Genomic DNA, 56,591 nt, shown 5'->3' with positions numbered 1-56,591 from the left:
CGCGTGAGGAGGCATGCCTGATGCTTACTCAGTTCCGGACCGAAGCGGGCCCGGTGTCACCCAGCGCGACGCCGGTCGAGGCCGTCACACTCGCGAGCCTGATGGTGGAGGACGAGGCCGTCGTGACCGACGCGCCCACGTACCGCCCCGACGCCGCGGTCGCGCTGCTGCTCCTGCTGTCGCCCAAGGAGCCGAGCCCGAAGCGGCCCGAGGAGCGGCCGAGCCGGTAGCCCGGCAGCCGGCGGCCGGTAGTCCGTAGTCGGTGGCCTGCTGGCCTGCTGACCGCCCGGTCTACGGCCACGGCGACGGCCGCGGCCACGACACCTGCGACCCGCCGCCATCCCCGAGACCTCTCGTGAGCCGTCGAGGTTCCCTCGTGAACCCTCCCGGACTCCGGAAGGAGGACCAGCGCACCATGCCGTTCGCCGAGACACCACTGCGCGACGAGTACGCCGCGGCCGTCGAGCGGATGGCCCGCCGGACCCTCGACGCCCTCCGGGGCGCCGGGGGAACGGCCTCGCTCACGGAGCCTGACGGGCTGCTGGCCTCCTTGCTGACCGACCCGGAGGGCTCCGTACCCGGGGCTGTGCTCGCGGCGGCGCGCATACTCGGCCCGGACCTGTTCGCTCCTCAACTCTTCAACGCTCGTTCACCGTTGGATCCACTGAATCCGTTGGCTCCGTTGGATCCGTCAGATCTGTCGAATCCGTCGAATCCGCTGAAGGAGTCGACCCTCGTGCCGCTGGACGACGCCGCAGCCCGGCTACTGGCCGAAGCCCGACGGGTCTTTCCGCCGCCCGCCGCCGACTCGTGGGACGGTACCCCGACCGGCCCACCTCCGCCCGCCGACGATGCGAACCTCGTGATCGCCTGGCAGGACTGGGCGGCCTCCGCACTGCTCGCGCGCACACCGTACGGCGGCGAGGCCGCCCCGCCTCCCGCCGCCGTGCCGCGGCCGGGCCCCCGACCGGGCTCGCCCCCGGGCCCGCGCGACTGGCAGGCGTGGTCCGTCCGCATGGCGCAGCTGTCCGTGCTCGCCCTGCCCGGTCTCGACGGCCCCGTGCACGAACTCGCCCGCACCCACACCCTCGACCTCGCGCGCGGCACCGCCCGCTCGATGCTCCGCCGGGACCTTCGCACCGCCGCCCGGCTCGCCCGCTGGCTCGCCTGGGCGCGGGCCGACGGCCGTCCGCTACGGCTGGAGGTCGGGCCCGTGCTGGAACGGATCCACCTGACCGGCGACGGAAGCGCCCGCACGTTGCTCGAACTCGCCATCGCCGACCGCCTGTTGAACGGTCCGCCGGAACCGGTCCGGGCGAGGGCGGCACGATGACGGCCGACACGCGCGTGCTGGCCACCGCGCAACGCCTCGGCTCGCACGCGCTGGACTGGCTGGACACCGGCCGCCGGAACGGGTTCGGCCGGCTCCCCGACAACACCGTCGTCGACCTCGCCGACCCCAACGACGCCTACAAGCCGCTCGGCGAACTCGCCCTCGCCGCCTCCCTCGTCCTGCGCGACGGCGTGACCGGCCCCGGCGACACCCGCACGGCACACGGCCTCCTCGACTTCGCCTGGGACCAGGTGCGCGCGGGCGACCTCCTGTACGAACGACAGTTGCGCCACCTCGCGATGACCGACCCGCTGGAGACGTACGCCCACTTCGCCCGCGCCGGCTACCGGCACGCCGCGATGGAGGAACTCCTGGACTCGCTCGGCCGGTTGCGGGCGGTCCACGCCGTCGAGGCCGAACCCAACCGGAAGCTGGCCGTCGCCAACGCCCGCCGGATCGTCGGGCTCGCCGACCGACCGGACTGGGCGGCACTCGCCGCCGCCACCTGGCTCGGTGCGACACCGGAGCCGTGGGCCGTCGACTGGATGACCGCCTACCGGATCACCCACACCGTCTTCCACCTCACCGACTGGGGCGCCCGCCCGGACGGCCTGCCGGAACCGGTGCGCGCCTACGTGCGCGACTGGCTGCCCGTCTGGCTCGACGTCTGGCTGGAGATCGGACAGTGGGACCTCGCCGCCGAACTGCTCGCCGTCGACGCGTGCGTCGGCGAACCGGTCACCGGGCGGCAGGGCTGGGACGCGCTGGTCACCGCACAGCACGCGGACGGGCTGCTGCCACGCGACTCCGAACCGGTCGACGCGGACCCGGAACAGGCCTTCCGGGACCACCAACACACGGCGGTAGTGGGGGTGGTGGCCGCCACCATCACCCTGTCCCGCGCGCTCGGCGGCACGCCGGTGGCGACGTGAGTGGGGCGGACAGGAGTCTGTCCGCCCTGGTCGAGGCGGCCGGACCGTCCGCGACGGCCGTCACTCTGGCCATGGCGCGCGGGAGTTCGGCGGAGGTGCGGTGCCACGGGCGGCTCGGACGCGCCCCGAGCGCGCCGGACTGCACGCCCGACACCGTCTTCGAACTCGGTTCCGTCACGAAGACGTTCACCGCGCTGCTGCTCGCGGCGATGGCCGCGAGCGGCGAACTCACGCTGAACGATCCGCTGGAACTCCACCTCCCGTGCTCCTGGCGGCCGTTGACCGTCCGATCGGGCGGGCCGATCCGACTCCTCCACCTGGCCACGCACACCGCGGGCCTCCACCGCCTGCCGCCCGGCCTGCTGGCGGGCGCCGTCCGGGCCTGGTACAGCAATCCGTACGGGGCTTACGGGGAGCAGGAGTTGAGGAATGCGGTGGCCCGAACCACCGTCCGCACCAAGCCCGGCAGCCGGTACGGGTACTCCAACTACGGGGTCGCACTGCTCGGCCGCCTCCTCGCCGAGACGGGTGGTGCGCCGTACGCCGAACTCCTCGCCGAACGGATCGGCCGGCCCCTGGGGCTGCGGACGCTGGCCTGCGCGCCGGACACCCCGGACCGCGCCATCGGACACCGGCGCGGCCGGGCACTGCCGCCGTGGCGGATGCCCGGCCTTCCGGGCGCGGGCGCGGCCCGGGCGAGCGGCGCGGACCTGCTGCGCTTCCTGCAGGCGCATGTCGGCACGTGGCCGGGCGAGTCGGGCGACACGGGGGACGGCGAGCCGGGTGGCGAGCTGGGCGCGGCGCTGCGGGAGGTGCAGCTCCCCCGGCTGCGACTGCCAGGGTCCGGCGACGAGGTGTGCCTGGTGTGGAACCACCGACGGGCCGGCGACCGGGACCTGTTCTTCCACTCCGGCGCCACGCGCGGGTTCACCGCGTTCGTGGGTTTCTCACCACAGACGGAGAGCGCCGTCGCCGCTCTCGCCAACACCGGGCCGACGATGGACGGGCGGTTCCTGCGGGTCGGGTACGGGGTGCTGAGGGAGGTGGCGGGGAACAGATAACAGCTGACAGATAACAGATTTCGAAATCTGTTATCTGTCAGCTGTTATCTGTCATCCGTCGGCTGCCATCCGCCGCTCCCCACCCGCTCAGACCGCAACCGCCTTCGCCCGGTCCGCCGCGATGTGCAGGGCGAGTCCGCCGAGGACCGTGCCCATCGCGTAGCGCTGGATGCGGAGCCAAGCCGGGCGACGGTTGAAGAAGGACGCGATGCTGCCCGCACTCGCCGCTATCAGTCCGTTGACGGTGACCGCCACGACGACCTGGGTGAGGCCGAGCACCAGACTCTGGGCCGCGACGTGACCACGCGCCGGGTCGACGAACTGGGGCAGCAGGGACAGGTACATGATGGCGATCTTGGGATTGAGCAGGCAGGTCAGGAAGCCCATCCCGAACAGCTTGCGCGGCGAGTCGTGCGGCAGTTGCTGCGGCGCGAAGACCGGCGCGCCACCCGGCTTGACAGCCTTCCACGCGAGCCACAGCAGGTACCCGGCCCCGGCGAGCTTGATCGCCGCATAGAGCGCCGGCACCACCGTGAACACCGCGGCGACGCCAACCGTCACGGCCCCGAGGTAGACCAGGAATCCGGCCGCGACCCCGACCAGCGACACCAGCCCGGCCCGGCGGCCCTGGGCGATCGAGCGCGAGACCAGGTAGATCATGTTGGGCCCGGGGGTGAGCACCATGCCCAGCGCCACGGCGGCGATTCCGAGCAGGGCGTGCGGGGCGGCGGCGGGGATCAGCAGGTCCATGCGAGGAGGCTAGGCCGCACTCCGAGCTCGATGCAATGATAACTTTGCGCTCGGTGCAATCAGCGCAATCCCGCCGAGCACGACCGACACGGAGGGCCCGTCGATGGACGACTACCGGCTCATCGCCGACGAGATCGCCAACGCCATCACCGACGGACGGCTTCGCCCCGGGCAACAGCTCCCCACCCAACGCGCCTTCGCCCGCCGCCGCGGCATCGCCGCCTCGACCGCCGGGCGCGTCTACCGGGAACTGGCCCTCCGGGGGCTCACCACCGGCGAGGTCGGCCGCGGCACCTTCGTCCGCGCCGACCAGCGGGCGCCCGGCCCCCACATCCCGCTCGCCGAACCGGCCGGGGCACCCATCGACCTGGAGCTCAACTACCCCGTCGTGCCCGAGCAGGCGCTGCTCGGCGCCGCCCTCGCACCGATGCTTCGGGCGGACGCACTCGACGCCGCGCTGCGCCCGGTGGGGGCAATCGGGACGGCCGCCGCCCGCCACGCGTTCGCCCAGCTGGCGTCCGGGCCGCACGGCTCGCCCTCGTGGCAGGCATCGCCCGAGGACGTGCTGTTCGCGGGCAACGGCCGGCAGGCGGTCGCCGGCGCGCTCTCCGCGCTCGTACCGCCCGGAGGGCGGCTCGGGGTCGAGGCGTTGACGTACCCCGTGGTCAAGGCCGTCGCGCAGCGGCTGGGGATCACTCTCGTACCACTGGCCGTCGACGAGCACGGCCTCCGGACCGGCGCCGTCACCGCCGCGCACCGGGCCGCGCCGCTCAGCGCCGTCTACCTCCAGCCCCGCCTGCAGAACCCGCTCGGCGGAAGCCTCCCACCCGAGCGCCGGGCAACCCTCGCCGACGAGCTGCGCCGTCTCGACCTGCCCGTCATCGAGGACGCCATCTGGTCCTTCCTGCGACCCGACCTCGTGCCCCTCGCAGCCCTGCTGCCCGAGCGAACGATCCTGGTGGACAGCGTCTCCAAGCGCCTGGCCCCGGGCCTGACCACCGGGTTCGCCGTCGTCCCCGGCGCATTCCGCGACCGGATGGCCGCAGCACTGCGGTCCGGCGGATGGACGCCCAGCGGGTTCGCGCTGGAGGCGGTCGTCCGCTGGGTCGGGGACGGCGCCGTCGCGGCGGTCGAGGCGGCGAAGCGCTCGGATGCGACCGCGCGTCAGCTACTCGCACGGGAAGTGCTGGCAGGACAGCACCTGCGCGCAGACCCGTGCTCCTACTACGTGTGGTGGGAACTGCCGGCGGCGTGGCGGGCGGAAACGTTCGTGGCCGCCGCGGCGCGCGAGAGCATCGCGATCACCCCGGCCGCAGCCTTCGCCGTGGACCCCAGGGTGTCTCCGTCCGCCGTCCGGGTCGGCCTCGCGTCGCCGCCGGTCCCGGTCCTGACACATGCCCTGGAGACCCTCGCCAGGATCGCCCGGAGCACGCCGGAGGAACTGCTGGAGTGAGGGCCGACGGGCGACGACGAACAGCTGACAGATAACAGATTTCGAAATCTGTTATCTGTCAGCTGTCATCTGTTACCCGTCGCTCGCCACTACCCCGCGCCCGAGCCCCCTCACCACGAGCCGACCGTCAACCGTCCGCCCGCGCACCACTGTCAGAACTGCGCGCCACCGTGTCAGCCGCTCCGCCCGCGCCGACCGCGCGCAGGCGCGAGGCGGCGGTCGCGGCCAGTTGCGGGGCCAGCTTGGCCACGTCCCGGGAGCCCACCACCGCGATGAGGCTCGGCAGCAGCCACCGGACCGGCTGCATGCCGCGCAGCCAGGCCTGGGCGTAGACGTGCGCGGAGCGCCGGGCGATGCCGGCCACGATCCGGTCCACGGCCGGCTCCAGCGGGTAGGTCTTGTTGGCCGGCCACGGCAGGCGGCTGCGCATCTGCTTGAGAACGACGTCCTCGTCGGCACCGCGCACCATGTCCGTGTCGGTCCAACTCAGGTACCCCACACCGACCTTGACCCCTTGGTAGGCGACCTCGCCACGGATCGAGTGGGCGAACGCCTCCACCCCCGACTTGCTCGCGCAGTACGCACTCATCAGCGGCGACGGCGTCAGGGCGGCGAGCGAGGCGATCTGGAGCAGGTAGCCGCGGCTCTCGATGAGGGCGGGGAGGAACGCCCGCGCGGTGGCCACACTGCCCAGCAGGTTGACCTCGATCACCCGGCTGAACGCCCGGTGGTCGCTGTCCACCAACGGCCCCCCGATGGCGATCCCGGCGTTGGCGACGACGGTGTCGATCCGGCCGTAATGCTCCTTGATCCGCCGGGCGGCGTCATCGAGAGCGTCGAGGTCGGTGACGTCGACCTCCCACGTGGTCGCGGTCGGGCCGCACTGGGCGGCGACGTCCTTGAGTTCGGCCGGCTCCAACCCGAGCAGCGCGACCTTCGCCCCGCGGCGCGCGAGCTTGCGCGCGAGCGACGCGCCGACACCCCGGGCGGCCCCCGTGACGACGACGACCTGGGCGGACAACGGCGGTATGGCGTTCATGCGACGACGCTCCTCTCGGAGTCAAAATCATCGGAATCGGAATCGGAACCGGAGACGGAACCGGGGGCGGAATCGGCGGCGGGACCGCTGTCCGCAGTCAGATGGGCCACGGCCATTCGGTGGATCTCCGCCGCGACCTCGACCGGCCGTTCCAACGGCGACATGTGACCAACCCCGGGAAGCAGCAACAACCCCTGCGGGTCGGGCAGTTCGGCGACCATGCGGTGAGCGTGGACCGGTGGTGTCAGCCGGTCCGCCGTGCCGGCGATGACCGACGTCGGCGCGGCGAGGCGGCCGAGTCCGGCGAAGACGTCCAGCCGTCCGAGGACACCCGCCCAGCGCGCGCGGACGGTGGTCGGGCAGGCGTGCACGATCCGGGCCGTCGCCTCGACCCGGCCCGCCGCCGAATCCGGCCCCATCGTCGCGAACTTGAGCGCCGCACGACTGACCGCCGAGACCGGACCGAGCGGCATCCGGGAGTGGAGCAGTCGGCCGTGCAGGAAGCGGCGAAGCCCGGCCGGGCGGAACGACTCGGGCAGGACGGCGAGTTCGTCGAGCAGCCGCCCGGGACCGGTGGAGACGAGGACGGCGGCGGCGGTGCGTTCGGCGACCTCGGGCCGTCCGCCGGCCGCCATGATGGTCATCCCGCCCATGCTGTGGCCGGCGAGGACGGCCCGCTCCCCGGCCGGGACCGTCCGGGCGAGGACGGCGGCGAGGTCATCGGCGAGTGCCCGGGTGGAGTAGCGGGCCGCGCTCGGCGGGATCTCGCTGTGCCCGTGACCGCGCTGGTCGTAGGCCACGAGCCGGTAGCGGTCGGAGAGTTGGCGGATCACCGGCGCCCAGAAGGCGGTCGAGCAGGTCCAGCCGTGGGCGAGCACGATGGTCGGCGCCCCGGGCTGGCCGTGGATCTCGACGTGCAGGCGCAGCCCGTCGGCGGAGCGGACGGCCAACTCCTCGACAGGCGTGGGCGGTACGCAATCGGGGGAAAGCTGCGGACTCATGCTGACACTCCCTGGGCGGTCATGGCCTGCGCCGAGTCGGACGCGGTGGCCGGCGTCGCGCGCATGATGAGCTCGTACTCGCCGAGGTCGACCTTGCGGGTGGCCCGGCGGAACGCGGTGGTGGAACCGGGCCACAGCACGGTGTTCTTGCCGTTCTGGTCCTGGTACCAGCTGTGGCAGCCGCCGGTGGACCAGACGGTGCGGTCCATCCGGTGCTGGAGTTCGAGGTTCCACTGGCGCTGGGCGCGGGCGGTCGGCTGCATGGCGGCGGCACCGATCGAGCCGAGCGTGGTGAGCGCGTCGACGACGTAGTTCAGCTGGGACTCGATCATGAGGATCATCGAGCTGTTGCCGAGGCCGGTGTTGGGGCCGATCACGAAGAACAGGTTCGGGAAGCCGCGCACGGTCGAGCCGCGCAGCGCCTCCATGCCGTCCTTCCACTCCTCGGCCAGGCTGGTGCCGTTCGCGCCGAACACCCTTGCCCCGATGGGCATGTCGGTGACGTGGAAGCCGGTGCCGAAGACGATGGCGTCCACTTCGTGCTCGCTGCCGTCGGCCGCGACCAGTGTGGAGCCGCGCACTTCGCGCAGGCCGGAGGCGACGACCTCGGTGTTGGCGGCGGCGAGCGCCGGGTAGTACGTGTTGCTGAGCAGGATGCGCTTGCAGCCGATCCGGTAGTCCGGCGTGAGCTTGGCGCGCAGCCCGGCGTCGGGGACGCCCTGGGCGATGTGGTGTTCGGCGAGCCGCTGGACGGCGCGCAGCAGGCCGGGCCGGCGGACGAAGGCGTCGACCTGGAGCTCGCGGAGCGCGAAGAGCGTCCCCCTGCGGACCTTGCCGGTCACCGGGAACCGGCCGTGCAGCCACTTCTCCAGCTGGGTGATCTCGCGGTCACGACGGGGCAGGACCCAGGCGGGCGTTCGCTGAAAGACCGTCAGTTTGCTGACCTTCGGCTGGATCGACGGGATGATCTGGGCGGCGGAGGCTCCGGTGCCGACCATCGCGACGCGCTTTCCGGTCAGGTCGAAGTCGTGGTCCCAGCGGGAGGAGTGGAACACCTTGCCGGTGAATGCGCTCAGGCCGGGCAGGTCGGGGATCTGCGGGTCCGCGAGCGGGCCGGAGGCCGAGACGATGGCGTCGGCGGTCCACGTGCCGGCCGTGGTGGTGATCCGCCAGCGCGTGTGCTCGCCCTCCCAACGGGCCTCCAGCACCTCGGCGTTGAAGCGCAGGTGGGGGCGGAGTCGGAAGACCGTGGCGACCTTCTCCAGGTAGGCGCGAATGTCGGGCTGGCCGGAGAAGCTGCGCGGCCACTCGGGGTTGGGCGCGAAGGAGAAGGAGTAGAGGTGCGAGGGGACGTCGCAGGCGCACCCGGGGTAGCTGTTGTCGCGCCACGTGCCGCCGACCGAGTCGGCGCGCTCCAGGACGACGAAGTCCGTGATCCCGGCCCGGCGCAGCCGGACGGCGGCACCGAGGCCGCCGAAGCCGGCACCGACGACCGCCACCCGGACGTGCGGGACGGCCTCGGCCGCCTCTTCGTCGACGACCTCGACGACCTCGACGTCGCCGGCGAACGCGACGGCCTCGACGAGCTCGACGGCCTCGGCCGCTTCGACAGCGCCGGCGCCTTCGGCGGCTTCGGACGCCTCGGGGGCGGCGGACGCGCCGGGCCGGGGGCGCTTGGTGCTGGATGCCATGCGGCGTCCTCCTGAGGGTGGGGGCGGTCGCGTGCTCTCCGCCAAGAGGAACTCTCCCGGACGTTCTGCCCGGAATCCCGATAACCATGCCAGCAATCACTGGCATGGTTGGCAGGGTAGCCCTTGCCGACAGCGCTGGGAAGACGGCCGACCGCCCCGATTCCGGCGGCGACCGCGGCGGACCGTCCTATGCTGATCGCCGTGGACAAGGCCAGAGCTGCTGCGGACGACAGAAAACGCGAGTACCGGGTGGAGGAACTGGCCGAAGCGGCTGGCATCACCACCCGCACGCTGCGCTTCTACCGCGAGCGCAAACTGCTCCAACCGCCGCGCAAAGAGGGCCGCATCGCCTGGTACGGAGAGGAGCACCTGGCCCGCCTGCGCATGATCGGCGAGTTGCTCGAACGCGGACACACCCTCGGCGGCATCACCGAACTCATCGGCGCCGGCGAGAGCGGGCGGGACGTCGCGGAACTGATCGGCCTGGAAGCGGCCATCATCGCGCCCTGGTCGGACGAGACGCCGGTGCGCCTGACCTGGGACGAGCTCAAGGACGGCTTCGGCGACCAGCTCACCGAGGAGAACACGGCCGAATCCCTCGCCCAGGGCTACATCACTGTCACCGACGACGGCATCACCCACATCAGCCGCCGCCTGATGGACGCCACGACGGCGCTGGTCGCGGAGGGCGTACCGCTGTCGGCCGTCCTGGACGCCAGCCGGCGTACCCAGGCGCACGTCGACGCGATCGCCGAGATCTTCATCAACGTCGTCACCGACCACATCCTCGGCGCGCTGTCCGCCGACTCCCCGCTGCCCCCCGGCGAGGCCGCCCGCCTCACCGAGCGCATCCTGCGGGTCCGCCCGCTGGCCCGGACGGTCGCGGACGCCCAGTTCGCGCTCGCGATGGACCGCCGCGTGCACGCCGAGTACGACGAACTGCTGCGCCACCGAAGGGAGAACGGCGCGGAGGGCTCGGACGGGAGCGAGGACGGGAGCGAGAGCGGGAGTGAGAGTTGCGGCAAGGACGGCAGCGAGGACGGCAGCGGCTCCGACGCGTAGCGCGCACGCGTGACGGGCAGGAATTCCCGCGCCCTGCCCGCCCGTTGGACCGTCGCCGGAGGAAGCCGCCCATGCCCGGACACCTGAGCCGCCGCGCCGCCCTCGGTCTCGCCGCCGGACTCGCCCCGGGCCTCGCGCTCGCCGCCTGCGGAGCCGACAGTCCGTCACCGGCGGCGAGTTCGGCCGGCACGCGGACGGTACGGCACGCGCGCGGTGAGAGCACCGTGCCGGCCCGGGCCTCCCGCGTGGTCGTGCTGGACACGGACGCGCTCGACTCGGCCGTCACTCTCGGGATCATCCCGGTCGGCGCGACCACCGTCAGCGACGGCGCGGGTTTCCCCGACTACCTCCCGGGCGACCGGCTCGCGGACACGAAGGCCGTCGGCGCCATCGGCCAGCCCAACCTGGAGGCGATCGCCGCGCTGCGGCCGGACCTCATCCTGAGCAACCAGGTGCGCGACGACAAGCGGTACGACCAGCTGGCCAAGATCGCGCCCACGGTACTGTCCAAGACCACCGGACCGACCTGGAAGGAGAACGTCCGGCTGCACGCCGAGGCGCTGGGGCGGCAAGCGGAGGCAGCGGCGGCCGAGGCCGCGTACCAGGCGAAGGTGCGGGATCTGATCACCGCACTCGGCGGACCGGCCAAGGCCGCGGCCACCAGGGTCGAGATGGCGCGCTTCCTCGCGGGCGCGCCGACCAGGCTCTACCTGAACGACACCTTCGTCGGATCGCTGTTCAAGGGCCTCGGGGTCGGCCGGCCCGCCAACCAGGACAAGCCCGGGTTCTCGCTGGAGATCAGCCCCGAGCAGGTCGACCAGGCCGCGGCCGACGTCATCTTCTATTCGGTGTACGGGGACGCCGCGAAGTCCGACCAGCCGAAGATCCTGGGCGGTGCGCTGTGGAGGAACCTCGACGCCGTCCGCAACGGCCGGGTGTTCCAGGTGGACGACGGGCTGTGGATGCTCGGCATCGGGTACACGGGAGCCGGGCTGATCCTCGACCAGATGCGGAAGGACCTCGTGGGCGGCTGATGGGCGACAGGTGACGGGCGACAGCCAACCGTCGACGGCGAACAGATGACAGGTAACAGATAACAGATGTTGAAATCTGTCATCTGTTACCTGTTCGCCGTCGCCCGCCCCACCACCGCCCCCTCACCTCCCTCACCCCCCTTGGCCACTCCTCCAATCACCCCTCCCCCACCCCTCGACTCCACCGGGTGATCAAACGATTACCGTCACACCGCCGTCACCTCTACCGTCTAGGCTCACCCGTAGGTCGCTGTCACCTGGTCGGGCCGGAGACGGGAGGCGGGCGCCCGTACCGGTTCCGCAGAGGAGGCCTGCACCGTGTCCGTGGCCGTGAACTTCCGCATGGCAACGCAACTGACGGGCAGCCGGGTGCTGCTGTGGTCACTGCTCGGCCGGCTGCCGAACGCGATGAGCCCGATCGGCACCCTGTTGCTGGTCAGCCGGAACACCGGCAGCGTGTGGTCCGGCTCGCTGGTGGCCGGGGCCCTGGCGGGCGGTCAGGCGATCGGCGGTCCGATCGTCGGACGGCTGGCGGACCGGCGCGGGCAGCGCACGGTCGGACTGGCCGCCGCCCTGGTCAACGCCGCCGCCCTGGTCGCCCTGGTCGCCGCCTCCGAGCACGGGCTCGCGCTCGGCTGGCAGATCGCGCCCGCCGCGCTGACCGGCCTGTCCGTCCCACTGGTCGGCCCGCTGTCGCGCAGCCGCTGGGTCCGGCTGTCGGCCGGTGAACCGGAGCTGACCTCGGCCATGCTGGCGCTGGACGGGATCGTCGACGAGGTGAGCTTCACGGCCGGCCCGGCACTCGTCGGCATGCTCGCCACCGCCGTCTCCCCGTCCGCCGGGATGCTCACCGCTGCCGTGCTGTCCGGCGTCTGCGCCACGCTGTTCGCCCTGCACCCGACCGCCGAGACCGCCGCAACCGCCGCGACCGGTGTGCCGACCCCGGTCCACGCCCAATCCCAGTCCGCCGAGCGCCTGTTCAACACTCCCTACCTCCTCCTCATGGCCGGGATGGCGCTGCTGGGCGCCTGCTTCGGCTCGGTCCAGGTCGGCATCACCGCCACCACCGAGGCGCTGGGCCGGCCGGGTTCCGCAGGGCTGTTGTACGGATTCCTGGGCTGCACCAGTTCGATCGCGGGCATCGCCACCGCGTCGCTCCCCGCCCGCTGGGGCCTGCCGCCGCGCCTGCGGGCAGGCACCGCCCTGCTGTTCACAGCCTCCTGCGTCCTGTTCTTCGCGGACGGGAGCCTCGTGGCGCTCACCGCGGCCGTCGGCTTCCTCGGGGTCGCCGTCGCGCCGCAGATGATCACGATGTTCGGCCTGGTCGAGCGCACGGTGCCGGCCGCCCGTCTCGGCGAGGCGATGGCAGCGCTGGTCAGCGCGCTCATCCTGGCCCAGTCGGCGGGCACCTTCGTCAGCGGCTGGGCGGCCGACCACTTCTCGCCGGGCGCTCCCTTCGCGGTCACGGCGGCCGCCGCGGCGACCGCCCTCGTCCTCACCGCCTGCACCGCGACCGAGCACCGATTCCGGCGCTGGCACTCGACGCCGCCCGCGCCCGTTGCCGCGAAGGCCGCGTCGCCCGCCGCGTGAAACGGCAGCGGGGGCGCCGGTGGTCATCCCACCGCCGCCCCCGCCGGGGAACACCGCGTCCCCTCCTGCATCACCGCAACCGCATCAACGCACCTGCATCACAGCACCAGCTTCACTGGCCCCGCGTCACTGCACCGCGGTCGCCGCGCCACTGTCACCGCACCGCGGCCCGCGCAGCTTACCTGACGTACCGTCAGTTGACGTTCACCGCAGTCCACGTGGCCGCGACCGCGTTGTACTCGGCGCTGTTCGCCCCGTACAGGTCGGTCGCCGCGCTGAGGGTGGCCGCACGGGCACCCGCGTAGTCGGTGGTGGAGGTGAAGTAGGTGGTCAGCGCGCGGTACCAGATCTGGGCCGCCTTGTCGCGCCCGATGCCCGCGAGCGTCGAGCCGTCGTACGTCGGGCTGTTGTAGTCGAACCCGTTGATCGACTTCGCGCCGCTGCCCTCGGACAGCAGGTAGAAGAAGTGGTTCGCCACACCCGACGAGAAGTGCACGTCGGAGTTGCCGACGTCGGCGGACCAGTAGTCGGCCGACGAGCCGTCCTTGCTCGGCTGGTCCATGTAGCGCAGCGGCTTGCCGTCGCCGTTCAGGTTGATCAGCTCGCCGATCCAGTAGTTCGGCGGGTTCGAGGGCAGGTTGGCGTACCACTCGACCATCGTGCCCATGATGTCCGAGGTGGCCTCGTTGAGGCCGCCGGACTCACCGGAGTAGTTGAGCGCGGCGGTCGCGGCGGTGACGCCGTGCGTCATCTCGTGGCCGGCCACGTCGATCTCGGTGAGCGGGTGGGTGTCGCCCTGGCCGTCGCCGTAGGTCATGCAGAAGCAGTCGTCGCTCCAGAACGCGTTGACGTAGTTGGAACCGTAGTGCACGCGGCTCGCCGCGCCGACGCCGTCGTTGCGGATGCCGTTGCGGTTGAAGGTGGACTTGTAGAAGTCCCACGTGGTCGCGGCGCCGAACTGGGCGTCCACGGCGGCGGATTCGCGGTTCCCGGCGGTGCCGTCGCCGAAGCTGTTGGTGCTGTTGGCGAACAGCGAGCCGTTGCCGCTGGTGCCGTTGCTCATGTCGCTGGTGGACTGGCCGCCGCGGGTGTCGTCCTTGAGCGAGTACGAGGAGCCGCTCTGGGCGGTGTTGAGCTGGACGTTGCCCACGAAGACGCCGTTGCCGGTGCCGGCCGCGGTCTCGATCTTCTCGTGGGTGGACAGCACCGCGCCGGTGGCCGCGTCGGTGACGAGGACCTGGCGGCTCGGGGTGCCGTCGGCGCGGGTGCCCTCGACCTGGACCCGGTAGGCCAGGCGGGGGTTGCCGTCGCTCGCCCAGACGACCAGCTCGGCGGCACCGGCCTGGTGCACGTCGGCCATCGGGGACTCGTCGGCGTCCAGCGTGACGCCCACGGTGGCGCGCACCGCGCCCGCCGCGTTGTCGGCGGCCTTGTCGGCCGGGATCCGCGGGGTGAGGCTCGGCAGGCTCAGCTGCGCCGCGACCGCCTTGTTCACGGACTTGACCGCGCCGTCCTTGGCCTGGTGGACCACCAGGTCGCCGCCGATGACGGGCAGGCCGGCGTAGGTCCGCTCGAAGCGGAGGTGGCGGGTGCCGTCAGCGTCGATCACCGCGTCCTTGGCGACCAGCTTCTCCTGGTCGCCGAGGGCGAGCTGCTTGGCAAGCGGGCCGGCCTCGCCGTTCGCCACCGCGAGCACGGTGGCGTGCTGGTGGGCGGCCTGCGCCTGCAGCGCGGCGGTCGGGGCGGCCTGCGCGGCCGTGGTGCTCACCTGGATCACGCCGGTCAGCAGGGCCGTGGCCGAGAGCACGGCGACGGCTGCGAGCTTTCGCTTCACGTACGAGTCCTTCCGGGAAACCGCGTCTGTGCGCGGTCGCACCGCGTCCCGGGGGCCGGGGTCGGCACCTGTGGGGCGGGACGGGCACTGGCGTACTGGGCCCCGTTGCGATCGAACGGCAGACCACCGAGGGGTGGGGGTGGGGGCTGCCGGCGGGGGCTGTCAAAAAGCATGACAACCCGATAAGCGTTTTGACAGGTCTACTTCATCAAGTGGCCAGGTCCCGCCAACCTGACGGACATCCAGCGACACGGACAAACCGGGGAATTCCACCCGCCCTTGCAGTGGGTTACCACTCGAACGATGTCCGCCGGCCTGGGCCGATGTCACACCGGCCGCTCCACCGGTGGGAGATGACGGGTCGCCGGGCGAGTTTTACACGCCTGTAAAACTTTCGATACGGAGTCTTGACATCCGCTTGGCGAGGTCCCGCCACCGGTCGCGCTTGTTCGCAGTCGAGGCGTCTGCTAGCCCCGCTGACTTGCGTGTTCGCCCGACTCCGGTGCGCAGTCGGCGAGTTGGGGAATCATCGAGATTTCCCGCGATGGTCCGTACCAATGCTGCCGGAACGACTCCCGAGGGCGCGGCTACCCCGCCTGGTGCAGCGAGCGGGGCGCCCCCGTCCGGTCATTCGGTCGGCGGCAGCGCGAACAGGTCGCGGCCCTCGGCGAATTGGGGGAGCACGATGTCCTGCAAGGGCTCGGGGTCGCCCAGGACGATCTGCTGGATCTCGCCGGCGGGCGAGAGACCGTCGGGCCGGTCGAGGACGCGGCGTCCGGGCAGCGGCCCGCACCTGCCGGCCCCCGCGTCCCGCAGCCCGGGGGCGAGGACGCCGTCGCGCTCCAGCAGCACGTCCACCGCGTCCGTCACGTCCAGGACGTGACGGCGGGCGTCCTCCTCCGTCGCGCCCGGGTACAGCTCGCGGAACGCCGCCCGGGCCGCGGCCAGGAAGCGCTCCGGATCGACGACCACGACGTCGCGGCGGGTCCGGACGCTGATCGTCATCCCGGCGACGGGCGGCCGCGGTTCCTCCTCGTCGCAGCCCCCGGAGCAGCCGCCGGAGCTGCCTCCGACCTCCGCCGCGTCAGCCACTCGTGAGCCGCCACTGCTGCGCTGCCAGTCCGTCGGTGCAGGCCGTCATGGTGACGGGGCTGCCCGAACCGTTTCCGGTCAGACACCGCGCCCCGCCGTTCTCGGCGAGCGTGTACGTGCCCGCGGCGCTCGCGGGCCGGACGACCCAGGCGCTCAGGGGGTTCCACCCGGAATTCAGCGCGACGGTGGCGGTCGAACCGGGGCCCATCCCGTCCATGTTCTGGACGAGCAGGGGGCCGCTCTTGTTGCAGGCGTTGTAGTTGGTGTAGTTGCCCGCTCCGAGCGTGGCGATCCAGCCGTACGCCGAAGCTCCGCCCAGGACCGCCGGGTTGCCGGCCGACAGGTTGTCGTTCTGCAGCCCGAGCGGGAGGCCGTACCGCACGTTGACGATGGTCACCCAGTCGCTCCCGCCGCACCCGGCCGGCCTGGGATTGGTCGGCGTCGAGGCCGATCCGCCACCGGCGGGCGCACCACCGCCGGACGGCGAGCCACCGCCACCGCCCGCCGCCGCGCCGCCCGCCGCGCCACCTGGCTGGGGCTGGGGCTGGGGATTGCCGTTGTTGGCGGGCTGGTTGCCGGTGCCGCCCGCACCGCCACCGCCGCCGCCCGACGGATTCGACTGGCCACCCGACGCGCTGCCACCGGACGCACCGCCACCGGACGCGCTGCCGGTACCCCGGCCACCACCGGACGAACCCGCGTTGCCGCCCGTACCGGCGCCTGCGCCGTTGCCGCCGCTGCCGGGCGCCGGAACGGGCACCTGCGGCTGACTCGCCGGGTTCGGCGGCTGGTTGGGGGCGGCGGACGCACCCGGGGTGTCGGCCGGGGGCGGGGTGGCCGTCGTGGCCGTCGCGGACGGGGTCGGCGTGGTGTCCGTCCCCGTCGTGCCGGGGGCGCCCGGCGTCGCCGGGGCCGTCGCGACGGTCGGCTGCGCGCCGGGCGGCGTGTGGGCGTCCGCGCCGCCGGGGCCGCGGTCGACGAGCAGGACGGTCGCCGTGCCCATCGAGATGACGACCGGGATGATGACGGGCACCAGCATCGCGCGCCGCGACCGGCGCCGCCCCGGCTCGGTGGCTTGCTGCGGGCCCACCTTCGCCACCTCGTTCGGCGCTCCCCCGCCGGTACCGCCGCTTTCCTTCCCCGGCCGGCCGTTCTTGCCTTCGGCACCCGCCGGGCCCGCCGGGCCCGCCTCGGCCTCCTCATCGGCGGCGGCGGCCGCAGCGGCTGCGGCAGCGGCGGCCCGGGCGCGCGCCACCACCTCCTCCGGGACGACGTCCGCGCCCGGGGCGCCGATCGCCGACCGGGCCGCGGCGGCCATCGCGGCCGCATCGGCGTAGCGGTCCTCAGACTTCTTCGCGAGCGCCCTCGTCACGAGCAGGCGCACCGCGGGCGGGAACGCGGCGGGCAGCTCCGGCGCGGGCTCGCGCACGTGCTTGAGCGCCACCTCCAGCACGCTCTGGCCCTCGAACGGCGGCCGCCCGGTGAGGAGTTCGTAGCCGACCACGCCGATCGAGTACAGGTCGGAGGCCGGCGCGACCCCGCCCTTGCCCTCGGCCTGCTCGGGCGCCATGTAGAGCGCGGTGCCGATGATCGCGTGCGAGGCGGTGATCTTGGTGCTGGCGACCGCGCGGGCGATGCCGAAGTCCGTGATCGTGACGTGGCCGTCGGCGCGCACCATCAGGTTCGACGGCTTGATGTCGCGGTGGACGATGCCCTGGCGGTGGGCCGCCTGCAGGGCGTCCAGCGCGGACGCGAGCAGGGCGAAGGCGCGCTCGGGGGACATCGGGCCGTCGGCGGCGAGGACCTGGTCGAGCGGGCGGCCCTCGATCAGCTCCATGACGATGTAGGCGCAGCGCTCGCCGTCGTCCCCGTCGTCGGCGGCGGCCCCGCCGGTGGCGGCTCCTTCGCCCTCCGGGCCGTCCGCGCGGCCGGTGCCGCCGGAGGCGCCGCGGCTGCCCGAACCGCTCTCGCCGTAGTCGTACACGTCGACGATCCCGGGATGGTCGATCGCGGCGACCATCTGTGCCTCGCGCCGGAAGCGCCGGACGAACGTGCCGTCCTCGAACAACGCCGAGTGCAGGATCTTGACGGCGACCTGGCGCGCCAGCACGCCGTCCTCGGCCCGCCAGACGGTGCCCATGCCCCCGCCGCCGATCCGCTCGGTGAGCGTGTAGCGCCCGCCGAGCACGGTCCCCCGTCCCGTCATCCCCTGCCCCCAGATGTCATGACCCTCCCCAGCGGGCCTTCGGGCACACAGTGTGCCAGAGGGTGCCGCGGCGCCATCACCCGCCGTACGAGCAGGTTTCCTCCGATGACAAGGGCGTTTCGCACACGCTCGGCATACCGGGGCACACGGGTTGCACCGGGAGCCACCGGGCGTACCGGGGCGCACGCGGCGCAGCGGTCACGCCCGGCGCACCGGGCCCCTCGGTGAACCGCGTGTGCCCGCCGTCCCGGACGCGGCCGGCGCCTCCCCGGGCGCGCCACCTGAGGAACCCGTCGCCTCAGGCGCGCGCCGACTGCCGGGCGTGCTCCGCGACTTCCAGCACGGCTGCCGTCACGGCCCCGGGGTCGTCGGCGTGGATGACGTGGCCGGCGCCGCGCACGACGATGTGGGTGCCGCGGGTCGCACGCTCGGCGATGCGCGACTGCAGGATCGTCCAGCGGGTGCGCAGGACCGCCGGCAGGCCCTCGGTCGCGCTGAGGACGGCCAGCGGCACGTCGGTCGTGCGCGCGGCGGAGCGGCGGCGCCGGATCTCGGACACGGCGAGCGTCATCAACCGGTTCTCGGCGACGGCGGTGCGCCACTGGTGGCGGCCCGGGCGGACGGCCCCGGCACCGGGAGCGACGGCCGACCGGAGCAGTCCGATCCGTACCATCGCGGCCTCGGCGGCGCGGACGGCCGGCGCGTGGAACTCCTCGTGCACCGGATCCACCAGGACCAGGCCTCCGACGAGCTCTGGCCGCTGCCAGCCGACGAGTTGGGCGAGCAGGCCGCCCCAGCCCTGTCCGGCCAGCACGCATGGGCCGTCGCCGAGGTGTTCCACCAGGGCGACCAGGTCGGCGAGTTGGGTCTCCAGGGTGAGGCCCGCGTCGAAGTCGCTCGCACCGAGCCCGGCCCGGTCGTACGCCACGACCCGTCCGAACCGGGCGAGTTCGGGCACTACGGGCGCCCACGTGAGCGCCGGCGCGCCGCTGTCGGCGACCAGGACGACGGTCGGCCCTCCCTGGCCCGCCTCGACCCAGCGCAGCACCCGGCCGCCGAGGTCCAGTTCGCCCCGGCGGACCCCGCCGGGGACCCGCTCCGACAGGGCCGCCATCGCCGGCGGCACGGTCGCGCCGCCACCGCGCCGCGGGCGCGAGGCCGTCCGGGCGCGCGCTGCCGCCCCCACAGTCATTTCGTGCACAGTCCGGTTCCCCCCTGGAACTCTGGAACATGGTTCGTCGTGATTGGTGATGAATCGCCGCCACAGTTCTCCGTCACGGCTCTCCGGGGCAGCTCGCCGTCACGGCCGGCCGCCACGGACAGCGGTCAACGGACCGCCGTCACGGATCGCCGTGACGCGCCGCCCGCCCGATCGGACCGGCCGGCGACCGGCCTGCAGTGCCGGATGCGCGGGTCGGTCCTCACCGCTCGGCGGCGCCGGGCGCCTCCCCGGCCGCCCGTACGAACGGCGGCCCCGGTGGCCCGGACGACATGTGCCGCCGGACCCGACCTTGACCGCCCGGGCACACCGTAACCCGAACACTTCGTGTCCGTCGCGTGAGTAATGCGCAAAGATAAGATGTGAACGACCCGGAACGGACATCCGTGACAAACAGCCGTAGGCTCCCGGCATGCACAGCAGCCTGACCGACCACGCGCGGTGCCTCTACGGCGACGAGTACCGGCCCGAACCGGTCGCACCCGGCCCCTGCACCGAACCGGACCACGACGAGGGCTACTTCGTCGAGTCGCTGACGTTCGCGGACGCCGACACGATCCTGGCCATGCTGCGCGAGCTCTGCCCGTACCTCTGCGACGGTTACCTGCCGGTGCGGATCCGCAACCTCGCCTACCGCCTGGTGCTCCTCCAGCGCCCGGACGAGCCGGAGCTGATGCGCGAGGCGGCCATGAGCCTGGTCCTGCACGGACCGGACTGGGACGACATCGCGGCCGAACTGCGGCGGCGCGCCGACGCACTGGAGGAGAGCGCCGACGCGCCGAAGCCCGGAACCGCCGCCGCCGCTGCCGCTGCGCCGGACGAGCGCGGCTGACGGCCCGGGCGGGGGCCGGGCGGGATCCGGGCGAAGGTCCTATCGGGACCAGGCGCTGCCAGATGGCGTCGGACGGTGCCAGGCAGGATCAGACGGCGCCAAGAGGCGGCGTCAGGCGGCGTCAGGCGGGAAGCGTGCGCTTCAGCAGCTTGAGCAGCGCGGTCCAGTGCCGGGCGTCGGCGGCCTCGTCGTAGCGCGTGGTGTCGGCCTGCGTGTAGCCGTGCAGGGCGCCCCGGTACACCTCGGCGCGGAAGCGGACGCCGGCCTCGGCGAGCGCCTCGGCGAGGCGGGCGATCTGCTCGGGCGGCAGCGACGGGTCGTCGTCGGCGTGGCCGAAGTACAGCTCGGCGGTGATCAGGTGGGCGCCGAGGTGCGGGCTGTCCGGCGTCTCGCGCGCGAGGTTCCCGCCGTGGAAACCGGCCGCGGCGGCGACCCGGTCCGGGTGGGTGGCGGCCATGCGCAGCGCGTGCACCGCACCCCGGCAGTAGCCGGTCAGCCCGACGGGGCCGTCCTTGACGAGCGGGGACTCGTCCAGCCAGGCCAGGTAGGCGTCGGCGTCGCGCCGGTTCACCTCGGGGGTGAGGGTGTTGAGCAGCGGGACGATCTTGTCGAAGAGGGCCGGGTCGTTGTCCGGGTCGATGACCTCGGCGTAGTCGATGACCGGCGCGCGCCCGTGCCGGTAGTAGGCGTTGGGGACGAGGACGGCGTACCCGGCCTCGGCGAGCCGGTCGGCCAGGGCCATCAGGTGGGGCCGGAGTCCGAAGGCGTCCATGTGGACGATGACGGCCGGGTGGGCCAGTGCGTCGTCGGGGTGGACGAAGTAGGCGTCGGCGACGCCGTCCGCCGTCGGGATCTCCACGGTGGTGCCGCGCACGGTCATGTGCTCGCTCTCTGTTCTGCCTGCCGGTCCGGTTGTCGCACCGGTTGGGCCGCCTCTCGACGTCGGGCGGCAGGGTAGCCCGTGGGCCGGGGTTTGGCCCGCGAGTTATGCGCCTGCCCTGCCACCGGCTCCGCTTCGGCCGTCCGGGCCGAGGATCACGGGCGGCGCGCCACAGGTCGCGGATGGCGGGTCGCACGGAGGGAACGACCGTACGACCGGGGAACGTTGAGACCGTCATGGGGATGATCGTGGGAACGGCGGCGGTGGTGGCCGCGATCGTGGGACTGCTGCTGCTCGCGGCGCTGCAGATCCGGGACGAGGCGTCGCCCCGGCGCGGCTCGAAGTCCGGTGCCGGGGGCGCTGCCGGGAGTGGGAGTGGCGGCGGGTTCGGCCTGGGCGGCGGCGTGATGGAGGAACTGCACGCGCTCTTCAGCTCCGGCAAGCAGGTGCAGATCGAGCAGCGCCGGGAGCAATTGGTGCTGCGCGACGACGAGCACGCCGGAGCGCCGCCGAACTTCGGCGTGGACCTGGAGGCGGGCGTGGCGGTACTCCCGGCCACGCCGACGCCTCCGGACGGGGACCGGCCGGCCGGTCAGGCGCCCCAGGTGCGGGAGCAGAGCACGAGCCGGTAGCCGTCCGGGTCGGATATCGTCACGCCGTGCGCGTCCCAGTAGGGGTTGTTGGACGTGACCCGGGTGCCGCCGGCGGCCTCCAGCCGGGCGACGAGGCCGTCGTCCACGGGCGCGCCGAGGTAGACGACGAACAGGTCGTCGACGGTCGGGGCCGGTTCCAGCGGGTGTTCCGGGTCGTGGGTGAGCTCGAAGTGCCAGCCTCCGCCCGGCGGGCCGACCATCAGCAGGTCGTGTTCGCCGGGGACGCGCTCGGTGGTGCGCCAGAGCACGTCGAGGCCGAGGCCGCCGACGTAGAAGCGCTCGGCCGCCACGAGGTCCCGGGAGGGGCGGGCGATCCGCACCCGCGTCGTCGCATCGATGATCATGCGGGTGAACCTAGCAGCCGACACTGACAGCCCGTCGGAGCACCGATTGGGGCACCAAGTCTCCCCCGGCCGCGGGCGCCGGGCCACGGACCGTCAGAGCCGCGACACCCGCTCCTCGTCGGAGGTGCGCGGACAGGTCAGGCAGGCGAGCGCGTCCGGCGCGACGGCGTAGTAGAGGCAGCAGCCGAGTCGCGTCCGGGTCGGGTGGCACTGGCCGTCGGGGGTGCGCAGACGGCGGAAGTCGGCCGCGCCGGGGAGCGGGAGCGTGCCGCCGGGCAGGACGGCCCCGGCGGCGGCGACCGCCGCGTCCTCCTCGTCGAGCATCCTGCCGAGGTACCAGATCGCGGAGGCCAGGTCGTCCGTGACCATCCCCCACAGCGCGCGGTCCCGTCGGCGGGTGGGCTCGGCGAAGGCGGCGACCAGCGGTTCGGCGTGGGCGACGACGGCGGCGCGCAGCTCGGCCCGCAGCTCGTCCTCGCCGAGCGGACCGCCGGGACGGCCGACGTGGCCGCGCGGGCGCAGCGCGAGGTCCCCGGTGGGGGCGTGCAACCAGAGGTCAGCGGGGTCGACGGCCGGGACGCGCCGGGCGAGGTGCCAGGGGCCGGCGATGAGCAGGCAGGCGGACCACACGTAGTGGTGCAGCAGACGTGACGCGGTGACGTGCGGCCGGGCGGCGCGGCCGTGGCGGTCGGCGGTGCGGGCCTCCTCGCCGGCCAGCGCAGCGGCCAGGGCCGACTCGTCGCAGGCCAGTTGGGCGCCGGAGTACCAGCCGTCGGCCGCGGACGGGTCGGGGTCGGCCGGACCGAGTACGCGCAGGACGAGCGCGGGGCAGAGGTCGCGCAGGCGCCGGTAGTCCGCGAACAGCGCGGACGCGGGCGCTGCCGGCGGAACGGGCGGCGTCGGCAGCACAGGCGACACGGGCAGGACAGGCGACACGGGCGACGCGGGCGGCATCGCCGACGCGGGCGCGGCCGCGGGCATGGGTGGTCCGGGGATCATCGAAACTCCCGAGCTCTGCTTCCCGAGATGGGATAAGGTGAGGCTCACCTTACAGACTTTCAAACCGCCCGTGACACACCCGCCCGAGCAGCGCCCCGCCTCACTCCACCGCACCCGCACGGCACCCGGCGCGCGACATGTCCGATTTGTCAACGGTTGACGAACTTAGGCAAAGCTAACCTAAGATGTCGACCCGTGTTGAGAACCGATCCGCCGGCTTCCGCGGCCCCCGCGACGCCCCGGCGCCCTGCGCTCCGGCAGCCCCTGCTGCTGGCGGCGGGCCTGTGCGCGCTCGTGCTGTGCGCCGCGCTGAGCCTCGCGCTCGGCTCGCGCTCCATCCCGCTGTCCACCGTGGCCGACGCCCTGACCGGCACGGCCCACGGCGGTGACGCCGACGTGGTGACGGGTCTTCGGGTCCCGCGCACCCTCATCGGGCTCGCGGTCGGGGCGGCGCTCGGCGTGGCCGGGGCCGTCGCCCAGGGCGTCACCCGCAACCCGCTGGCCTCGCCGGTCACCCTCGGCATCAACGCGGGCGCGAGCCTCGCCGTCGTCGCCGCGATCTACACCCTCGACCTCGCCCGGCCCGCCCAGTACGTCTGGTTCGCCTTGGCCGGCGCGGCCGTCGCCGCCGTCGCCGCGTACGCGATGTCCCGCCGCGGCGGCGACCTCGACCCGGTCCGGCTCGCGCTCGGCGGCACGGTGCTCACCGTCGTGCTCACCTCGTGGACCTCGGCGCTGATGCTGGCCAGTCACCGCACGCTCGACGAGGCCCGGTTCTGGCTGGCCGGCTCGATCGCCGGACGGCAGCTGGACACCCTCACCCCCGTCCTGCCCTTCCTCGCGGTCGGCCTGCTCGGCGCGTTCGCGATCTCCCCCGCGCTCAACGCGCTGGCCCTCGGCGACGAGGCGGCCCAGTCGCTCGGCGTGCCGGTGGCCCGGATCCGGGTCGCCGGCGGGCTCGCCGTCGTCCTGCTGGCGGGCGGCGCGGTCGCCGTCGCCGGACCGGTGGCGTTCATCGGACTGGCCGCCCCGCACCTCGTCCGCCCGCTCCTCGGCAACGACCACCGCTGGCTGCTGCCCGGCTGCCTGATCGCCGGTCCGCTGCTGCTGCTCGCCGCCGACGTGCTCGGGCGGCTCGTGGTCCGCCCGTCCGAGATCGAGGTCGGCATCGTCACCGCCTTCCTCGGCGCGCCGCTGCTCGCGGTGCTGGCACGGAAGGTGGCCCGGTGACCGCGATCGCCGCCGCCCCGACGGGCGCGCTCACCCGCCACCGCGTCCGCACCGCCGCCTGGTCGGTGCTGGCCGCCGCCCTGCTCGTGCTCCTGACGGGCATCGCCCTCGGCACCGGGCAGGTCGGCATCTCCGCCTGGGACGCGCTGCGCGCCCTCGTCGGCCAGGGCACGCCCAGGGACGTCCTCGTCGTGCAGGAGTTCCGGGCGCCGCGCGTCGTGTCCGCGCTGATCGCGGGCGCCGGGCTGGCCATGGCCGGCTCGATGCTCCAGCGCCTCTTCCGCAACCCGCTGGCCTCCCCCGACACCATCGGCGTCACCGGCGGCGCCTCCTTCGGCGCGGTGCTCATGCTCGCCACCGGCGCCTCGCAGCAGCTGATCCCGCTCGCCGCGCTCGGCGGCGGACTGCTCGCCGCGCTCCTCCTCGGCGGCTTCGCGTGGCGCTCCAAGATGGCCGTGACCCGTCTGGTCCTGGTCGGCCTGGCGGTCCAGCAGGGCCTCGCCGCCGCCGTGAACCTGATGATCGTACGGTTCCCGGCCGAACTCGCCTCCTCCGCGATGCAGTGGACCACCGGCTCCCTCTACGGCCGCACCTGGACCGAGGTCTCGATCGGCGGCACCGCCATCGGACTCACCGCCGCCGCTGTCGTGCTCTGCCAGCGCCGCGTGGCCGTCCTCGACCTCGGCGACGACTCCGCCGGCGGCCTCGGGCTCAACCCCGGCCGTGACCGGATGTGGCTGCTGCTGCTCACCATCACCCTCGCCTCGCTCGCCGCCGCCCTCACCGGGCCGGTCGCCTTCGTCGCCCTCGCCGTCCCGCACCTGGTCCGGCTGCTCGCCGGGCCGCCCACCCTCGGCACGCTCGGACTCACCGCCCTCACCGGCGCCGTCCTGCTGCTCGGCGCCGACCTCCTCGTGCTCCACGTGATCCCCGTCCACGGCCTGCCGGTCGGTGCCGTCACCGCCACCCTCGGCGCGCCCTGGCTCCTGGTGCTGATGATCCGCCAGGGCCGGCTTCCCCAGAGGAGCAGCTGATGACCGCCCCCGAGACGCCCCTCGCCGAGAAGACGGCCGTGGTGGAGACAGACGTGGAGAAGACGGCCGTGGAGAGCACAGGCGCGGAGAGGACAGGCGTGGAGAGGACAGGCGTGGATGCGACCGCCGGCGGCACGAACCGCCTCGCCACCCACGGGCTCGGCCTGCGCTACGGCGACCGCGTGATCGTCGACGGGCTCGACCTCGAACTGCCCGGCGGCGCGGTCACCGCGATCGTCGGCCCCAACGCGTGCGGCAAGTCCACGCTGCTGCGCGGACTCGTCCGTCTCCTCGACCCGGCCGCCGGGACCGTCACCCTCGACGGCTCCGACATCCACCGGATGCCGTCCCGGGCTCTCGCCAAGCGGCTCGGCCTCCTGCCGCAGCAGCCGGTCACGCCCGAGGCGATCACCGTCGAGTCGCTGGTGCGGCTCGGCCGCTACCCGCACCAGCGGATGCTGAGCCCGTGGTCCAGGGCCGACCAGGCCGCCGTCGAGGACGCCCTCGCCCGCACCGGCACCGCCGAACTGCGCGACCAGCAGGTCGACCGGCTCAGCGGCGGGCAGCGCCAGCGCGCCTGGATCGCGCTCGCGCTCGCCCAGGACACCGACCTCCTGCTCCTCGACGAACCGACCACCTTCCTCGACCTGCGCCACCAGCTCGACGTCCTCGACCTCGTCGCCGACCTGCACGAGGAGGCCGGGCGGACCGTGGTCATGGTGCTGCACGACCTCGGGCAGGCCGCCCGGTACGCCGACCACCTCGTCGTCCTCAAGGACGGGCGGCTCGCGGCCGCCGGGGCACCGTCGGAGGTGCTGACGGCCGAGCTGGTGGAGGCCGTCTTCCAGGTGCCGTGCCGGGTGGTGCCCGACCCGGAGACGGGCACGCCGCTCGTCGTGCCGCGGGCGCGGGAGCGCGCTCGCACTCGTGCTCGTGCCTCGGCTGCGGTCTGACCTCCCTTTTCCTCTTCCTCCTCCCCTTCCGCCCTCTTCGTCCCCCGCTCTCCGCTCGACCCGATCCAAGGATTCCGATGAACCGCCGACTGCCCGCCGTCATCCTCGCCGCCACGCTCTCCACCGCGCTGCTCGCCGCCTGCGGCAGCAACGGGGACGGCGCCAAGGCGGGCGGCGACTCCGCCTCCTCGTCCGCCTCCGCCGGCACCGCCGCGGGCTTCCCGCGCAGCGTCAAGCACGCGGCCGGCACCGCCGAGATCAAGAGCCAGCCCAAGCGCGTCGTGGTCCTGGACAGCGGCGAGCTCGACGACGTCACCCTGCTCGGCATCACGCCGGTCGGCGCCGTCTCCCCGCACATGAAGACCGAGGGCGGCTTCCCGAACTACCTCAAGGACAAGATCAAGGACACCAAGGACGTCGGCCCGATGAACGAGCCGAACCTGGAGCTGATCGCCTCCCTCAAGCCCGACCTGATCCTGTCCTCCAAGGTCCGCCACGCCAAGGTCTACGACCAGCTGAACGCGATCGCGCCGACCGTCCTCGCCGAGACCACCGGCTTCCCGTGGAAGGAGAACCTCGCCCTCTACGCCCAGGCCCTCGGCAAGGAGGACGAGGCGAAGAAGGCGCTCGCCGACTACCAGGCGCGGGCCGCCAAGCTCGGCGAGGAGATCAAGGCGAAGAACGGCGGCACGATGCCGACCGCGTCCGTGGTCCGCTTCGTGGCCGGACCGACCCGCCTGTACGCGAAGGCCTCCTACAGCGGCGTCGTGCTCAAGGACGTCGGCCTGGCCCGCCCGGCCTCGCAGGACGTCGACAAGAACATCGTCGAGGTCAGCGCCGAGCAGATCAACCAGGCCGACGCGGACCTGGTGTTCGTCACGACGGCCGACGACCCGTCGAAGACCAAGGAGAGCGAGGTCCAGCAGACCCCGGTCTGGCAGGGCCTCAACGCGGTGAAGAACAACAAGGTGTTCACCGTCCCGGACGAGACCTGGATGTCCGGCATCGGCGTCCAGGCCGCCGACGCCATGCTCGTCGACATCGCCAAGGCCGCGGGCGTCGAGGCCCCGAAGTAGCCGACGGCGGCCGGCCCCGGCAGCGGGGCCGGCCGGACTGCCGGGACATCCCGGACTCCCGGACTCCCGGACTGCCGGACTGCCGGACTGCCGGCAGCGGGCGGGGGACGGGGGACGGCGAACAGGGGCGGAGTGACAGATGACAGCGAACAGATAACAGATTTCGAAATCTGTTATCTGTCATCTGTTCGCCGTCCGTCGTCGCCCCTCAGGCGCCCCTCCACCCGCCCGCCGCCACCCGCCCGCCGCCACCCGTCCGCCGCCACTCGCCCGCGACCACCCCAGCGAGGACCTCCACGCCATGCGGCTCTACCTGCTCGCCCTCAATCCCACCGACTCGGTCACCGCCGGTTTCCTGCCCGCCGCCGCCCGGCTCGGGCTCGACGTGACCGTGCTCACCGACTGCGCCGAGCCCCACCGGCGGGCCTACGCCTCCCTGCCGTTCGCCGCCCCCGAGGTGCTGGACTGCGACGTCCGGGACTTCCGCGCCGTGGTCAGCCTGATCTCCCGCCACCACGCGCCGGACGCGGTGTTCAGCAACAGCGATCACCTCCAGACCCAAACGGCCCTCGCCGCCCAGTACTTCGGCCTCCCGGCCAAGGACTGGAAGGCCGCACTGCGGGCCAAGGACAAGGGCCAGCTGCGCCGCCACCTCGCCCTCACCGGCCAGGACACCGTCTGGTCCGCCGAGCTGGACCCCGGCCAGGACCCGGCCGAGCTGGACCCGCCGTTCCCGTGCGTCGTCAAGCCGCGCGAGGGAGTCGCCAGCGAGGACGTCACGCTCGTCGCCGACGCCGCCGAACTCGCCCTGCGCTGCAAGGAGATCCAGCACCGCAGGACCGGCGCCACGCTGGTCGTCGAAGAGTTCCTGGACGGACGCCTCTGCACCCTGGAGACGCTCGGCGACGGCCGCACCCGCCACGCCCTCGGCGGCTTCCGCACCCGGCTCTCACCTCCCCCGGACTTCATCGAGGAGGTCCTGGAGTTCGTCCCCGCCCACCCCGCGGCCGTCGTCGCCCAGGTCCTCGCCCAGCTCGACGCACTCGGCGTCGGACTCGGCGCCTGCCACACCGAGTTCGTCGTCCAGCCGGACGGCCGCGCCCGGATCATCGAGGTCAACTACCGTGCCATCGGCGACCAGTGCGACCTCATGCTCGCCGAGATCCTCGGGATCCCGCTCTTCGAGCACATCCTGAGCGTCCACCTCGGCCGCGAACTCCCCTCCGACCTCGCGGATCTGTGCGCCGCGACCCCGCGCCGCGCCCGCAACGAGGTGGTCTGCGCCGACCGCGCCGGCGTCCTCACCACCGCCCCCGCCCCGTACGACGAGGAGCGCGACGGCGTCCGGCTCGCCTACCGCCCGTTGCGCCCGCTCGGCGAGCGCCACGAGCACTACCGCACCAACCGCGACTACCTGGGCGTCATCTGGGCCATCGGCGAGGACCAGGGCGCCGTCGACGCCGCCGTCGCCCGTTTCCTCGCCGCCAACCGCTGGGAGATCACCCCGTGACCGCCGCCGAGCAGCTCACCCTTCGCGTGCTCTCCGCCCTCGTCCGCGAGGACGTCCTCGGCCTCCGCACCCGCGGCACGGTCGAACACCGGGCGGACGGCTCCTGGCTCGTCCTCGCCGACGCCACGCTCGCCGTGCCCGTCGCCCCCGAGGGCTTCCAGTCCGAGTACGCGGCGCGCCTACCCCTCGTGGACCTCGCCGATCGCCAACTCACCGACCTGGACGCCATCGTGGCGAACCTCACCGAGCTGGCCGACCCCGAGGACCGGCCCGGCTGGACGGCCCTCGCCGAGGAATGCCGCCAGACCCTCATCACCATGGAACTGCACGAGCAGGTCCGACCCGAGGTGCACGCGCGGCTCACCGACCTCTACGGCGCCGACCCGGCCGCCTGGAACGGCGCCGCCGCGAGCCTCGGCCACGACACCCTCGCCGCCTACCTCGACCACCCGGTCTACCCGACCGCACGCGGTCGGGCCGGTCTCGGCGAGGCCGAACTGCGCGCCTTCTCACCGGAGTTCCACCCAGCCTTCGAGCTGCGCTGGCTGGCCGTGCCCACCGACGCCGTCACCGCCCACGGCGCCGCGCCGCTCCCCAGCTGGTGGCCCACCCCGGCCTGGCTCGGCCTCGGCGACGCCTGCCCCGGCGACGGCTGGACCACCCTGCCCGTGCACCCGCTCACCGTCGGCGCCCCGCTCGACGAGGCGCTCGCGGCCACCGGCCTGGCCGGCCGCGCGATCCTCGCCGACCGCCCGTACCTGACCGTCGTGCCCACGCTCTCCATGCGCACCGTCGCCGTCGCCGACGACCCCGCCTGCCACCTCAAGCTCCCGCTCGCCACCGCCAGCCTGGGCCGGCTCAACCGCCGCACCATCAAGCCCGGCACCCTGGTCGACGGCGCCGCCGGGCAGCGCCTGATCGAGGCCGTGCTGGCCCGCGAACCGCGCTTCACGGGCCGGATCCTGCACGCCGACGAGCAGACCTACGCCCACGCCGGGCACGAACTGCTCGCCGTACTGCTGCGCCGCTACCCGGCCGGGCTCGACCAGGCCGTCACGGTCCCGCTCGCCTCGCTGCTGGCACCCGCGCCCGGCGGCCGGCTCGTCATCGACCACCTCGCCGACCGCTTCTACGGCGGCGACCCGGTCGCCCTCTACGACGACCTGCTGGAGCTGCTGTTCGACTGGCAGACCACGCTGTTCGGCTACGGCATCGCGCTGGAGTCGCACCAGCAGAACACCTCCCTCATCCTCGACCAGGACGGCCTGCGCCTCCTCTACAAGGACGACGACGGCCCGCGTGTCCACACCGGCCGCCTGACGGCCAAGATCGGCGAACTCGCTCCCGGTGCCGAGGAGTTCGACGACGCACGGATCTTCGGCGAGGACGACCGGGCGCTGACCGACCTCTTCGCCACCATCACCGGCCACCTCTGCACCGCCTCCCTCGCCTTCGGCCTCGCCGACCACGGCCGCGCCGAACTCGGGGACACGCTCGCCCTGTTGCGCAAGCGCCTCGCGGAAGCCGTCGACCGCCTCGGACCGGTGGGCGCGCCGCTGCGCACGAGCCTGCTGGACGCCGAACGGCTGCCGGTCAAGGCCATGGTCACCGCGGGCACCCTGCTCACCAAGCAGCGCTCGGGCGCCGCCGACATCAACAAGCACTACACGAGCGGCCCCAACTACCTCCTGGTGAACGGCCTCCCGCGATGACCGCGGACGTGGAGGCACTGCCGCAGCGGAGGCCCGTCGAGGCCGACCGCTCCGACGGGCTCGGCCGCCGTCAGGTGCACGCCGTCGCGGCCTGCTACTTCGTCGCCTCCTTCGCCGCGCTCGGCCTGCCGCCCTACCTGACCGCGATCCTGCCCACGCTCGGCGACGCGCAGGCCCGGTGGGCCGGCGTGCTCTACATCGTGCCGACCGTGTTCAGCGCACTCGGCGCCCCGCTGTGGGGCCGACTGGCCGACCGGTTCGGCCGCAAGCGTCTGCTGCTGCGCGCCCAACTCGGGCTCACCGTCTCGTTCCTGCTCGCCGGTGCGGCCGACAGCCTGCCCGCGTTCACCGTCGCGCTCGTCCTCCAGGGCTTCCTCGGCGGCACCTTCGCGGCCACCAACGGCTACCTCGCCGCCGCGCTCGACGGCCCCCGGCTCTCCCGGGCGCTCACCCTGATGCAGGGCAGCGCGCGAGCGGCACTCGTGGCCGCCCCGATCCTGGTCGGCGCGCTGTCCCCGTGGATCGACCCGCACCGCCAGTACCTGGTGATGGCCGTACTCCCGCTCGCAGCGGCCCTGTTGCTGTTGCGGCTGCCCGAGCCCAAGGCCGCCCGCCGGGCCGAGGTGGTCACCACCGACGCCCCGGCGAGCGAGACCTCGGCCGGACACAGCGCGCCGGTCTCCCTCCGGCCGCTCTACGCCTTCGAGTTCACCTTCGTCTTCGCCACCGTCATTTCCTTCCCCTACCTGATCACGCTGGCCCAGCAACGCCTGCCGGGCGTCTCGGGCATCACCACCGGCGTGCTCTTCGCCCTGCCGCACCTGTGCTACCTGGTGTTCGCGGCCCACACCCACACCCTTTTCCACGCCCGTCCGCACACCGGGATCGCGCTCGGCTTCGCCTGTGTGACCGTCGGCCTCGCCGGACACGCCGTCGCCTACTCACTGCCGGTGTTCGTCGCCGTGCGGCTCCTGCTCGGCGCCGGGCTCACACTCGGCCTGGTCAGCCTCGCCGTCCTGGCCGCCGGAGCCGCCAAGGGCCGCCAGCCCGGCCGGATGTTCGGCACCCTCGAACTCGTCTCCAAGGGCGGCGCAGTCGCCGCCGGCGCCGTCGCCGCGCTGGCCAACGACCGTTTCGGCGCCGCCGCTCCCGTGGTCGCCGGCACCGCCGCCGCCCTGCTCGCCGCCCTCGCGGCCACCGCACTCACCGTCCCGTCCGCCCGCCAGCGCTGGAGTCGCCGATGACCCACGAACTGCCCACCGCCGACGACGCGGTGGCCCACACCCTGCTCAACTGCCTGCTGCGCGAGGTCTCCGCCCCCGAGCACCAGACCGCCGTCACCGACAACCGTCTCCAGATCCGCCTCCCCCGCCGCGGCGTCCTCCTGCGGGCCGCCCTACGCCGAACCTCCCTGCTCGGCGCGCACCGCTTCAACGGCCCCGTCGAGATCGAACGCTCCGGCGGCTGGGAAGAGTTGGACTGGCGCGAGCTCGCCGAACACGTCCAGGGCGAACTCGAACTGCGCACCGGCACGGTGAACGAGGAGTTCACCGACCAGGTCGCCTCCAGCCACGAAGGCGTGCGCACGGGCCTGGCGGACAGGCCGGCCGCTGGACGGGACCGCTACCTCGACTCCGAGCAGGCCCTGCTGTTCGGGCACCGCTTCCACCCGGCGCCCAAGTCCCGCTCGGCCGCCCGGGGCGACTGGCGCGACTACGCCCCGGAGTCGCGCGCGGCGTTCCGGCTGCGCCACCTGGCCGTCCGCGAGGAACTGCTGGCCGGACACTCGCTCGACGCCGCCTCGACCGCCCTGCTCGACGGGCTCGGCGAGGTGCCGGCCGGGTACCGCCTGCTGCCCGCCCACCCGTGGCAGTACCAACTCATCGGCGATCACCCGCTGTTGCGCGGTGCCCTCGCCAGCGGCGACGTTCTCGACCTCGGCCCGCGCGGCGAGGAGTTCGCCGCCACCGCCTCGGTGCGCACCCTCTACGGCGCGGACGCGTTCCTCAAGTTCAGTCTCAACGTCCGGATCACCAACTGCCTGCGCAAGAACGCCGCGTACGAGCTGACCGGCGCGGTCACGCTCACCCAGGTGCTCGCCCCCGCGCTCGCCGACCTCGCCCGGCGCTTCCCCGACGCCGCGATGCTGCGCGAACCCGCCTACCGCACGCTGGCGTTGCCCGGGGCGGACGGCCGGCCGGACCAGTCGCTGTTCGAGGGCTTCGGACTCATCGTCCGCGAGGGCCTCGGCGGCGTGCTGCGGCCCGGCGTCACGCCGCTGCTCGCGGCGGCCGTCGCCGACGAACACCCGACGAGCTCCGCGCACATCTCCCGTCTGCTGGACGACAGTTCGGACGGACACGAGGCCCTCGACTGGTGGCGCGCCTATCTGCGACTGCTCATCCCGCCGGTGCTGGCCGCCTACTTCGACCACGGCGTCGTCCTCGAACCGCACCTGCAGAACGTCCTCATCGGCGTCGACGCCGCCGGTCACCCGACCCAGGTGCTCTTCCGCGACCTGGAGGGCACCAAGCTCGTCCCCGAGCAGAACGCCGCCCTGCTCGCGGCACTGCCGCCCGAGGTCGCCGGACCGATGACGTACGACGCCGAACGCGGCTGGGACCGGGTCGTCTACTGCCTCCTGGTCAACCACGTCGCCGAACTGCTCGCCGCGCTCGCCGACCGCCACCCGGAGCTGGAGGGCGCCCTCTGGCAGACGGTCCGGGACACCCTGGAGGAGTACGCGGCCGCCCACGGCCGCCCGCCGCGCCTGCGCGCGCTCCTCGCCGGCGTCCCGCTGCCCGCAAAGGCCAACCTGCTGACCCGCTGGGAGCGCAAGGCCGACCGCGAGGCCGGATACGTCCGACTGCCGTCGCCGCTCGCCGGGTCCGTACTCGCGGAGGCCGCCCGGATGCCCCTCACCGTCCCAGTTGGGAGCGCCCGATGACCGAGTCCGTCCGCCGGCACGTCGCCGAACTCGGCCCCGACGAACTGCCCGCCTACGTCTACGACCTGGCCGCGCTGCGCGACCACGCCGCTGCCGTGCGGGCCGCGCTGCCGGAGCGGGTCGAGCTGTACTACGCCGCCAAGGCCAACCCGGAGGCTCCGGTACTGGTCGCGCTGCGCGAGGCCGTCGACGGCTACGAGGTGTCCAGCGGAGGTGAGTTGGCGCACGTGCGGGCAGCCGTACCCGGCGCTCCCCTCGCCTTCGGCGGGCCCGGAAAGACCCCCGCCGAAATCGTGGCCGCGGTCGACGCGGGCGTACACCGCTGGCACGTCGAGAGCGAGCAGGAGCTCCACCGCCTGGCCGCCGTCCTCGCGGACCGGCCCGGCACGGTGGTCGACGTGCTGCTACGCGTCAACCTCCCGGTCGGGACGGCCACGTTGGACGCCGTGGCGCTCGCGATGGGCGGACGGCCGACACCGTTCGGACTCGACCCGGACCGCGCCGAGGAATGCGTCCGCCTCCTCACCGGCGACGGCCCGATCGGACGGCGGCTGCGGCTGCGCGGGGTGCACGCCCACCTCGCCAGCGGCCTGGCCGCAGCGGACCAACTCGCCCTCGCGGAAGGGATCGTGGAATGGTCGGCCGCTCTGGCCGAGCGGCACGGCTTCCCGCTGGACGAGGTCAACGTCGGCGGCGGCATGGCCGTCGACTACGACGATCCGGGCCACCGCTTCGACTGGACCGCCTTCGGCGAAGGGCTCGCCAAGCTGCTCGACGCCCACCCCGGGCTGACCCTGCGGATCGAGCCCGGACGCGCGCTCACGGCGTACTGCGGCTGGTACGCGACCGAGGTGCTGGACGTGAAGGCCAGCCACGGCGAGGACTTCGCGGTCGTCCGCGGCGGCACCCACCACCTGCGGACCCCGGCCACGCGCGGACACTCGCAGCCGTTCGAGGTCCTGGCGGTGGAGGCGTGGCCGCACCCGTGGCCGCGTCCCGCGGTGAAGACCGGCCGGGCCACGCTGGCCGGCCAGCTCTGCACCCCGAAGGACGTCCTCGCGCGCGCCGCCGAGGGCGCCGACGGCCTGCGGTCGGCGGACCGGGTGCTGTTCGCGATGGCGGGCGCGTACGCGTGGAACATCTCGCACCACGAGTTCCTGATGCACCCCCACCCGGGCTTCCACTACCTGGGCGACTGACCGACGCCGCGAGGCCTCCCGCCGCCCCGGACCGACGTGCTGCGCCGAGGCGCCGGCGGATGACGACCGACGGCGAACGGATGACAGCTGACAGATAACAGATTTTGAAATCTGTTATCTGTCAGCTGTCAGTCGTCACCCCCGCAGGTCACCCCCGCACGGTCGTGCGAAAGTGGTAACCAGCGAAGGGAGCGCGGACGTGCTGATGGACAAGGTGGCGGAGATTCTCGCCGAGGCTTCGGCCGAGGCGGTGGAGCCGCGTTTCCGCGCGCTTGCGGCCGGCGAGGTGATGGAGAAGGCTCCCGGCGAGATCGTGACGGTCGCCGACCGCGAGGCCGAGGCGATCATCGAACGGCGGCTGCGCGAGCTCCTGCCCGTCCCCGTGGTCGGCGAGGAGGCCGTCGCCGCCGACCCCTCGCTCGCCCACGCCCTGCACTCCGAGCCCGCCGTCTGGCTGGTGGACCCCGTCGACGGCACCTCCAACTTCGTCGCGGGCCGCCCCGACTACGCCGTCATGTGCTCCCTCGTCCGCAGCGGCCGGACCGTCGCCTCCTGGATCTGGCAGCCGTCCACCGCCACCGCCTACCGCGCCGAACTGGGCGCCGGCGCCTGGCGCGACGACGCCCGCCTCACCCGCGCACCGGCCCCCCACGACCCCGCCAAGCTGCGCGGCATCGTGAAGAGCCGTTTCCTCGACCCCGACCACCGCCGCCGCCTCGAAGCCAACGCCGCCGCCTTCGGCGAGCTCTCCCCCGGCCGCAACGCCGCCGGCATCGAGTACCCCGACGTCGCCGACGGCCACACCGACTTCGTCTTCTACTGGCGCACGCTCCCCTGGGACCATGCCCCCGGCGGCCTGCTCCTCGCCGAGGCCGGCGGCGTCGCCGCCCGCATGGACGGCAGCACCTACCGCCCCGAGGCCCCCGGCTGCGAGGACGGCCTGCTGGTCGCCGCCGACCCGGAGACCTGGGAGCTGGCCCGCGGCATCCTCATGGCCGACTGAGCCCCTCCACGGCCTCTCCCTCCTCCCCCTCCGACAGCCGCCGAGGACGGCCGGCAGGCCGCCGGAGACCGGTCACCGCACGACCGGTCACGACACGACTGGTCACGACACGACCGGTCACCACACGACCGGAAGCCGCTCCGGCAGCCGCTTGATGAACCCCGGCCGCCACGCCAACTGCTCGGCCGGAAGGGCGAGCCGCAGGGCGGGCAGGCGCTCGACGAGCGCCGTGATCGCGATCTCGGCGTGCGTGCGGCCGAGTGCCGAGGCCGGGCAGAAGTGGCGGCCCGCCCCGAACGCGAGGTGCGGGTTGCTCGTCCGGCCGAAGTCGATCCGCTCCGGGTCGGGGAAGACCGCCGGGTCGTAGTTGGCACCCTCGACCAGCACGAGTACCAACTCGCCGGCCTTCACCATCACGTCGCCCACCTGAACGTCGTCGAGCGCGAGACGCGGCAGGGCATCGCCGATCGACAGGTTGACCCGCAGCAGCTCGTCCACCGCGGCTCCGATCAGCGCGGGCTCGGCCCGCAGCCGGTCGGCGAGTTCGGGCTGCTCGCACAGGTAGACGATCGCGTTGAGCAGGAAGGACGACGTCGAGACGGCACCCGCGCCGAACAGCGACAGCGCGACGGTGGCGAGCAGTTCGTCGCTGACACGGTCCGACACGTCCGGGGAGCGGCGCAGTTCGGCGAACCGTCCGAGCAGGCCCTCCGTCGGCTCCGGGTCCGCGTTGAGCTGCCCGACCATGTAGCCGAGGTCCTTGTACCAGTTGGGAGTCGCGCCCGCGAACGGCGTCGGGCTGGTGATGAAGGCGACGTCGATGCCGGCCATCAGCCGCCGCCAGTCGTCGGTGGGGATGCCGAGGAGGCGGCAGTGCAGGGCCGCGGAGTAGGGCTCGGTGAAGCCGTCCCGGAGTTCGCCGGGGGCGCCCTGGGCGACGAGCCCGTCGATCAGCCGGTGGGCCTCGGCCCTGAGCCAGCCGTCGAGTTCGCGGTCGGCGCGCGGGGAGAGCGTCTTCATGACGGCGTTGCGCAGCCCGGCGCTGTTGATGTTGCCCATGTTGTTGACGACCTCGGGCGGGATGGTCAGCGCGTACTGGCGCGGGACGCCGGGGTTGGCGGTGTCCTTGAGACTGAACCGCTCGTCCTCCAGCACCTGCTTGGCGAGCGCGTGACTGCTGACCAGCCAGGCGGGATCGCCGGTCAGGGTACGGACCTTGGCGATCGGCCGCTCCTCGCGCAGTACGGCCACCTCCGCCGGGAGGACGTCCCCCCGGCGCGGGAGCGGGAACTCGGCGTACGGGCACGTGCCGCCCTGCGGTGCGCCGTTCGACGTGGCGGGCTCGGTGGTCACCGGGTCGGTGACGGTCATGGGTGTGGCTCCTCGGAGAGATGGTTCGAGCGGCTTGGGATCGGTCAGGCGGCGCGTGCGGGCAGCGCGGGCTCGGCGTCGAGCGAGGCACTGGGCACGACATCGGACCCGATGTCGGACCCGATCTCGGACGGGACCTCGGACGGGACCTCGGACGGGGCCGCGGACGCGGTGCCGGTCCGCGTCGCGGCCGGGCGGATCACCGCGTAGCCCTGGCCGGGCACGGCGCGCAGGCCCTCGTCCCGGCCGAACAGGACGGGGGTGAGCGGGAGTTGCATGTGGTAGCAGGTGACGGACGAGGGCACCCCCAGCAGGGCCGGGGTGTCCAGGAAGAACGGCAGCTCGGCGGCGATGTACTGGATTCCGGCGGCGAGTTGGGGCTCGCTGGGCGCGAGGCCCTCGTCCAGTCGGGCCGCCAGGAAACCGCGGGCCATGCCCTCGGCGGCGTCGCGGAAGACCCGGTCGGCGTGGAGGGCCTCGACGATCTGCCCGTGCAGCCGCCGGTACACGGGGTCGCCGGCGAAGGAGGAGAGGGCATGCACCCGGACGTCGTCCCGGCGCCCGGCCTCCTCGACCCCGCGCTCGATCCGCCGAGCCGTCGCCTTGACCTCTTTCAGGGCGCGGCGGCCAGCGTGTTCGGGGGTGTAGCCGAAGGACTCGAACTGGGCGCTGACGTGCAGGTCGGCGTAGACGATGTCGGTCCGCTCGAAGAACTGACGCCCCCACCCGAGGAGTTCGGTGATCCGGCGGTGGCTGAAATAGCTGTTGCCCGGGCTGACGCCGATGAGCAGGTGCTCTCCGCGGCGCCAGATCTCACGGCACCGGGATGAGTACGGCAGCGCCTCGTACGGGGCCGGGAATCCGGCCGGGCACCCACCGGCTCCGGCGGTTATCGGGGCTTCGTCCAGGAGGGATTCACGCATGCCTTGCCTCCGCTTCACAGCGATCGTCACAGGACTGTCTTCAGGGGGAATTACCGCGATTCACAGAAGTGCACGGCGGGTAGGCGGAGTTCACCCCTAGGTGCGGGTGGACCCGTCGCAGTGGAGGATGCGCGCCTGGTCAGGCGGCCTGACCCGAGATGCCGTGTGCGCATGGTGGGGCGGCGACCACCCGAAGTTACCGCCGCCGTTCGGGATCTCCGCAAGCCCTGCACAGGGGTTGGCGAAATGTGATCAGCGGTCGGCCGAAATCAGCCTGTACAGCCATCCGGAGTGTGTCCACGAAGATATGGCGGAGGCGGGCGAATATCGCCGGGACAGCCTCTCACACCAGTGTGCCTTCCTCCAACGCGGCGACGGTAAAAGGGATTTGTTTTGGAATCGCCGCCCCCTCGGCCCCACCGGGCCGGCCGAGTCGGCCGACTCGGCCGGCCCGGAGCGCCCGCCCTCGGCCGACCGGTTTCCCGGTGATCCAGCCGGCCGGTTCCCCGGCGCCCTAGCCGGCCCGTTCCCCGGCCACCTTGCGGCCCGCCTTGACCACCTCGCGCAACAGGGCGCCGACCTCCCCCGGCGTGGTGTGCGGGTTGAGGAGCGTCAGTTTCAGCCGGACCCTCCCGGGGCCCTCCCCCGGCAGTTCGGTGCGGCCGACCACGGCCCGTCCGGTGCGCAGCAGCAACCGGCGTAGCTGCCCGTTGAGTTCGTCGACCGCCTCGCCGTCCGTGAGGCCGCGCGGGCGGAAGCGGAACAGGACGGTCGTGAGGACGGGCTCGCCGTGGAGTTCCAGGGACGGTTCGGCGCGGACGACCTCGGCGGCGGTGCGGGCGAGGTCGTGGCAGGCGTCGACGAGCCGGCCGAGCCCGTCCCGGCCGAGGGTGCGCAGCGTGACGGCGATCTTGAAGGCGTCGGCGCGGCGGGTGGTGCGCAGCGAGCGGCCGAGGAGGCTGGGGTAGCCGGCGTGTTCGTCGTCGACGGGGTTGAGGTACTCGGCGCGGCGGGCGAGGGAGACGTAGGTCTCGGCGCGGCGGACCAGGAAGACGCCGGCGGCGGCGGGTTGCCAGCCGAGCTTGTGCCAGTCGAGGGAGACGGAGTCGGCTCGGGCGATGCCGTCGAGGAGCGGGGCGAGGCGGTCGGAGAGGAGGGCGCCGCCGCCGTACGCGGCGTCGACGTGCAGCCAGGAGCCGTAGCGTGCGGCGAGGTCGGCTGCGGCGTGCAGCGGGTCGATCGCGCCGGTGTCGGTGGTGCCGGCGGTCGCGACGACGGCGATCGGGGTGTGTCCGGCCCAGGCGGTCTCGGCCAGGGCGCGTTCCAGCGCTTCGGGCTCCATGCGGAGTTGGCGGTCGACGGGGACGGCGACGACCGACCGCTCGCCGAGGCCGAGCAGGGCGGCGGCGCGTTGAACGGAGAAGTGGGCGGCCTGGGAGGCGATGATGCGCGGGCTGGCGCCGGCCGGGATGCCGTCCAACTCGACGATGCCGTCGAGGCGTTGGTCGCGGGCCAGCATGAGGCCCATGAGATTGGACTCGGTGCCGCCGGAGGTGAGGACGCCCGCGGCGCGGGCGGGGTCGTAGCCGACGAGGGCGGCGAGTTCGGCGAGGATCGCGGTTTCGACGGCGGTGGCGGCGGGGGCCTGGTCCCAGGAGTCCTGGGAGGGGTTGAGGGCGCTGACGGCGAGGTCGGCGGCGGCCGCGACGGCGAGTGGCGGGCAGTGCAGGTGGGCGGCGCAGGCGGGGTCGGCCGGGTCGGCGGCGCCGTAGGCGAGGAGTTCGGTGAGGCGGGCGAGGGCGCCGCGGCCGTGGGCGCCGGAGAGGCCGTCGGCGACGAGGGCGGTGAGCTCGGCGGGGCTTCCGGCGGGGAGCGGGCCGGCGCGCAGGCCGGTGCCGGCGTCGAGGGCGTCGAGAACGGTGGCGAGCAGGGGGCCGAGCGCGCCCGGTCCGCCGGCGCCGCCCGCGAGGGCGTCCAACGGGGATGCCGCGTCGGGGAGTTCGTGGTCGGTCTCGCGGCCGGAGTCGCCGTCGCGCCGAGACCCGCGCCCGCGCTCGGGCTCGGGCCCGTACCCGCTCTCGTCTCCCGGTTCCCGGTCGTGCGCGGGCCCGGAGCCGGCCCCCGCGCCGGTCACCTGCCCTCCCGTACGCTCTCGGCGCCCCGGGCCGCCACCGCATCGTCCCGGCCCGACGCCGGCGATCCCGCCGACCCGCTCACACCGGCCGATCCCGCCGATCCCGCCGCAGCGGACGAGGGCGTCGAACTCACCGAACTCACCGAACTCACCGAGGCGATCGCGTCGGCGAGCCGGTCGAACACGGCGGCAGCCTGTTCGTCCGTGATGGTGAGCGGCGGGAGCAGCCGCAGGACGGCGTCGTGGCGCCCGCCGAGTTCGACGATCAGGCCGCGTTCCAGGCAGGCCTCGCGGACCCGGACGGCGAACGCCGGGTCGGCCGGGCGCGCGCCGCACGAGTCGGGCTCGGCCGCGGCGTCGACGAGTTCGACGCCGAGCATCAGGCCGCGCCCGCGGACGTCGCCGATGGCGGGCAGTTCGGTGGCGAGGTCGCGCAGCCGCGACGTCAGTCGGTCGCCGACGACGGCGGCGCGCTCGGCGAGGCCGTGGGCGGCGACGTACCGCAGGGTGGCGGCACCGGCGGCCATGGCGAGGGTGTTGCCGCGGAAGGTGCCGGTGTGGGCGCCGGGCCGCCAGCCGTCGTAGTCCTCGCGGTAGACGACGACGGCGAGCGGGAGGCTGCCGCCGATGGCCTTGGAGAGCACCATGGCGTCCGGGACGACGCCGCTGCGCTCCACGGCCCACATCCGCCCGGTACGGCCGACGCCGGTCTGCACCTCGTCGACGATCAGCGGGATGCCGCGCTCGGCGGTGATGCGGCGCATCGCGCGCAGCCAGCCGTCGGGGGCGGGCACGACGCCGCCCTCGCCCTGGACGGCTTCCAGGACCATGGCGGCGGGGGTGGTGACGCCGCCGGACGGGTCGTCCAGCAGCCGTTCGACGTAGGTGGCGGAGAGGTCGGCGCCCGCGTCGCCACCGACACCGAACGGGCAGCGGTAGCCGTACGGGTAGGGCAGCCGGACGACGTCCCCGCCGCTCGGCAGGGGCTCCTTGACGGCGGTGTTGCCGGTGAGGGCGAGGGCGCCGGCGGTCATGCCGTGGTAGGCGCCGGTGAAGGCGAGGGCACCGGAGCGGCCGGTGGCGGTCTGCATCAGCTTGAGCGCGGCCTCGACGGCGTCCGTCCCGGCCGGACCGCAGAAGTGCACCCGGGCGCGGGCGGCGAACTCCGGGGGCAGGCTCTCGAACAGGGCCGTGGTGAAGTCGTCCTTCTCGGCGGTGGCGAGGTCGAGCAGGTGCAGCGGCGCGCCGCTGTCGAGGGTGCGGCGGATCGCCTCCAGCACCACCGGGTGGTTGTGCCCGAGGGCGAGCGTCCCGGCGCCGGAGAGGCAATCGAGGTAGCGCCGCCCGTCCGCGCCCTCGACGGTCATGCCGTTCGCCCGGACGGGGACGATCGGGAACGAGCGGGCGTACGTCCGGGCGGAGGACTCGCGGACGCGCTGGCGGCGCAGGACGGCCTCGCCGGGCGCCTGGGCGGGAATGGCGGCGAGCGACAAGACATACCCCCAGGAGAAGTTAGGTAAGCCTAACTTTATCGCCCCTGACCTGGCCGGACGCCCCGGGGTGCCCGGAACCACCCAACCGGGTGAACCTCCCCGCCCTCCCCAACGAGTACCCGGGCGAGCGGTCACGGCCGCACGGCGGATTTCTTTTCCGGGGCGTTGCGCCGCTTTCTTTTCCGGGGCGTTGCGCCGCCGACTCCCGGCCGGCTCTCGGGGGCCCCCGCACGCCAGGTCCTCCGGGGCGTCACGCGCGGCGCCCGGCCGACCCGTCCCCCGCCTTCCAGCGGTAGCAGAGCTCCGGCCGCCCGACGCTCCCGTACTGCGGCTCGCGCACGGCGAGCCCGATGTCGACGAGGTGTTCGAGGTACCGGCGCGCGGTGATCCGCGAGACCCCGGCGGCGGCGCCCGCGGCGGCGGCCGACAGCCCGGTCGCGGCCTCGCGCAGCACGCCCGCGACGGTGTCGAGGGTCGGCGCGCTGAGGCCCTTGGGCAGGGCGGTCCGCTCGGGCGTCCGGAGCAGGGCGAGCGCCTGGTCGACCTCGTCCTGGCCGGTCGCCTCGCCGGTGCGGCCGAGGCTGTCCCGGTAGCGGGCGTAGCGTTCGAGGCGGTCGTGCAGGGCGGCGGCGCTGAACGGTTTCAGCAGGTACTGGACGACCCCCGCCGAGACCGCCTGCCGGACCATGGCGAGGTCGCGGGCCGAGGTCACCGCGATGATGTCGGTGGTGTGGCCGGCGGCGCGCAGCGTGCGGCAGAGCTGGAGGCCGTGGCCGTCCGGCAGGTAGAGGTCGAGCAGGGTGAGGCCGACGGGGGTCCCGGCGGCGCGGGCGCGCTCCAGGAAGCGCAGCGCGTCGGCGCAGCTGTGGACCGTGCCGACGGCGCGGAAGCCGGGCTCGCGCTCGACGTAGAGGGTGTGCGCGGCGGCGGCGACGGGGTCGTCCTCGACGATCAGCACCGGGATGCCGGGGGCCCGGGCCGGGGCGGCGGCCCCGGAGGCGTCCGGCGGCCCGAAGCCCGCGGTCACGAGACCACCTCCGCCGCTCTCTCCGCCTTTCCCGCGACGGCGGTCTTCCCCGCGCCTCCGACCGTCCCCGCGCCTCCGACCATCCCTGCGCCGACTGCCGCCCCTACGCCGCCTGCCGCCCCTGCGCCACTCGCCAACCCTGCGCCGCCTGCCGACCCCGCTTCGCCGGCCTTCCCCGCGAGGGGCAGCCGGACGGTGAGCACCGCACCGCGCTCGCGGCCGACCTCGACGGTGCCGCCGTTGCGCCGCGCGGCCTGCGCGACGAGGGCCAGTCCGAGGCCGTGACCGCGGCCGTCCTGCTTGGTGCTCCAGCCGCGCCGGAACACGTCCTCGACGGCCGCCGGGTCGATGCCCGCCCCGGTGTCGGCGACGCGCAGCACCAGGTGGTCGTCCGCGTCGTCGATCCGCGCCGTCACGGTGACCTCCGGCGGGACGGGGCTGTCGGCGACGCCGGCGATCGCGGCGTCCACGGCGTTGTCGATCAGGTTGCCGAGGACGGTGATGAGGTCGCGGGCGGAGAGACCGGGCGGCAGGACGCCGTCGTCGATGCGGCTGTCCTCGGCGAGGGTCAGCTCCACGCCGCGCTCGGCCGCCTGGGCGGCCTTGCCGAGCAGCAGCGCGGCCAGGACGGGTTCGCTGACGGCGGCGACGACCCGGTCGGTGAGCTGCTGGGCGAGGGCGAGTTCGGCGGTCGCGAACTCCACCGCCTGCTCGTGGCGCCCGAGTTCGATCAGCGAGACGACGGCGTGCAGCCGGTTGGCGGCCTCGTGGGCCTGTGCGCCGAGCGCCTCGGTGAAGCCGCGCACGGAGTCCAACTCGCCGCTGAGCGACTGCAGTTCGGTGTGGTCGCGGAGGGTGACCACGCGGCCGAGGCCGGTGCCGATGGTGGAGGTGTTGAGGACGACGACCCGTTCGGCGGTCAGGTGCACCTCGTCGCGGACCGGGCCGTCGCCCAGCACGGCCGCGACGAGCGCCTCCGGCAGGCCGAGCCCGGCGACCGGCCGCCCCTCCACCGTCCCTTCCAGGCCCAGGAGTTCGCGGGCGGCATCGTTGCACAGCACCACCCGGTGGGCGCGGTCGAGCAGGACCAGGCCCTCGCGCACCGAGTGCAGGGTCGCCTGGTGGTACTCGTAGAGGTGGCTGAGTTCGGCCGGGCCCATGCCGTGGGTGTGCCTGCGCAGACGGGAGTTGGCGAGGTACGTGCCGGCCCCGCCGACCGCGAGCGCGGCCACCGCCACCCCGACCAGCGCCAGCAGCGGGCCGGTCAGCTGCTCGGAGATGCTCTCCAACGTGATGCCCACGCTCACGAGCGCGATCACCCGGTGCTGCTCGTCCAGGACCGGCGTGACCACCCGGACCGACGGGCCGAGCGTGCCGGTGTACGTCTCGCTGCGGGTCTGCCCGGCAAGCGCCCAGTCGATGTGACCGAGGAAGCGCTTGCCGATCTGCTCCGGCAGGGGGTGGGTCCAGCGCACGCCGTCGGTGTTCATGACGGTGATGAACGAGACCCCGGTGTCGACGCGGACCTGCTCGGCGTACGGCTGGAGGACGGCGGTCGGGTCGGGCCCGGCGACCGCGGCGCGGACGGTCGGCGAGTCGGCGACCGCGTGGGCGACGGCGGTCACCTCGCGGCGGGCCGCCTCCTCGGTGCGGTCGGCGGTGAACAGGTACGCGAGCACGGCACCGCCCGCCACCACGGCGGCCACGATGACGACCTGGACGGCGAACAGCTGTCCGGCCAGGCTGCGGACCAGGCGGCGCGGGTCGGGGAGCAGCCGGCGCGGCGCGGTGGCGGTGGGGGTGCGCACGGACATGCCTGCCAGTGTGCACCACGGCTCCGCGGACCCCGGGGGCGCGCGCTCCGCAGCGGGACGGGTGCGGGTGCGGGTGCTGATGCGCCTTTGCGAACTCTATGAACGCAAACGTGACCTCCATCACTCCCGGGCCTGATAGTCGGAGCGGCCCACCACCCGGGGCCGCCAGGACTGCAGGGCGAAGGAGCCGCAGATGTCGATCGCTGGAGCCGCAAAGCCTTCGGGGGGCAGACGCGAGGAGGAGCCGGACGGGCGCCGCGCACCGGAGGGGGCCGCGCAGCCTCCCACCGCGAAGCGGGACCGCACCCACTACCTCTACCTCGCCGTCATCGCCGCCGTGATCGCCGGCGTGGTGGTCGGCCTGGCCGCCCCGGGGTTCGCGGTCGAGCTGAAACCGATCGGGACGGGCTTCGTCAACCTGATCAAGATGATGATCAGCCCGGTCATCTTCTGCACGATCGTGCTCGGCATCGGCTCGGTCACCAAGGCCGCCAAGGTCGGCAAGGTCGGCGGGCTGGCGATCGGCTACTTCCTCGCCATGTCGACGGTCGCCCTCGCGATCGGGCTCGTGGTCGGCAACCTCCTGGAGCCCGGCAGCGGCCTGCACCTGACCGCCGCGCTGGCCAAGTCGGGCCACGCGCAGGCGGCGGCCGGCGGCGCGCAGTCCACCTCCGACTTCCTGCTCGGCATGATCCCGAACACCCTGGCCTCGGCCCTCACCGAGGGCAAGGTGCTGCAGACCCTGCTGGTCGCGCTGCTCGTCGGCTTCGCCCTTCAGGCGATGGGGCCGGCCGGCGCCCCGGTGCTCCGCGGCGTCGAGCACGTCCAGCGGCTGGTGTTCCGGGTCATGGCGATGATCATGTGGGTCGCGCCGATCGGCGCGTTCGGCGCCATGGCGGGCGTGGTCGGGGCGACCGGCACGGCGGCGCTCAAGAGCCTCGCCGTCATCATGATCGGCTTCTACGTCACCTGCGCCCTGTTCGTCGTGGTGGTGCTCGGCGCGCTGCTGCGACTGGTCGCCGGGGTCAACGTGTTCGCGCTCCTGCGCTACCTCGGCCGCGAGTTCCTGCTGATCCTCTCCACGTCCTCGTCCGAGAGCGCGCTGCCGCGCCTCATCGCCAAGATGGAGCACCTGGGCGTCAGCCGTCCGGTCGTCGGCATCACCGTGCCGACCGGCTACAGCTTCAACCTCGACGGCACCGCGATCTACCTCACCATGGCGTCGATCTTCATCTCCGAGGCGATGGACAAGCCGATGTCGATCGGCGAGCAGTTGTCGCTGCTGGTCTTCATGGTGATCGCCAGCAAGGGCGCGGCCGGGGTCACCGGCGCCGGGCTCGCCACGCTGGCCGGCGGACTGCAGTCGCACAAGCCCGCGCTGGTGGACGGGGTCGGGCTGATCGTCGGCATCGACCGGTTCATGTCGGAGGCCCGGGCGCTGACCAACTTCGCGGGCAACGCGGTCGCCACCGTCCTGATCGGACGCTGGACGGGCGAGCTCGACGCGGAGCGGGCGCGCCGGGTGCTCGCGGGCGAGCTGCCGTTCGACGAGCGGACGCTCATCGACACGCACGGCGGCCAGGACGCGGCGCCGACGGCCGTGAGCCCCGCTCCGGCGCCCGAGGGCGCGCCAGCGGCGAGCGGCGCCCCGGCGGCCGCCTGACGGCCTCACCCCTGACACCCCCGGCCCGGCGCCGCTTGACCAACCCCCGGAACGGCGCCGGGCCGGGGATGCCGCCGAGGGCTGAACGGCGGCAACCGACAGCTGACAGATAACAGATTTCAACATCTGTTATCTGTCAGCTGTTATCTGTTCGCCATCCGATGTTCGCCGTTCACCCTTCGCCGTCCATGTTCACTCTTCGCCGTCCACTGTCGGCCGCCGGCCACCGCGCCCGCCACGCCCACCGCGACTCCCGCCGTCACAACTCCTCGGACCCGCTGACCGCCCACGCGAGCCCGCACGCCGGATCCTCCAGGACCAGGTGCAGGTGCCGCAGACCATCCGCCGGCTCGCACCACGTGAAGCACCGCATCCGGGCCACCAGCGCGTTCACCTCGCCCCGGTCCGGGCCGTCCGCCCCCGCCATCGCCCCCAGCGCCCGCCACAGCGCGAGCCGCCCGTGCGCCGTTCCCCGCGCCGGATCGACCGCCCCCGCCTGCACCAGCGCGGGCACGGCGAGCGCGAAGGGCAGGTACCCGCCGGTCACCAGCCCACTGCGGGCCAGATGGGCGGCCGCCTGCGGCGCCGGGCCGCGCACACAGGCCACCTCCGCCCAGTCCACCAGTTCGGCGAGCACCCGGGTGGCCCGCTGCCCGCGCAGTCGCCGCCCCGGGTCGGGCAGCGCCACGGGCCCGAGGCCCTCCCGGCTGGCCGGCAGCGTCAGCACCGCACTGCGCGCACCCCCTCGGGGCAGGTAGTCGCGGACCCGCACCCCCTCGCCCCACCCCGCCGCCTCCCACGGCTCCAGCACCATGGGCACGCCCTCCGGGTCGGGCTCGGCGCCGTAGGACAGGTCCTCGCCGATCAGCACCCGCGTGTGCGCGACGAGCCGCCGCACGCGCGCCGGGACGAGCAGCGGCGCCAGCCTCAGCCACGAGTGCCGGGTCGCCAGCACCTCCCAGAGCGGTCCCGCGTCGTGGTCGCCCGGCCCAGCGACGGCACCCGGCCCACCGTCCCGGTCGAACAGCCGCACGGCCACCTCCGGCGGTGCCGCGTACGCGATCAGATGGCCCAGCGGCGCGGCCTCCTCCGCCCCGAAGAGCTCGCCGCAGCGCGCCACCGAAGCCGCTCGGGCCCGCCGGTAGGCGGCCAGCAGTTCGGGCCAGCGGCCCTCGTCGGCCAGGGCGCGCATACGGCGGTCCTCGTACGTGATCACGATTTTCAGCGTACGGGCCGGGACGTCACATCAGCTGACTTGCCGTCAGTTCGGTGCGTCGGAGCAGCACGCACACCGCCCCCGCAGCCGGCCTCACCACCCTTCCCGCCCCGGCCGACGCCCCTGCGGCCGCGCTCGCCCGCCGCCGCCCGCTCGCGCTCGACGACGGCGCGCAGGCGCACGTGGGCGCGGCGCCGGGTGACCGCCAGCGTGCTGCGGTGGAGGCCGAGGAGCTCCGCGGCCTCGTCGACGCTGTAGCCGTCGAGGTCCACCAGGACCACCGCCCTGGCCTGCTTGGCCGTCAGGCAGCGCAGCAGCCGGACCACCTCCCACCGCGCCTGGAGCTCGGCCATCCCGCCACCCGACGGATCGGCCGCCACGCGCTCCCGCTCCCGCTCCGCCGGTTCGGGCACCGTGACGCGGCGCCGCTCCCGCCGCCACTGGTCGCGCAGGATGTTCGCCATCGTCGTGAACACGTAGGCGTACGGCTGCGGATGGCCGAGGAACCGCTCCGGGCGCCGGGCAATCCGCAGGTACGCGTCGTGGACGATGTCACCCGCCGCGAACGGGCTCCCGGTGAGCGAGGCGGCCGCCTGGTGGAGCCTCGGCAGCATTTCCGTGAACACCCGGTTGAAATCGGTCGGTTCGCCGACCGGATCACGTCCGCCGGCACATCGATCGGTCAATTCCGCCATGCCGCTCTCCCCGGAAATCGGCACCCGAACACCCAGCTGGAGCCCGCCCCAACCAGGCGCACACATGTGACTCAGCTCACATCATAGTTCGTCGTCTCACTGTACGCGCTCAATCGTGTGCAACGCGTCATCGTCCTTACGGAGAACGGGAATTCGCCACAGAACACCGGCTCGAACCGGCTCCCGCCGACACTCCCGTGCTCCGGACGGCCTGGACACTCCGCCTGATTCGAACGACCGAGCGAGGAGAACCATCATGCCGGGTCGCATCGCCAGGAAGATCACCACGGTCGGGGCCGCGGCCACCGCCGCCCTCGGCATCCTCGGGACGACCACCCTGCCCGCCGCCGCCGACCCCGCGGCCGACCAGACCATCACCGCCGACCCGAACTCCGCCGCCGACGCCGCCACCGCCTCCTACCACTGCGTCATCACGGCCAACTACGGCTGGCGCTGGGAGGGGAAGTGCGACATCTACTCGGGCGAGCTGCGGACCATCACCTACTGCGCCAACGGCACGTCCAGCACCGGCCTGTGGATCGGCGCGCGGCCGCAGGCGTGGGACGTGTGGGGCAACTGCCCGAACTCGACCTGGACCCGCGTGCTGTTCCAGAGCCGGGGCTGATCCCCGAAACGCGGGTCCGACCGTGGGTGCCGCACCGACCGGGCGGCACCCGGCCCGCACACCTGCCGCGTCCGTACGCGGGCACCCTCAGGCCGCCCGGTCGTGCCGGCCGGGGTCCGCGGACGCGGGCGCGGCAGGCGCCGGGAACTCCTCGATGGCGAGTTCGCCCGCCGTGCGACGGCCGGCCCGGTCCTGCGCGGGTGGGGAGAGCGCGACGAAGGCCGCGGCGAGGAAGAGGAAGGAGCCGAGACCGACGGCGAGCGGGAAGATGAACTCCATGGGGCTCGCGCCGCCGGGGCCGGTCCTGGTGGGCTCGAGGTGGACGTGGACGGCGGCCATGCCCGTGTAGTGCATGCAGCTCACCGCGAGCCCCATGACCAGCGAGGCGGCGGCCGCCGCGAAGCCGTTGCGGATGGTGACGGCGGCCCAGAGCGCGGCGGTGGCGGCGCCGACCGCGACCAGGACCGACAGCGCGACCGTCCCGGAGTCGTAGCGCAGGCCGGCGCGCATCCGCACGGCGGCCATGCCGAGGTAGTGCATCGCGGCGACGCCGAGGCCGGTGATGAGGCCGCCGACCAGGAGGGCGGGCCCGCGGGGGCCGCGGTAGGCGACGACGGCCAGGCCCAGCCCGGTGACCAGCACCGCGACCAACAGACTCAGGACGGTCAGCGGGACGTCGTAGCGCAACTCGGTGCCCACGACGGCGAAGCCCGACATGGCGACGAAGTGCATCGCCCAGATGCCCGAGCCGATCGCGGCGGCGGCCGTCAGGAGCCGGTTCCTGCGGGCGACGCCGGTCGCGGCGAGGCCGCGCAGGGTGCAGCGCAGGCCGAGCGCGGCGCCCGCGCAGGCCAGGACGTACGAGAGCGTGGGTGTCAGCCAGCCGGAGCCGAGGTGGTTGACGCTTCCCATGGGACCTCCGGTCGACCCGTCCCCGTCATATGCCGGACGCTCATGCGACCCCGGTCCGGGATGCGTGGGACGCTACCGAGGACCGGCACTGGCCAGCGGAAGATCCGAAAAGCTGCCCGCGGGGCGGGAACCGTGTGCTCGAATGGGTCGGTTGTGCACCTCGGGACGATTGGGCCCGGAGAGCCCCGCGGACCGGCGGGCGCGCGAGCGGCGAACAGCGGGCGGAGAACAGCCGGCCGCGAACGGCGAACAGGTTTCAGATAACAGATGACAGATGTTGAAATCTGTCATCTGTTATCTGTCATCTGTTCGCCGGCCCCCGCCCCCTTGGCCCCTGCCCCCTGTCCCCTGCCACCCCTCACCCGATCACCGCGGCGTCACCCGGATCCTCATCGGGCTCGCCGTCCGCAACGTGATCCCCTGGGCGAGCGCCACCCGGTGGTCGACCACCTCCAGATCGAAGTCCCGCAGCAGCACGCCCAGCGCCAGCACCGCCTCCAGCATCGAGAAGTGCTGCCCGATGCACGCCCGCGGACCGCCCCCGAACGGGAACCACGCGTACCGGTGCCGCCCCTTCTCCCGCTCCGGCAGGAAGCGGTCCGGGTCGAAGCGGTCCGGCTCCTCCCAGTGGTCGGGGTGCCGGTGGGTGACCCACGGCACCACGAGCACCTGCGAGCCTCCCGGCAGGACGTGCCCGCCGATGACCGTCTCCTCCACCGAGCGCCGCCCGATCAGCGAAGCCGCCGGGTAGAGGCGCATCGCCTCCTTCAACACCCGCGTGATGTACGGCAGTTCCTCCAGGTCCGCGGCAGTCGGCGCCCGACCGCCGAGCACCTTCTCCGCCTCCTCCTGCGCGAGCCGCCGCTGCTCCGGGTGCCCGGCGAGCAAGTGCAGGGCGAAGGCGAGCGAGGTCGCCGTCGTCTCGTGCCCGGCGAGCAGGAACACCAGGACCTGGTCCCGGAGTTCGTCCCGGTCCAGCTGCTCGCCGTCCTCGCCGCGCGCCTGCTCCAGCAGCGTCAGCAGGTCGTCCGCGTCGGGGTCGGCACCGCGCACCGCCCGGTCGGCGATGATCCGGTCGCAGACCGCGTACAGGTCCCGCTGCGCCCCGACGCCCCGCCGGTTGCCCGGGGTCGGCCAGTGGCGCGGCAGGCGGATCGGGGCGACGCCCCGGTCCTGGACGTAGGCGCCGAGGATCGGGAAGCTGCGGTGCACGACCGCCACCGCCTCCTCCACGTCCGCGCCGAACAGGATCCGCGACACCGTGCGCAGCGCGAACCGCGACATCTCGTCCGCCGCGTCCACGACGCCGTCCGGCACCGCGTGCCAGCGCGCCGTGAGGGCCCGGGACTCCAGCGCGATCGCGTCCGCGTAGCCGTCCACCCGGCGACGGGTGAACAGCGGCTGGATGAGCCGGCGCTGGCGCTGGTAGTCGTCGTCCTGGCTGGTGAGCAGGCCGTTGCCGACGCTGGTCCGCAGCTCGTCGTAGAAGGCGTTCTCCTTGCGGAAGTTGGCGGCCTCGCCGCCGAGCACCTGCTGGGCGCCCTCGGGGGAGAACACCGCGTAGAGGTCCGTGCCGAGGCCGATCGGCCCGACGTGGAAGCGGACCAGGTCGCCGTAGTCGCGCCGGGCGTCGCGCAGGGTGCGCAGCGGGCGGCGGCCGATGTCGAGTCCGGAGCCGATGAGGGGCAGGCCGGGCGGTCCGGGTATCGAGCGGGTCGGGACGGCAGGTGCGGGGGCGGCGGCGATCGTCATCGGGTCTCCTTCTCCACGGCGCCCCAACAACCTAACTGACCGGTAATCATCGGCGGAAGGGTGCGCGGGGAGGGCGGACGCCCTATCGAACGCGCCCGGTCGTACCGAACACGCTCGCCCCCGCGCTCGCCCCGCTCCGGCTCCGGCTCCGGCTCCCGGACCGGCTCCGGCTCCCGCACCGGCCTCGGCTCCCGAACCGGCTCCCGCACCCGCACCCGCCGAGCAAGACTGTCCGCCGAGCCCGCCGCTGCCCCTACTCGTACTCGGTGCCGCCCTTGCGGGTCAGGTAGGCGTCACCGACCACCTTGGCGATCGCCCGGCTCCCGAGCAGCGGGCTCCAGCGCTCGGTCACCGGCCGGATCACCACGCCTTCGCGCATGTGCAGTTCGCGCCCGGAGACGGTCTCCTTGCCCTGCGCGAGCCCCAGCACCGTGTCGGGGTCGAACGGTCCGCGCCACAGCTCGGGCACCAGCGGCAGCCGGCCGTCGAGCAGGTCGGCCGCGGACAGCCAGCGCAGTTGCCCGTCGACCACGGCGGAGACGTCGAACGCGGCGTAGCCGGGCAGCTCGCTCCGGCCGGCGGCGCCGTACGTCAGGTCCTGGACGCCGACCCCGAAGACCTCGCCGAAGATGCCGACGCGCTCGGCGCCGAGCCGCTCGGCCAGTCGGGCGGCCACGTCCGGTATGCCGTGGGCGCGCACGGCGCGCCAGTAGAGGTTGCGCTCGTCCTCGACCAGGGCGAGCCCCTGCGCGCCGATGCCCTTGGACGACACGTGCACCTCACCGGTGGCGGCGGTGTAGGTGACGAGGCAGCAACTGCCGTGCAGCTTCTCGGTGAGCACGACGGGCTCGCCGGGCTCGAAGACGTCCGGGTAGCGCTTGAGGTTCTCGATGTCCACCCAGGGCAGGAGGTCGGGCGCGCGGACGACGTCGCCGTTCATCGACGTGGGGATCGGCGGCTGCCACTTGACGATCCCGAGGGCCTCGGCGAAGTCCTCGCCGTGCTCCGCCGCGGCGGCCAGGTCGGTGCCGGCGAGCGAGGCGGGGCGGCAGACGATGCCCTGCGACAGTTCGCCGCGCAGCCGGACGGCCCTCACGCGGTCCGCCTTACTGCCGGCCAGTTTGCCGGTCAGGCCGAGTTCCGCGATCAGTTCCTCGGGGAGCACGGACTGTTCGGGGATGTAGACGGCGTAGTCGCCGGTCCGGTACACGCCCTTCGCGACCACCGCCCGGTAGAGCCCGACCTGCGCAAGCTCCAGGGCGTCGGCGTTCGGGTGTTCCAGGACGACCAGCTTCTCGGCGGTGACGCGCAGCGTGGACATGGACGGGCTCCTCCCCGTGGTTCTCGGTGCACCCGGCCGGGTGGCCGGGCGCGGACCGCCACCACTCTGTCGGCTCGGACCACCGGGCGCGACGGAATTTCAGCGCGCCCCTGCCGTGGGCCCTCCGCCGTGCACCTTCCGCCGCATGCCTTCCACCTCATGCCTTCCGCCGTGCGCCTTCCCCTGCTGCTCTCCGGCAGCGCCCGATCCGCGGCCGCACCCCCAGTGCGCCCCAGGACCACCCCAGGGCCACCCCGACACCACCGTCCGTGCACGTTTGAGCCTTCCCACAGTTGGGAAGACACCCTCGCCACGCCTCGCCTGTGCAATGTGACAGACGATTTTCCGCTCGCATCTGCGGCACTATGATCACCGTAACGGCCGCACCTGCGGCCTCATCCCCGCGCCCCTTCCGGCGCGCGCCGAGGAAGGGAAGCACCGATGGGCTCCCGCACGACCACCACCCGCAGACTCGCCGTCGCCGCCGCCGCGGCCCTCGTCCTCAGCCTCGGGGTCACCGCGTGTGGCAGCGACGGCGGCAAGTCCTCGGCCGGCGCGACGACCCCGGCGGCCTCCGCGGGCTCGGCGGCGGCCGGCGGCACGGCGAGCGCGGGCTCGGTCCCGAAGGCCACCGGCAACATCACCGTCTTCGCCGCCGCCTCGCTCAAGGAGACCTTCACCGAGCTCGGCAAGAAGTTCGAGGCCGCGAACCCGGGCGCCAAGGTCACGTTCAACTTCGGCGGCAGCTCCAGCCTCGCCACCAGCATCAACTCCGGTGCCCCGGCCGACGTGTTCGCCGCCGCCAGCCCGGCCACCATGAAGACCGTGACGGACGCGGGCGGCGCGAGCGGCACGCCGGCCACCTTCGTCAAGAACACGCTCACCATCGCCGTGCCCAAGGGCAACCCCAAGCACATCACCGGGCTGAAGGACCTCACCACCTCCGGCGTGAAGGTCGCGCTGTGCGCCAAGGAGGTGCCGTGCGGCGCCGCCGCCCTGACGGCGCTGCAGGCCGCCGGCGTCAACCTGACCCCCGTCACCCTCGAACAGGACGTCAAGGGCGCGCTCACGAAGGTCGAGCTCGGCGAGGTCGACGCCTCCCTCGTCTACCAGACCGACGTGAAGGCCGACGCGGGCAAGATCGACGGCGTGGACTTCCCCGAGGCCGCCAAGGCCGTGAACGACTACCCGATCGCCACGCTGGCCAAGGCCCCGAACAAGGACGGCGCCGCCGCGTTCGTCGCCTACGTGCAGTCGCCCGAGGCCAAGCAGGTCCTGACCGCGGCGGGCTTCCAGGCACCGTGAGCGGCCGAGACAACGGCACCGGGGCGGGCACCGGCCACGGGGACACCCCGGCCGGCGCCCGCCCAGCCGCCGACCTGGCCCGCGCAACCGGCACTCTCGGCAGCACGCCCGGCACGCCCGGCACGCCCGCTACGCCGTCCCGTGCCAGGAAGGGACCGCGCCGACGCCGGCACGCGCCGCGCGTCCCGGCCACGCTGCTGCTCCCGGCGCTGCTCGGGCTGGCGTTCCTGATCCTCCCGCTCGTCGGCCTGCTGGTCCGCGCCCCGTGGAGCGCCCTCTCCGAGGAGCTGACCAGCACCGCCGTCTGGGACGCCCTGCGGCTGTCCCTCATCTGCGCGACGCTCGCCACCACGGTGTCGCTGGTCCTCGGCGTCCCGTTGGCGTGGCTGCTCGCCCGCACGGAGCTGCCCGGCCGACGGGTCATCCGGGCGCTGGTCACGCTGCCGCTGGTGCTGCCGCCGGTGGTCGGCGGCGTGGCGCTGCTGCTGGTCCTCGGGCGGCGCGGGATCGTCGGCTCGTGGCTGGACTCGGCGTTCGGCATCACCCTGCCGTTCACCACCACCGGCGTGGTGATCGCCGAGGCATTCGTCGCGATGCCGTTCCTGGTGATCAGCGTCGAGGGCGCGCTGCGCGCCGCCGACCCCCGTTACGAGGAGGCCGCGGCGACCCTGGGCGCGTCCCGGCTGACGGCCTTCCGCCGTGTCACGCTGCCGCTGATCGCGCCTGGCATCGCCGCCGGAGCCGTGCTCGCGTGGGCCCGGGCGCTCGGCGAGTTCGGCGCGACGATCACGTTCGCGGGCAACTTCCCCGGGAAGACCCAGACCATGCCGCTGGCCGTCTACCTCGCCATGGAGTCCGACCCGGAGGCGGCGATCGCACTGTCCCTGGTGCTGCTCGCGGTGTCCGTCGCCGTCCTGGTCGGTCTGCGCGACCGGTGGATGTCCACCACGCCGTGACCACCCCATGACCGCTTCCGTCCCTTCCCTCTCCCCCGCCCCATGGACGCCGCCCGGATGAACCCAGGACCCGTGAACCCCGCTCAGCCGAACCCGGCCCCAGGAAACCCGGCCACCGAAAGCCCCGTGCCCGGACGTCCAGCGCCCGCCCTCGACGCCCGGCTGCGGATCGAGCGGGCCGCGTTCACGCTCGACCTGGCACTCAGCGCCGCGCCCGGGGAGGTGATCGCCCTGCTCGGCCCGAACGGCGCCGGCAAGTCCACCGCCCTGCGCGCCCTCGCCGGGCTGCTCCCGCTCACCGGCGGCCACCTGCGCCTGGACGGCGCCCTGCTGGCGGACCCCGCGCGCCACGTCCACACCCCCGCCGAGGAGCGCCCGGTCGGTGTGGTGTTCCAGGACTACCTGCTCTTCCCGCACCTCAGCGCGCTCGACAACGTCGCCTTCGGCCCGCGCTGCCAGGGCCGTCCCAAGCGCGAGGCCCGCGCCGAGGCGGCCGTCTGGCTGGAGCGGATGGGCCTGGCGGACCAGTCCGCCTCCCGTCCCGGCGGCCTCTCCGGCGGGCAGGCGCAGCGCGTGGCCCTCGCGCGGGCGCTGGCGGTGCGCCCGCGGCTGCTCCTGCTGGACGAGCCCCTGGCCGCCCTGGACGCCCGCACCCGCCTCGACGTCCGCTCCCAACTCCGGCGTCACCTGGCCGAGTTCGAGGCGGTCGCGGTGCTGGTGACGCACGACCCGCTGGACGCCATGGTGCTGGCGGACCGGCTGGTGGTGATCGAGGGGGGCCAGGAGGTGCAGTCCGGTACCCCGGCGGAGATCGCCCGGCGGCCGCGCACCGACTACATCGCCCGCCTGGTCGGCCTCAATCTGTACCAGGGACGGGCGGACGGCCGGCGGGTCGAGCTGGCGGACGGCACGGTGCTGGCCACCACCGAGGAGTTGTCCGGTCCGGCGTTCGTCGCGTTCCCGCCGTCCGCGGTGACGCTGCACCGGGAGCGGCCCGACTCCAGCGCGCGCAACGTGTGGGAGGCCAAGGTCGTCGGGCTGGACCTGCACGGCGACCAGGTCCGCGCGGACCTGACCGGCGAGCTGCCGATGGCGGCGGACCTCACCCCGGCCGCGGTCGCGGAGCTCGACCTGGCGCCCGGCACCACGGTGTGGGCGTCGGTCAAGGCCGCCCAGACGCACGCCTACCCGGCCTGAGGCAGGGGCCCGCGCCGCGCCGCCCCCTGCCCCTACCCCCGCCCGAGACGCCCCGAGACGCCTATTCCGAGACTTGTCCTCCGAGATTTGGACTCCGAGGCTGCTACTCCGCCGGCTCGACGAACCCTGATTCGTACGCCGCGATGACCGCCTGCGTGCGGTCGCGCGCGCCGAGCTTCGCGAGGACGCTGCTGACGTGCGTCTTGACCGTCTGCACGCCGACGAAGAGCCGGTCGGCGATCTCGCCGTTGCTGAGCCCCCGGGCGACCAGCCGCAGCACCTCCGCCTCGCGCTCGGTCAGGGCCGCCCTCGCCAACGCGGCGCGGGCCGCCGTGTTGCCGTGGCCGGCGGCGAGGCGGCGGATCGAGGCCGGGAAGAGCAGCGACTCCCCGGCCACCACGAGCCGCACGGCGTGGACGATCTCGGCCGGGCGGGAGCGCTTCAGCAGGAAGCCGTCCGCGCCCGCGCGCAGGGCCTGGTAGACGTAGTCGTCGTTCTCGAAGGTGGTGACGACGAGG

General features: G+C 73.7%; 48 protein-coding genes (1 of these 48 cut by a window edge). 25 read left to right on the top strand and 23 right to left on the bottom strand.

Translation table 11 applies throughout. The annotated features are described in order from the left end of the window. The first annotated feature begins 20 nt into the window (after positions 1-20). From ACFVSN_RS10545 to ACFVSN_RS10530, 4 genes are all read left to right on the top strand, one after another. Positions 21-230 carry a hypothetical protein gene (locus tag ACFVSN_RS10545; RefSeq protein WP_380437191.1) on the top strand — a complete coding sequence of 70 codons (210 nt, stop codon included), beginning with the start codon at positions 21-23 and terminating at the stop codon, positions 228-230. A gap of 185 nt (positions 231-415) precedes the next feature. Continuing rightward, positions 416-1,333 carry a hypothetical protein gene (locus tag ACFVSN_RS10540; protein WP_387954528.1) on the top strand — a complete coding sequence of 306 codons (918 nt, stop codon included), beginning with the start codon at positions 416-418 and terminating at the stop codon, positions 1,331-1,333. After that, positions 1,330-2,265, top strand: a complete 936-nt coding sequence (locus ACFVSN_RS10535; protein ID WP_387590073.1) for a DUF6895 family protein — start codon at positions 1,330-1,332, stop codon at positions 2,263-2,265. Before ACFVSN_RS10540 ends, ACFVSN_RS10535 begins: the two co-directional genes overlap by 4 nt. Next, positions 2,262-3,326: a serine hydrolase domain-containing protein gene (locus ACFVSN_RS10530; RefSeq protein ID WP_387954526.1), complete on the top strand. Its 1,065-nt coding sequence runs from the start codon at positions 2,262-2,264 to the stop codon at positions 3,324-3,326. Before ACFVSN_RS10535 ends, ACFVSN_RS10530 begins: the two co-directional genes overlap by 4 nt. An 87-nt stretch (positions 3,327-3,413) precedes the next feature. Here the strand turns inward: ACFVSN_RS10530 and ACFVSN_RS10525 are convergent, their stop codons facing one another. Next, positions 3,414-4,076 carry a LysE family translocator gene (locus tag ACFVSN_RS10525; protein ID WP_387954524.1) on the bottom strand — a complete coding sequence of 221 codons (663 nt, stop codon included), beginning with the start codon at positions 4,074-4,076 and terminating at the stop codon, positions 3,414-3,416. Between the two features lie 103 nt (positions 4,077-4,179). Here ACFVSN_RS10525 and ACFVSN_RS10520 point away from each other — a divergent pair, with 103 nt between their 5' ends. Continuing rightward, positions 4,180-5,529, top strand: a complete 1,350-nt coding sequence (locus ACFVSN_RS10520) for a PLP-dependent aminotransferase family protein (protein WP_387954522.1) — start codon at positions 4,180-4,182, stop codon at positions 5,527-5,529. A 127-nt stretch (positions 5,530-5,656) separates the two neighbouring features. On the opposite strand, the gene ACFVSN_RS10515 is transcribed toward ACFVSN_RS10520, so the two are convergent. The 3 genes from ACFVSN_RS10515 to ACFVSN_RS10505 are packed head-to-tail and all read right to left on the bottom strand — an operon-like array spanning position 5,657 to position 9,260. Further along, entirely contained in the window at positions 5,657-6,568 is a 912-nt protein-coding gene (locus ACFVSN_RS10515) for an SDR family oxidoreductase (protein ID WP_387590064.1), read from the bottom strand. Next, positions 6,565-7,569 carry an alpha/beta fold hydrolase gene (locus ACFVSN_RS10510; RefSeq protein ID WP_387954520.1) on the bottom strand — a complete coding sequence of 335 codons (1,005 nt, stop codon included), beginning with the start codon at positions 7,567-7,569 and terminating at the stop codon, positions 6,565-6,567. The genes ACFVSN_RS10515 and ACFVSN_RS10510 overlap by 4 nt, the downstream gene beginning before the upstream one ends. Continuing rightward, positions 7,566-9,260, bottom strand: a complete 1,695-nt coding sequence (locus tag ACFVSN_RS10505; RefSeq protein ID WP_387954518.1) for a flavin-containing monooxygenase — start codon at positions 9,258-9,260, stop codon at positions 7,566-7,568. The genes ACFVSN_RS10510 and ACFVSN_RS10505 overlap by 4 nt, the downstream gene beginning before the upstream one ends. A gap of 201 nt (positions 9,261-9,461) precedes the next feature. Here ACFVSN_RS10505 and ACFVSN_RS10500 point away from each other — a divergent pair, with 201 nt between their 5' ends. The 3 genes from ACFVSN_RS10500 to ACFVSN_RS10490 all read left to right on the top strand — a co-directional run bounded on the left by ACFVSN_RS10500 (position 9,462) and on the right by ACFVSN_RS10490 (position 12,946). Beyond that, positions 9,462-10,322, top strand: coding sequence for a MerR family transcriptional regulator (locus ACFVSN_RS10500; RefSeq protein WP_380489569.1), 861 nt, complete (start codon positions 9,462-9,464; stop codon positions 10,320-10,322). A 71-nt stretch (positions 10,323-10,393) separates the two neighbouring features. Beyond that, positions 10,394-11,356 (top strand): ABC transporter substrate-binding protein, encoded by a 963-nt coding sequence (locus ACFVSN_RS10495; RefSeq protein WP_387954516.1) that lies wholly within the window; start codon positions 10,394-10,396, stop codon positions 11,354-11,356. 342 nt (positions 11,357-11,698) lie between these two features. After that, positions 11,699-12,946, top strand: coding sequence for an MFS transporter (locus ACFVSN_RS10490; protein ID WP_387954514.1), 1,248 nt, complete (start codon positions 11,699-11,701; stop codon positions 12,944-12,946). 193 nt (positions 12,947-13,139) lie between these two features. On the opposite strand, the gene ACFVSN_RS10485 is transcribed toward ACFVSN_RS10490, so the two are convergent. From ACFVSN_RS10485 to ACFVSN_RS10470, 4 genes are all read right to left on the bottom strand, one after another. After that, entirely contained in the window at positions 13,140-14,780 is a 1,641-nt protein-coding gene (locus ACFVSN_RS10485) for a M4 family metallopeptidase (protein WP_380437216.1), read from the bottom strand. 627 nt (positions 14,781-15,407) lie between these two features. Beyond that, positions 15,408-15,785, bottom strand: a complete 378-nt coding sequence (locus tag ACFVSN_RS10480) for a hypothetical protein (protein ID WP_387954512.1) — start codon at positions 15,783-15,785, stop codon at positions 15,408-15,410. 79 nt (positions 15,786-15,864) lie between these two features. Then, a complete protein-coding gene (locus ACFVSN_RS10475) occupies positions 15,865-18,078 on the bottom strand; it encodes a serine/threonine protein kinase (protein ID WP_387954510.1) in 2,214 nt (737 codons plus the stop codon). A 298-nt stretch (positions 18,079-18,376) separates the two neighbouring features. Next, positions 18,377-19,270, bottom strand: a complete 894-nt coding sequence (locus ACFVSN_RS10470; protein ID WP_387954696.1) for an alpha/beta fold hydrolase — start codon at positions 19,268-19,270, stop codon at positions 18,377-18,379. A 439-nt stretch (positions 19,271-19,709) separates the two neighbouring features. Here ACFVSN_RS10470 and ACFVSN_RS10465 point away from each other — a divergent pair, with 439 nt between their 5' ends. Beyond that, entirely contained in the window at positions 19,710-20,129 is a 420-nt protein-coding gene (locus ACFVSN_RS10465) for a hypothetical protein (RefSeq protein WP_387954508.1), read from the top strand. A gap of 121 nt (positions 20,130-20,250) precedes the next feature. Here the strand turns inward: ACFVSN_RS10465 and ACFVSN_RS10460 are convergent, their stop codons facing one another. Continuing rightward, a complete protein-coding gene (locus tag ACFVSN_RS10460; RefSeq protein WP_380499893.1) occupies positions 20,251-21,009 on the bottom strand; it encodes a dienelactone hydrolase family protein in 759 nt (252 codons plus the stop codon). A gap of 242 nt (positions 21,010-21,251) precedes the next feature. Between ACFVSN_RS10460 and ACFVSN_RS10455 the strand changes: the two genes are divergently transcribed. Further along, entirely contained in the window at positions 21,252-21,641 is a 390-nt protein-coding gene (locus tag ACFVSN_RS10455) for a DUF6191 domain-containing protein (protein ID WP_380437229.1), read from the top strand. On the opposite strand, the gene ACFVSN_RS10450 is transcribed toward ACFVSN_RS10455, so the two are convergent. Then, entirely contained in the window at positions 21,602-22,006 is a 405-nt protein-coding gene (locus ACFVSN_RS10450; protein WP_380437231.1) for a VOC family protein, read from the bottom strand. The genes ACFVSN_RS10455 and ACFVSN_RS10450 overlap by 40 nt on opposite strands. A 93-nt stretch (positions 22,007-22,099) precedes the next feature. After that, positions 22,100-22,924: a (2Fe-2S)-binding protein gene (locus tag ACFVSN_RS10445; RefSeq protein ID WP_387954506.1), complete on the bottom strand. Its 825-nt coding sequence runs from the start codon at positions 22,922-22,924 to the stop codon at positions 22,100-22,102. A 345-nt stretch (positions 22,925-23,269) separates the two neighbouring features. On the opposite strand from ACFVSN_RS10445, the gene ACFVSN_RS10440 reads away from it, so the two are divergent. The 10 genes from ACFVSN_RS10440 (at position 23,270) to ACFVSN_RS10395 (ending at position 35,669) form a co-directional block, all read left to right on the top strand. After that, positions 23,270-24,235 carry a FecCD family ABC transporter permease gene (locus tag ACFVSN_RS10440; RefSeq protein WP_380437345.1) on the top strand — a complete coding sequence of 322 codons (966 nt, stop codon included), beginning with the start codon at positions 23,270-23,272 and terminating at the stop codon, positions 24,233-24,235. Next, positions 24,232-25,269: a FecCD family ABC transporter permease gene (locus tag ACFVSN_RS10435; RefSeq protein WP_387954504.1), complete on the top strand. Its 1,038-nt coding sequence runs from the start codon at positions 24,232-24,234 to the stop codon at positions 25,267-25,269. Before ACFVSN_RS10440 ends, ACFVSN_RS10435 begins: the two co-directional genes overlap by 4 nt. Next, a complete protein-coding gene (locus tag ACFVSN_RS10430) occupies positions 25,269-26,222 on the top strand; it encodes an ABC transporter ATP-binding protein (protein WP_387954503.1) in 954 nt (317 codons plus the stop codon). The genes ACFVSN_RS10435 and ACFVSN_RS10430 overlap by 1 nt, the downstream gene beginning before the upstream one ends. Before the next feature lie 77 nt (positions 26,223-26,299). Beyond that, positions 26,300-27,298, top strand: coding sequence for an ABC transporter substrate-binding protein (locus ACFVSN_RS10425; protein ID WP_387954501.1), 999 nt, complete (start codon positions 26,300-26,302; stop codon positions 27,296-27,298). Positions 27,299-27,599: 301 nt separating this feature from the next. Continuing rightward, entirely contained in the window at positions 27,600-28,808 is a 1,209-nt protein-coding gene (locus ACFVSN_RS10420; protein WP_387954500.1) for an acetyl-CoA carboxylase biotin carboxylase subunit family protein, read from the top strand. Then, positions 28,805-30,520, top strand: coding sequence for an IucA/IucC family protein (locus tag ACFVSN_RS10415; protein WP_387954498.1), 1,716 nt, complete (start codon positions 28,805-28,807; stop codon positions 30,518-30,520). Before ACFVSN_RS10420 ends, ACFVSN_RS10415 begins: the two co-directional genes overlap by 4 nt. Next, the gene (locus tag ACFVSN_RS10410; RefSeq protein WP_380437245.1) at positions 30,517-31,764 is read left to right on the top strand and encodes an MFS transporter; all 1,248 of its coding nucleotides are present in this window, start codon (positions 30,517-30,519) and stop codon (positions 31,762-31,764) included. Before ACFVSN_RS10415 ends, ACFVSN_RS10410 begins: the two co-directional genes overlap by 4 nt. Next, positions 31,761-33,467 carry an IucA/IucC family protein gene (locus ACFVSN_RS10405; protein ID WP_387954496.1) on the top strand — a complete coding sequence of 569 codons (1,707 nt, stop codon included), beginning with the start codon at positions 31,761-31,763 and terminating at the stop codon, positions 33,465-33,467. Before ACFVSN_RS10410 ends, ACFVSN_RS10405 begins: the two co-directional genes overlap by 4 nt. Continuing rightward, complete coding sequence (locus ACFVSN_RS10400; protein WP_387954494.1) at positions 33,464-34,666, top strand: type III PLP-dependent enzyme; 1,203 nt, start codon at positions 33,464-33,466, stop codon at positions 34,664-34,666. Before ACFVSN_RS10405 ends, ACFVSN_RS10400 begins: the two co-directional genes overlap by 4 nt. A gap of 205 nt (positions 34,667-34,871) precedes the next feature. Next, on the top strand, positions 34,872-35,669 hold the full coding sequence (locus ACFVSN_RS10395; RefSeq protein WP_380437347.1) for an inositol monophosphatase family protein: 798 nt from the start codon (positions 34,872-34,874) through the stop codon (positions 35,667-35,669). A gap of 117 nt (positions 35,670-35,786) precedes the next feature. On the opposite strand, the gene ACFVSN_RS10390 is transcribed toward ACFVSN_RS10395, so the two are convergent. From ACFVSN_RS10390 to ACFVSN_RS10365, 6 genes are all read right to left on the bottom strand, one after another. Further along, the gene (locus ACFVSN_RS10390) at positions 35,787-37,040 is read right to left on the bottom strand and encodes a cytochrome P450 (RefSeq protein WP_387954492.1); all 1,254 of its coding nucleotides are present in this window, start codon (positions 37,038-37,040) and stop codon (positions 35,787-35,789) included. A gap of 44 nt (positions 37,041-37,084) precedes the next feature. Next, the gene (locus ACFVSN_RS10385; protein ID WP_387954490.1) at positions 37,085-37,963 is read right to left on the bottom strand and encodes a tRNA-dependent cyclodipeptide synthase; all 879 of its coding nucleotides are present in this window, start codon (positions 37,961-37,963) and stop codon (positions 37,085-37,087) included. 514 nt (positions 37,964-38,477) lie between these two features. After that, positions 38,478-39,941, bottom strand: coding sequence for a pyridoxal phosphate-dependent decarboxylase family protein (locus tag ACFVSN_RS10380; protein WP_380437349.1), 1,464 nt, complete (start codon positions 39,939-39,941; stop codon positions 38,478-38,480). A gap of 152 nt (positions 39,942-40,093) precedes the next feature. Beyond that, positions 40,094-41,590 carry a diaminobutyrate--2-oxoglutarate transaminase family protein gene (locus tag ACFVSN_RS10375; RefSeq protein ID WP_387954488.1) on the bottom strand — a complete coding sequence of 499 codons (1,497 nt, stop codon included), beginning with the start codon at positions 41,588-41,590 and terminating at the stop codon, positions 40,094-40,096. Positions 41,591-41,840: 250 nt separating this feature from the next. Further along, the gene (locus ACFVSN_RS10370) at positions 41,841-42,554 is read right to left on the bottom strand and encodes a response regulator (RefSeq protein WP_380490092.1); all 714 of its coding nucleotides are present in this window, start codon (positions 42,552-42,554) and stop codon (positions 41,841-41,843) included. 59 nt (positions 42,555-42,613) lie between these two features. Continuing rightward, the gene (locus ACFVSN_RS10365; RefSeq protein ID WP_387954486.1) at positions 42,614-44,431 is read right to left on the bottom strand and encodes an ATP-binding protein; all 1,818 of its coding nucleotides are present in this window, start codon (positions 44,429-44,431) and stop codon (positions 42,614-42,616) included. Positions 44,432-44,624: 193 nt separating this feature from the next. Between ACFVSN_RS10365 and ACFVSN_RS10360 the strand changes: the two genes are divergently transcribed. Further along, the gene (locus tag ACFVSN_RS10360; RefSeq protein ID WP_387954484.1) at positions 44,625-46,094 is read left to right on the top strand and encodes a cation:dicarboxylate symporter family transporter; all 1,470 of its coding nucleotides are present in this window, start codon (positions 44,625-44,627) and stop codon (positions 46,092-46,094) included. Positions 46,095-46,353: 259 nt separating this feature from the next. Here the strand turns inward: ACFVSN_RS10360 and ACFVSN_RS10355 are convergent, their stop codons facing one another. Both ACFVSN_RS10355 and ACFVSN_RS10350 read right to left on the bottom strand, forming a co-directional pair. Beyond that, entirely contained in the window at positions 46,354-47,310 is a 957-nt protein-coding gene (locus ACFVSN_RS10355; protein WP_380499911.1) for a hypothetical protein, read from the bottom strand. A 5-nt stretch (positions 47,311-47,315) separates the two neighbouring features. Then, positions 47,316-48,005 carry an RNA polymerase sigma factor gene (locus ACFVSN_RS10350; protein ID WP_387954482.1) on the bottom strand — a complete coding sequence of 230 codons (690 nt, stop codon included), beginning with the start codon at positions 48,003-48,005 and terminating at the stop codon, positions 47,316-47,318. A gap of 256 nt (positions 48,006-48,261) precedes the next feature. Between ACFVSN_RS10350 and ACFVSN_RS10345 the strand changes: the two genes are divergently transcribed. After that, complete coding sequence (locus ACFVSN_RS10345; RefSeq protein ID WP_387954480.1) at positions 48,262-48,630, top strand: hypothetical protein; 369 nt, start codon at positions 48,262-48,264, stop codon at positions 48,628-48,630. Positions 48,631-48,717: 87 nt separating this feature from the next. On the opposite strand, the gene ACFVSN_RS10340 is transcribed toward ACFVSN_RS10345, so the two are convergent. From ACFVSN_RS10340 to ACFVSN_RS10330, 3 genes are all read right to left on the bottom strand, one after another. Then, a complete protein-coding gene (locus ACFVSN_RS10340; protein ID WP_387954478.1) occupies positions 48,718-49,542 on the bottom strand; it encodes an MHYT domain-containing protein in 825 nt (274 codons plus the stop codon). Between the two features lie 366 nt (positions 49,543-49,908). Further along, on the bottom strand, positions 49,909-51,294 hold the full coding sequence (locus tag ACFVSN_RS10335) for a cytochrome P450 (RefSeq protein WP_380437266.1): 1,386 nt from the start codon (positions 51,292-51,294) through the stop codon (positions 49,909-49,911). A 253-nt stretch (positions 51,295-51,547) separates the two neighbouring features. Then, a complete protein-coding gene (locus tag ACFVSN_RS10330) occupies positions 51,548-52,615 on the bottom strand; it encodes an RNA ligase (ATP) (protein WP_380437268.1) in 1,068 nt (355 codons plus the stop codon). A 441-nt stretch (positions 52,616-53,056) separates the two neighbouring features. Here ACFVSN_RS10330 and modA point away from each other — a divergent pair, with 441 nt between their 5' ends. The 3 genes from modA (at position 53,057) to ACFVSN_RS10315 (ending at position 56,073) form a co-directional block, all read left to right on the top strand. After that, positions 53,057-53,920: a molybdate ABC transporter substrate-binding protein gene (gene modA / locus ACFVSN_RS10325; RefSeq protein ID WP_380437270.1), complete on the top strand. Its 864-nt coding sequence runs from the start codon at positions 53,057-53,059 to the stop codon at positions 53,918-53,920. Between the two features lie 74 nt (positions 53,921-53,994). Further along, positions 53,995-54,876 (top strand): ABC transporter permease, encoded by an 882-nt coding sequence (locus ACFVSN_RS10320; protein ID WP_380500001.1) that lies wholly within the window; start codon positions 53,995-53,997, stop codon positions 54,874-54,876. A gap of 57 nt (positions 54,877-54,933) precedes the next feature. Continuing rightward, entirely contained in the window at positions 54,934-56,073 is a 1,140-nt protein-coding gene (locus ACFVSN_RS10315; RefSeq protein ID WP_387954475.1) for an ABC transporter ATP-binding protein, read from the top strand. 103 nt (positions 56,074-56,176) lie between these two features. Here the strand turns inward: ACFVSN_RS10315 and ACFVSN_RS10310 are convergent, their stop codons facing one another. After that, positions 56,177-56,591: the 3' portion of a response regulator gene (locus ACFVSN_RS10310; protein WP_380437357.1), read on the bottom strand. 299 nt of this gene lie beyond the right edge of the window; the window shows 415 of its 714 coding nt (coding positions 300-714); its start codon lies beyond the right edge, outside the window; it ends in the stop codon at positions 56,177-56,179.

Source organism: Kitasatospora sp. NPDC057904, from assembly GCF_042887925.1.
Lineage (GTDB): Bacteria > Actinomycetota > Actinomycetes > Streptomycetales > Streptomycetaceae > Kitasatospora.
This window is presented reverse-complemented; position numbering and strand designations above follow the sequence as displayed.

What these genes read in the sequence shown, in the direction of transcription:
- ACFVSN_RS10330 (WP_380437268.1), bottom strand. Translation starts at nt 52,615, where the DNA reads ATGTCCACGCTGCGCGTCACCGCCGAGAAGCTGGTCGTCCTGGAACAC.
- ACFVSN_RS10535 (WP_387590073.1), top strand. Translation starts at nt 1,330, where the DNA reads ATGACGGCCGACACGCGCGTGCTGGCCACCGCGCAACGCCTCGGCTCG.
- ACFVSN_RS10345 (WP_387954480.1), top strand. Translation starts at nt 48,262, where the DNA reads ATGCCGGGTCGCATCGCCAGGAAGATCACCACGGTCGGGGCCGCGGCC.
- modA (WP_380437270.1), top strand. Translation starts at nt 53,057, where the DNA reads ATGGGCTCCCGCACGACCACCACCCGCAGACTCGCCGTCGCCGCCGCC.
- ACFVSN_RS10495 (WP_387954516.1), top strand. Translation starts at nt 10,394, where the DNA reads ATGCCCGGACACCTGAGCCGCCGCGCCGCCCTCGGTCTCGCCGCCGGA.
- ACFVSN_RS10465 (WP_387954508.1), top strand. Translation starts at nt 19,710, where the DNA reads ATGCACAGCAGCCTGACCGACCACGCGCGGTGCCTCTACGGCGACGAG.
- ACFVSN_RS10455 (WP_380437229.1), top strand. Translation starts at nt 21,252, where the DNA reads ATGATCGTGGGAACGGCGGCGGTGGTGGCCGCGATCGTGGGACTGCTG.
- ACFVSN_RS10410 (WP_380437245.1), top strand. Translation starts at nt 30,517, where the DNA reads ATGACCGCGGACGTGGAGGCACTGCCGCAGCGGAGGCCCGTCGAGGCC.
- ACFVSN_RS10545 (WP_380437191.1), top strand. Translation starts at nt 21, where the DNA reads ATGCTTACTCAGTTCCGGACCGAAGCGGGCCCGGTGTCACCCAGCGCG.
- ACFVSN_RS10470 (WP_387954696.1), bottom strand. Translation starts at nt 19,270, where the DNA reads ATGACTGTGGGGGCGGCAGCGCGCGCCCGGACGGCCTCGCGCCCGCGG.
- ACFVSN_RS10385 (WP_387954490.1), bottom strand. Translation starts at nt 37,963, where the DNA reads ATGCGTGAATCCCTCCTGGACGAAGCCCCGATAACCGCCGGAGCCGGT.
- ACFVSN_RS10390 (WP_387954492.1), bottom strand. Translation starts at nt 37,040, where the DNA reads ATGACCGTCACCGACCCGGTGACCACCGAGCCCGCCACGTCGAACGGC.
- ACFVSN_RS10405 (WP_387954496.1), top strand. Translation starts at nt 31,761, where the DNA reads ATGACCCACGAACTGCCCACCGCCGACGACGCGGTGGCCCACACCCTG.
- ACFVSN_RS10335 (WP_380437266.1), bottom strand. Translation starts at nt 51,294, where the DNA reads ATGACGATCGCCGCCGCCCCCGCACCTGCCGTCCCGACCCGCTCGATA.
- ACFVSN_RS10430 (WP_387954503.1), top strand. Translation starts at nt 25,269, where the DNA reads ATGACCGCCCCCGAGACGCCCCTCGCCGAGAAGACGGCCGTGGTGGAG.
- ACFVSN_RS10340 (WP_387954478.1), bottom strand. Translation starts at nt 49,542, where the DNA reads ATGGGAAGCGTCAACCACCTCGGCTCCGGCTGGCTGACACCCACGCTC.
- ACFVSN_RS10360 (WP_387954484.1), top strand. Translation starts at nt 44,625, where the DNA reads ATGTCGATCGCTGGAGCCGCAAAGCCTTCGGGGGGCAGACGCGAGGAG.
- ACFVSN_RS10420 (WP_387954500.1), top strand. Translation starts at nt 27,600, where the DNA reads ATGCGGCTCTACCTGCTCGCCCTCAATCCCACCGACTCGGTCACCGCC.
- ACFVSN_RS10525 (WP_387954524.1), bottom strand. Translation starts at nt 4,076, where the DNA reads ATGGACCTGCTGATCCCCGCCGCCGCCCCGCACGCCCTGCTCGGAATC.
- ACFVSN_RS10315 (WP_387954475.1), top strand. Translation starts at nt 54,934, where the DNA reads ATGAACCCAGGACCCGTGAACCCCGCTCAGCCGAACCCGGCCCCAGGA.
- ACFVSN_RS10425 (WP_387954501.1), top strand. Translation starts at nt 26,300, where the DNA reads ATGAACCGCCGACTGCCCGCCGTCATCCTCGCCGCCACGCTCTCCACC.
- ACFVSN_RS10475 (WP_387954510.1), bottom strand. Translation starts at nt 18,078, where the DNA reads ATGACGGGACGGGGGACCGTGCTCGGCGGGCGCTACACGCTCACCGAG.
- ACFVSN_RS10490 (WP_387954514.1), top strand. Translation starts at nt 11,699, where the DNA reads ATGGCAACGCAACTGACGGGCAGCCGGGTGCTGCTGTGGTCACTGCTC.
- ACFVSN_RS10350 (WP_387954482.1), bottom strand. Translation starts at nt 48,005, where the DNA reads ATGGCGGAATTGACCGATCGATGTGCCGGCGGACGTGATCCGGTCGGC.
- ACFVSN_RS10395 (WP_380437347.1), top strand. Translation starts at nt 34,872, where the DNA reads ATGGACAAGGTGGCGGAGATTCTCGCCGAGGCTTCGGCCGAGGCGGTG.
- ACFVSN_RS10520 (WP_387954522.1), top strand. Translation starts at nt 4,180, where the DNA reads ATGGACGACTACCGGCTCATCGCCGACGAGATCGCCAACGCCATCACC.
- ACFVSN_RS10400 (WP_387954494.1), top strand. Translation starts at nt 33,464, where the DNA reads ATGACCGAGTCCGTCCGCCGGCACGTCGCCGAACTCGGCCCCGACGAA.
- ACFVSN_RS10460 (WP_380499893.1), bottom strand. Translation starts at nt 21,009, where the DNA reads ATGACCGTGCGCGGCACCACCGTGGAGATCCCGACGGCGGACGGCGTC.
- ACFVSN_RS10540 (WP_387954528.1), top strand. Translation starts at nt 416, where the DNA reads ATGCCGTTCGCCGAGACACCACTGCGCGACGAGTACGCCGCGGCCGTC.
- ACFVSN_RS10505 (WP_387954518.1), bottom strand. Translation starts at nt 9,260, where the DNA reads ATGGCATCCAGCACCAAGCGCCCCCGGCCCGGCGCGTCCGCCGCCCCC.
- ACFVSN_RS10510 (WP_387954520.1), bottom strand. Translation starts at nt 7,569, where the DNA reads ATGAGTCCGCAGCTTTCCCCCGATTGCGTACCGCCCACGCCTGTCGAG.
- ACFVSN_RS10450 (WP_380437231.1), bottom strand. Translation starts at nt 22,006, where the DNA reads ATGATCATCGATGCGACGACGCGGGTGCGGATCGCCCGCCCCTCCCGG.
- ACFVSN_RS10480 (WP_387954512.1), bottom strand. Translation starts at nt 15,785, where the DNA reads ATGACGATCAGCGTCCGGACCCGCCGCGACGTCGTGGTCGTCGATCCG.
- ACFVSN_RS10365 (WP_387954486.1), bottom strand. Translation starts at nt 44,431, where the DNA reads ATGTCCGTGCGCACCCCCACCGCCACCGCGCCGCGCCGGCTGCTCCCC.
- ACFVSN_RS10515 (WP_387590064.1), bottom strand. Translation starts at nt 6,568, where the DNA reads ATGAACGCCATACCGCCGTTGTCCGCCCAGGTCGTCGTCGTCACGGGG.